This window comes from Marinagarivorans algicola (genome assembly GCF_001292705.1).
Taxonomy (GTDB): domain Bacteria; phylum Pseudomonadota; class Gammaproteobacteria; order Pseudomonadales; family Cellvibrionaceae; genus Marinagarivorans; species Marinagarivorans algicola.
Map to the genome: position 1 here is coordinate 1 of NZ_LGAK01000007.1, position 57,671 is coordinate 57,671.

The 57,671-nt window shown below is 45.7% G+C and carries 48 protein-coding genes and 1 tRNA gene (1 of these 49 running past the window's edge); 33 read left to right on the forward strand and 16 right to left on the reverse strand.

Going from position 1 to position 57,671, the window contains the following annotated elements; genetic code table 11:
• The 4 genes from AC438_RS02680 to AC438_RS02695 all read left to right on the forward strand — a co-directional run.
• On the forward strand, window positions 1-457 hold a 457-nt coding region (locus AC438_RS02680), incomplete at its 5' end, for a GNAT family N-acetyltransferase (RefSeq protein WP_238376301.1).
• 713 nt (window positions 458-1,170) lie between these two features.
• Window positions 1,171-2,004, forward strand: coding sequence for an alpha/beta hydrolase family protein (locus tag AC438_RS02685; RefSeq protein ID WP_053979741.1), 834 nt, complete (start codon window positions 1,171-1,173; stop codon window positions 2,002-2,004).
• 426 nt (window positions 2,005-2,430) lie between these two features.
• Window positions 2,431-3,777, forward strand: a complete 1,347-nt coding sequence (locus tag AC438_RS02690; protein WP_053979742.1) for a Fic family protein — start codon at window positions 2,431-2,433, stop codon at window positions 3,775-3,777.
• Between the two features lie 131 nt (window positions 3,778-3,908).
• Window positions 3,909-4,388 carry a hypothetical protein gene (locus AC438_RS02695; protein ID WP_053979743.1) on the forward strand — a complete coding sequence of 160 codons (480 nt, stop codon included), beginning with the start codon at window positions 3,909-3,911 and terminating at the stop codon, window positions 4,386-4,388.
• 89 nt (window positions 4,389-4,477) lie between these two features.
• On the opposite strand, the gene AC438_RS02700 is transcribed toward AC438_RS02695, so the two are convergent.
• The 3 genes from AC438_RS02700 to AC438_RS02705 form a co-directional block, all read right to left on the reverse strand.
• Window positions 4,478-4,819 carry a hypothetical protein gene (locus tag AC438_RS02700; RefSeq protein ID WP_053979744.1) on the reverse strand — a complete coding sequence of 114 codons (342 nt, stop codon included), beginning with the start codon at window positions 4,817-4,819 and terminating at the stop codon, window positions 4,478-4,480.
• A gap of 645 nt (window positions 4,820-5,464) precedes the next feature.
• Window positions 5,465-5,773 (reverse strand): hypothetical protein, encoded by a 309-nt coding sequence (locus tag AC438_RS16735; RefSeq protein WP_156316975.1) that lies wholly within the window; start codon window positions 5,771-5,773, stop codon window positions 5,465-5,467.
• Between the two features lie 489 nt (window positions 5,774-6,262).
• Window positions 6,263-6,349 (reverse strand) — tRNA-Leu (locus tag AC438_RS02705).
• Window positions 6,350-6,684: 335 nt separating this feature from the next.
• Between AC438_RS02705 and AC438_RS02710 the strand changes: the two genes are divergently transcribed.
• From AC438_RS02710 to fliJ, 9 genes are all read left to right on the forward strand, one after another.
• Window positions 6,685-8,538 carry a FimL-related protein gene (locus tag AC438_RS02710; RefSeq protein WP_238376302.1) on the forward strand — a complete coding sequence of 618 codons (1,854 nt, stop codon included), beginning with the start codon at window positions 6,685-6,687 and terminating at the stop codon, window positions 8,536-8,538.
• A gap of 162 nt (window positions 8,539-8,700) precedes the next feature.
• Window positions 8,701-9,483 (forward strand): NAD(+) diphosphatase, encoded by a 783-nt coding sequence (gene nudC / locus AC438_RS02715; protein ID WP_053979745.1) that lies wholly within the window; start codon window positions 8,701-8,703, stop codon window positions 9,481-9,483.
• Window positions 9,484-9,519: 36 nt separating this feature from the next.
• Entirely contained in the window at window positions 9,520-10,593 is a 1,074-nt protein-coding gene (gene sohB, locus AC438_RS02720; protein ID WP_053979746.1) for a protease SohB, read from the forward strand.
• A 471-nt stretch (window positions 10,594-11,064) separates the two neighbouring features.
• Window positions 11,065-11,427 carry a flagellar hook-basal body complex protein FliE gene (gene fliE / locus AC438_RS02725; RefSeq protein WP_053979825.1) on the forward strand — a complete coding sequence of 121 codons (363 nt, stop codon included), beginning with the start codon at window positions 11,065-11,067 and terminating at the stop codon, window positions 11,425-11,427.
• Between the two features lie 30 nt (window positions 11,428-11,457).
• Window positions 11,458-13,152, forward strand: coding sequence for a flagellar basal-body MS-ring/collar protein FliF (fliF, locus tag AC438_RS02730; RefSeq protein ID WP_053979826.1), 1,695 nt, complete (start codon window positions 11,458-11,460; stop codon window positions 13,150-13,152).
• 70 nt (window positions 13,153-13,222) lie between these two features.
• Window positions 13,223-14,260, forward strand: coding sequence for a flagellar motor switch protein FliG (gene fliG / locus AC438_RS02735; RefSeq protein WP_053979747.1), 1,038 nt, complete (start codon window positions 13,223-13,225; stop codon window positions 14,258-14,260).
• A gap of 33 nt (window positions 14,261-14,293) precedes the next feature.
• The gene (locus AC438_RS02740) at window positions 14,294-15,277 is read left to right on the forward strand and encodes a FliH/SctL family protein (protein WP_053979748.1); all 984 of its coding nucleotides are present in this window, start codon (window positions 14,294-14,296) and stop codon (window positions 15,275-15,277) included.
• Window positions 15,270-16,643 (forward strand): flagellar protein export ATPase FliI, encoded by a 1,374-nt coding sequence (gene fliI / locus AC438_RS02745; RefSeq protein ID WP_053979749.1) that lies wholly within the window; start codon window positions 15,270-15,272, stop codon window positions 16,641-16,643. The genes AC438_RS02740 and fliI overlap by 8 nt, the downstream gene beginning before the upstream one ends.
• A gap of 163 nt (window positions 16,644-16,806) precedes the next feature.
• The gene (fliJ, locus tag AC438_RS02750) at window positions 16,807-17,271 is read left to right on the forward strand and encodes a flagellar export protein FliJ (protein ID WP_053979750.1); all 465 of its coding nucleotides are present in this window, start codon (window positions 16,807-16,809) and stop codon (window positions 17,269-17,271) included.
• Between the two features lie 69 nt (window positions 17,272-17,340).
• Here the strand turns inward: fliJ and AC438_RS02755 are convergent, their stop codons facing one another.
• Window positions 17,341-17,787 carry a hypothetical protein gene (locus AC438_RS02755; RefSeq protein ID WP_162230682.1) on the reverse strand — a complete coding sequence of 149 codons (447 nt, stop codon included), beginning with the start codon at window positions 17,785-17,787 and terminating at the stop codon, window positions 17,341-17,343.
• A 226-nt stretch (window positions 17,788-18,013) separates the two neighbouring features.
• Between AC438_RS02755 and thrS the strand changes: the two genes are divergently transcribed.
• From thrS to AC438_RS02790, 7 genes are all read left to right on the forward strand, one after another.
• Window positions 18,014-19,951 (forward strand): threonine--tRNA ligase, encoded by a 1,938-nt coding sequence (thrS, locus tag AC438_RS02760; RefSeq protein WP_053979752.1) that lies wholly within the window; start codon window positions 18,014-18,016, stop codon window positions 19,949-19,951.
• A gap of 69 nt (window positions 19,952-20,020) precedes the next feature.
• Window positions 20,021-20,581: a translation initiation factor IF-3 gene (gene infC, locus AC438_RS02765; protein ID WP_425311640.1), complete on the forward strand. Its 561-nt coding sequence runs from the start codon at window positions 20,021-20,023 to the stop codon at window positions 20,579-20,581.
• A 75-nt stretch (window positions 20,582-20,656) separates the two neighbouring features.
• Window positions 20,657-20,851, forward strand: a complete 195-nt coding sequence (gene rpmI / locus AC438_RS02770) for a 50S ribosomal protein L35 (RefSeq protein WP_053979753.1) — start codon at window positions 20,657-20,659, stop codon at window positions 20,849-20,851.
• A 40-nt stretch (window positions 20,852-20,891) separates the two neighbouring features.
• Window positions 20,892-21,251 (forward strand): 50S ribosomal protein L20, encoded by a 360-nt coding sequence (rplT, locus tag AC438_RS02775; RefSeq protein WP_053979754.1) that lies wholly within the window; start codon window positions 20,892-20,894, stop codon window positions 21,249-21,251.
• A gap of 183 nt (window positions 21,252-21,434) precedes the next feature.
• Entirely contained in the window at window positions 21,435-22,448 is a 1,014-nt protein-coding gene (pheS, locus tag AC438_RS02780) for a phenylalanine--tRNA ligase subunit alpha (protein ID WP_053979755.1), read from the forward strand.
• Window positions 22,449-22,528: 80 nt separating this feature from the next.
• A complete protein-coding gene (pheT, locus tag AC438_RS02785) occupies window positions 22,529-24,925 on the forward strand; it encodes a phenylalanine--tRNA ligase subunit beta (protein ID WP_053979756.1) in 2,397 nt (798 codons plus the stop codon).
• A 136-nt stretch (window positions 24,926-25,061) separates the two neighbouring features.
• Window positions 25,062-25,358: an integration host factor subunit alpha gene (locus tag AC438_RS02790; RefSeq protein ID WP_053979757.1), complete on the forward strand. Its 297-nt coding sequence runs from the start codon at window positions 25,062-25,064 to the stop codon at window positions 25,356-25,358.
• 78 nt (window positions 25,359-25,436) lie between these two features.
• Here the strand turns inward: AC438_RS02790 and AC438_RS02795 are convergent, their stop codons facing one another.
• Window positions 25,437-27,320: a DUF885 domain-containing protein gene (locus AC438_RS02795; protein ID WP_053979828.1), complete on the reverse strand. Its 1,884-nt coding sequence runs from the start codon at window positions 27,318-27,320 to the stop codon at window positions 25,437-25,439.
• Window positions 27,321-27,784: 464 nt separating this feature from the next.
• On the opposite strand from AC438_RS02795, the gene AC438_RS02800 reads away from it, so the two are divergent.
• The 3 genes from AC438_RS02800 to AC438_RS02810 all read left to right on the forward strand — a co-directional run bounded on the left by AC438_RS02800 (window position 27,785) and on the right by AC438_RS02810 (window position 31,560).
• Window positions 27,785-28,270 carry an FKBP-type peptidyl-prolyl cis-trans isomerase gene (locus tag AC438_RS02800; protein WP_053979758.1) on the forward strand — a complete coding sequence of 162 codons (486 nt, stop codon included), beginning with the start codon at window positions 27,785-27,787 and terminating at the stop codon, window positions 28,268-28,270.
• A gap of 65 nt (window positions 28,271-28,335) precedes the next feature.
• Window positions 28,336-29,808, forward strand: a complete 1,473-nt coding sequence (locus AC438_RS02805) for a GGDEF domain-containing protein (protein ID WP_082353903.1) — start codon at window positions 28,336-28,338, stop codon at window positions 29,806-29,808.
• Between the two features lie 174 nt (window positions 29,809-29,982).
• Entirely contained in the window at window positions 29,983-31,560 is a 1,578-nt protein-coding gene (locus tag AC438_RS02810; RefSeq protein ID WP_053979829.1) for a protein adenylyltransferase SelO, read from the forward strand.
• A gap of 137 nt (window positions 31,561-31,697) precedes the next feature.
• Here AC438_RS02810 and AC438_RS02815 read toward each other — a convergent pair whose 3' ends face one another.
• Complete coding sequence (locus AC438_RS02815) at window positions 31,698-34,790, reverse strand: carbohydrate-binding protein (RefSeq protein WP_053979760.1); 3,093 nt, start codon at window positions 34,788-34,790, stop codon at window positions 31,698-31,700.
• Between the two features lie 1,356 nt (window positions 34,791-36,146).
• On the opposite strand from AC438_RS02815, the gene AC438_RS02820 reads away from it, so the two are divergent.
• Window positions 36,147-39,518: a malectin domain-containing carbohydrate-binding protein gene (locus AC438_RS02820; RefSeq protein ID WP_162230683.1), complete on the forward strand. Its 3,372-nt coding sequence runs from the start codon at window positions 36,147-36,149 to the stop codon at window positions 39,516-39,518.
• 434 nt (window positions 39,519-39,952) lie between these two features.
• Here AC438_RS02820 and phoR read toward each other — a convergent pair whose 3' ends face one another.
• From phoR to ubiA, 3 genes are all read right to left on the reverse strand, one after another.
• Window positions 39,953-41,266 carry a phosphate regulon sensor histidine kinase PhoR gene (gene phoR / locus AC438_RS02825; RefSeq protein ID WP_053979762.1) on the reverse strand — a complete coding sequence of 438 codons (1,314 nt, stop codon included), beginning with the start codon at window positions 41,264-41,266 and terminating at the stop codon, window positions 39,953-39,955.
• A 20-nt stretch (window positions 41,267-41,286) separates the two neighbouring features.
• Complete coding sequence (gene phoB, locus AC438_RS02830; RefSeq protein WP_053979763.1) at window positions 41,287-41,994, reverse strand: phosphate regulon transcriptional regulator PhoB; 708 nt, start codon at window positions 41,992-41,994, stop codon at window positions 41,287-41,289.
• A 163-nt stretch (window positions 41,995-42,157) separates the two neighbouring features.
• The gene (ubiA, locus tag AC438_RS02835) at window positions 42,158-43,075 is read right to left on the reverse strand and encodes a 4-hydroxybenzoate octaprenyltransferase (RefSeq protein ID WP_053979830.1); all 918 of its coding nucleotides are present in this window, start codon (window positions 43,073-43,075) and stop codon (window positions 42,158-42,160) included.
• A gap of 457 nt (window positions 43,076-43,532) precedes the next feature.
• Here ubiA and AC438_RS02840 point away from each other — a divergent pair, with 457 nt between their 5' ends.
• Window positions 43,533-43,823, forward strand: a complete 291-nt coding sequence (locus tag AC438_RS02840) for an HU family DNA-binding protein (protein ID WP_053979764.1) — start codon at window positions 43,533-43,535, stop codon at window positions 43,821-43,823.
• The gene (locus AC438_RS02845) at window positions 43,816-45,117 is read left to right on the forward strand and encodes a dicarboxylate/amino acid:cation symporter (RefSeq protein ID WP_053979765.1); all 1,302 of its coding nucleotides are present in this window, start codon (window positions 43,816-43,818) and stop codon (window positions 45,115-45,117) included. The genes AC438_RS02840 and AC438_RS02845 overlap by 8 nt, the downstream gene beginning before the upstream one ends.
• A 481-nt stretch (window positions 45,118-45,598) precedes the next feature.
• On the opposite strand, the gene AC438_RS02850 is transcribed toward AC438_RS02845, so the two are convergent.
• From AC438_RS02850 to AC438_RS02860, 3 genes are all read right to left on the reverse strand, one after another.
• Window positions 45,599-46,174: a YggT family protein gene (locus tag AC438_RS02850; protein WP_053979766.1), complete on the reverse strand. Its 576-nt coding sequence runs from the start codon at window positions 46,172-46,174 to the stop codon at window positions 45,599-45,601.
• Between the two features lie 72 nt (window positions 46,175-46,246).
• A complete protein-coding gene (gene proC, locus AC438_RS02855; protein ID WP_202904692.1) occupies window positions 46,247-47,053 on the reverse strand; it encodes a pyrroline-5-carboxylate reductase in 807 nt (268 codons plus the stop codon).
• Between the two features lie 77 nt (window positions 47,054-47,130).
• Window positions 47,131-47,823, reverse strand: coding sequence for a YggS family pyridoxal phosphate-dependent enzyme (locus tag AC438_RS02860; protein ID WP_053979768.1), 693 nt, complete (start codon window positions 47,821-47,823; stop codon window positions 47,131-47,133).
• Window positions 47,824-47,960: 137 nt separating this feature from the next.
• Between AC438_RS02860 and AC438_RS02865 the strand changes: the two genes are divergently transcribed.
• Both AC438_RS02865 and AC438_RS02870 read left to right on the forward strand, forming a co-directional pair.
• Complete coding sequence (locus tag AC438_RS02865; RefSeq protein ID WP_053979769.1) at window positions 47,961-48,995, forward strand: type IV pilus twitching motility protein PilT; 1,035 nt, start codon at window positions 47,961-47,963, stop codon at window positions 48,993-48,995.
• Window positions 48,996-49,082: 87 nt separating this feature from the next.
• On the forward strand, window positions 49,083-50,225 hold the full coding sequence (locus AC438_RS02870) for a PilT/PilU family type 4a pilus ATPase (protein WP_053979770.1): 1,143 nt from the start codon (window positions 49,083-49,085) through the stop codon (window positions 50,223-50,225).
• 103 nt (window positions 50,226-50,328) lie between these two features.
• On the opposite strand, the gene ruvX is transcribed toward AC438_RS02870, so the two are convergent.
• From ruvX to gshB, 4 genes are all read right to left on the reverse strand, one after another.
• Window positions 50,329-50,745 carry a Holliday junction resolvase RuvX gene (ruvX, locus tag AC438_RS02875; RefSeq protein WP_053979771.1) on the reverse strand — a complete coding sequence of 139 codons (417 nt, stop codon included), beginning with the start codon at window positions 50,743-50,745 and terminating at the stop codon, window positions 50,329-50,331.
• Window positions 50,746-50,806: 61 nt separating this feature from the next.
• Complete coding sequence (locus AC438_RS02880; RefSeq protein ID WP_053979772.1) at window positions 50,807-51,373, reverse strand: YqgE/AlgH family protein; 567 nt, start codon at window positions 51,371-51,373, stop codon at window positions 50,807-50,809.
• Between the two features lie 152 nt (window positions 51,374-51,525).
• Window positions 51,526-52,398 carry an energy transducer TonB gene (locus AC438_RS02885; RefSeq protein WP_053979773.1) on the reverse strand — a complete coding sequence of 291 codons (873 nt, stop codon included), beginning with the start codon at window positions 52,396-52,398 and terminating at the stop codon, window positions 51,526-51,528.
• Window positions 52,399-52,512: 114 nt separating this feature from the next.
• A complete protein-coding gene (gene gshB, locus AC438_RS02890; protein ID WP_053979774.1) occupies window positions 52,513-53,475 on the reverse strand; it encodes a glutathione synthase in 963 nt (320 codons plus the stop codon).
• Between the two features lie 394 nt (window positions 53,476-53,869).
• On the opposite strand from gshB, the gene pilG reads away from it, so the two are divergent.
• From pilG to AC438_RS02915, 5 genes are all read left to right on the forward strand, one after another.
• Complete coding sequence (gene pilG, locus AC438_RS02895) at window positions 53,870-54,265, forward strand: twitching motility response regulator PilG (RefSeq protein WP_053979775.1); 396 nt, start codon at window positions 53,870-53,872, stop codon at window positions 54,263-54,265.
• 97 nt (window positions 54,266-54,362) lie between these two features.
• The gene (pilH, locus tag AC438_RS02900; protein ID WP_053979776.1) at window positions 54,363-54,728 is read left to right on the forward strand and encodes a twitching motility response regulator PilH; all 366 of its coding nucleotides are present in this window, start codon (window positions 54,363-54,365) and stop codon (window positions 54,726-54,728) included.
• Complete coding sequence (locus AC438_RS02905) at window positions 54,725-55,267, forward strand: chemotaxis protein CheW (RefSeq protein WP_053979777.1); 543 nt, start codon at window positions 54,725-54,727, stop codon at window positions 55,265-55,267. The genes pilH and AC438_RS02905 overlap by 4 nt, the downstream gene beginning before the upstream one ends.
• Before the next feature lie 154 nt (window positions 55,268-55,421).
• On the forward strand, window positions 55,422-57,578 hold the full coding sequence (locus AC438_RS02910) for a methyl-accepting chemotaxis protein (protein WP_053979778.1): 2,157 nt from the start codon (window positions 55,422-55,424) through the stop codon (window positions 57,576-57,578).
• 11 nt (window positions 57,579-57,589) lie between these two features.
• Window positions 57,590-57,671 carry the 5' end (the start) of a CheR family methyltransferase gene (locus tag AC438_RS02915; RefSeq protein ID WP_053979779.1) on the forward strand. 767 nt of this gene lie beyond the right edge of the window, so the window shows 82 of its 849 coding nt (coding positions 1-82); it begins with the start codon at window positions 57,590-57,592; its stop codon lies off the right edge, out of view.

Below are 57,671 nucleotides of genomic sequence, written 5' to 3' on the forward strand. Positions count from 1 at the left end.
TATCACAAGGCATGGATCAATGGATCGGGATATAGTTGTCATGGAAAGTGAAGAGGATATTGCTCTTTGCTTTGATGTTTTTAAGGAGTTGAGGCCTCATCTCAATTTAAGTGATTTTATTAATCAGGTTTCTCGCCAAGCCGAATTTTCTTATAAAATTATCGGAATTAAAAAAGATGATGTGGTGGTTAGTGCTGCGGGCTTTAGAATTTCTGAATTTCTTGCGTGGGGCAAGGTGCTTTATCTTGATGACTTAACGACATTGCCAGCGCATAGAGGTAATGGGTACGCGGCAGGCCTTATGGATTGGCTTATTAATCATGCAAAAGAAATGGGGTGTGATGCTTTGCATTTAGATACAGGGCATCATCGGCACCAAGCGCATAAACTCTATCTTAAAAAAGGTCTTGCTATTACATCACATCACCTATCAATTGATGGGTTGCAAAATGCCTAACAAGGCCTTAAAGCCTCGCCTAATCTACTTAGACCAGTTTTACTGGGACAGGCGCTCGTTTTAAGTCATTTCTGGTTATTAGCCTGATATTTTTATAACGGAAGTGTTTTTGGTGTACCTGTCCTTGAGAGCACTAATTTTAACTGTGTAAGTATACAGTTTATGGGCGATTCGGAGCGTTTTGCTGGGACAGGCACTCGTTTTAAGTCATTCTGGTTATTAGCCTGATATTTTTATAACGGAAGTGTTTTTGATGTGCCTGTCCTTGAGAGCACTAATTTTAGCTGTGTAAGTATACAGTTTAGGGCGATTCGGTATTTTTCTTGAAATGGCATAGATTTTTTCCGCCTATCTATGCTCTAGATTGGAAAATGGCGCTTTCTTTACTGGGACAGGCACTCGTTTTAAGTCATTCTGGTTATTAGCCTGATATTTTTATAACGGAAGTGTTTTTGATGTGCCTGTCCTTGAGAGCACTAATTTTAACTGTGTAAATATACAGTTTAGGGCGATTCGGTATTTTTCTTGAAATGGCATAGATTTTTTCCGTCTATCTATGCTCTAGATTGGTGCGGCTCTGTATCAGGCTTGCCACGCGGGCTTGAGCCATGCTAGATTAGTGGAAAACTTAGATATACGGATTGAGGCCCAGAGATATATGGATTTTTTCCGTCTAATATAATGTTAGCTTTCACATCACAAAAGGAATCATCGTGAAATATGTTTATCTAGTACCGTTACTTTTGTCGCTTATTTATTCGGGAGACGCATTCGCTCAGCACCCTGGAAAGCCAGGAGAAAATGCCTCAGGCGGAGTTGAAGTTCATATACCTTCCGATGATATAACAATATACGGATTATTGTATCGAGCGAAGAAGGGTAGCGACAAGGCTCCGGGCGTTGTGATTGTTCATGGCTGGGCTCCTTACAATGTCAGCCCTATTGAAGAATATAGTTACGTCGCAAGAGAGTATGCTGAGGCTGGCTACAATGCTTTAGCGATTACTTTACGTGGTTGGAAACCTACAGGCGGTAATGATGATTGTGGTTTAAAACAACCCAAAGATGTAATCAGCGCTGCTAGATGGCTTGCTAAACAGCCAGGAGTTGACCCAGATAAAATAGCTCTAACGGGTCAATCACTTGGAGGTCAGGTGGTATTATCTGCAGCAGCCTTAGATAATATTATCAAAGCAACAGCTGCATATTTCCCGATTACTGAGTTTAGATTGTGGGGAGTAACGACAAGTCTTCCTCAAGCTGCTCTGGATGATTACATCTATGGTATGTGTGCGAAAAACGGAACTCCAGAAGATAGGTCTCCTTACTACTCCTCCAGACAGATTAAGGGGGCTGTGCTTCTGTTACATGGTGAATACGATACCAATGTTGTCTTAGCTCATAGTAAGTTAATGCACAAAAAAATGGTTGAAGATAAGCAAGATGTTACTCTATATGTCGCAAAGAAAGGTGGCCACGGTTCGGGTGGTGAAGGGTGGGAAAATCATAATCAAATAGTGTTCAAATTCTTTAATCATAAGCTATAAATAAAGCTAAAACCTACTTAGACAGGCATGCCAAAAAGAAAATGACACTAAGTTTTATCGACTATTGTATCGCCATGCCAAAACAATCGCTAATAGCCCATTAATTTAATAAAAGGCATAAAGAACCCAAGCTAATAACATGGGGTTATTGGGTTGGGCAGGAGTGATGGTGGGTAATGCGGAAAGGGGTTATTGCGGGTGGTTATTTAGGCAGCGCGCTTGGGCCTTTGCCTGTGTTTCGTTTTGCTGGGACAGGCACTCGTTTTAAGTCATTCTGGTTATTAGCCTGATATTTTTATAGCGGAAGTGTTTTTGGTGTACCTGTCCTTGAGAACATCTTATCTTGAAACGCAGATTTTAAAACTTGCGTTATGATTGGTTTGTGACATACTAAAAAACAAAACGCACATTATAGCAAGGTAAGTTATGGCTAAGGCTAGGGTAGAAAAAGCTCCGAAATTCACTATCCCTGAAGATTTTCAATCAATAATACCTTTCCTTGATAAGTATGATGCTACAGATGATGAAGGGAGATATCTACACTGGAGTCAATTGAAGTGGAGAGTCCCTAAAGCAGATGCTGAAAATATTTGGAAGACTGTGAAGTTCAAAAGAATATCACAGTACAAGAATCTTGATATTAAAGATGAAGCAGGCGACCCTTTTGTATACTGTATTCCTCACTCTATGGAAGCTTTATTATATCAACTAGTGAAAGTCGCAGGAGGTAATGTTGGAGCAGTATCTGATACTGCTGCTAGTGATAACTTACAAAGTAAATTTTTAGTTTCATCTTTAATGATGGAAGAGGCAATAACAAGTGCCCAACTTGAAGGGGCCTCAACTACCCGCGAAGTAGCCAAGAAAATGCTTGAAGATGAAAGGGAGCCCATAGATGAAGATGAGAGGATGATATTAAATAACTATCTTCTTTTGAGGTTTGCGGAACAAAATAAAAAAGAAAAATTAACTTTAGATCTTATTTTAGAATTTCATCGGATAGCAACAGCAGGGACTACTGAAAATAATGTGATTCCTGGGGCGTTTAGACAAGATGATGGTATATATATTGAAGATGGCGATGGGAATATTGCTCATCAACCCCCTCACTTTAATTTGATTGATGAAAGGCTTCAAAAGTTGTGTGATTTTGCTAATGAAGAGCATACTGGCTTGAATGGTTGTGATTTTGTCCATCCAATTATTAAAGCAATTATCCTCCACTTTATGATGGGCTATGAACACCCATTTAGGGATGGAAATGGCAGGACCGCAAGGGCATTATTTTATTGGTTTATGCTTAAAAGCGAATACACACTCTTCAAATTTGTGTCTATTAGTAAGTTGTTAAAAGAAAAGCCCAAAGAGTATGGGGTGTCTTATATGTATACAGAGAAAGACGCTAATGATTTAACTTATTTTATTTATTTTCAGTTAGATATTATTCTCCATGCTTTCGAAGAATTGAAAACATACTTAGGTAAGAAAACAAATGAATTTCAAAAGATTGCGGAGATATTAGAGAAAACCATATGGGGTAATACTCTAAACTTTGTTCAAAAAGATTTAATAAAGAAAGCTGTTAAGGAACCCGGCAGAATATTTAATGCTAAAGAGGTTTCCCATTCATATGCTGTTTCTTCAAACACAGCTAGAGCGTACTTAGCAAAGTTAGCTGAGCTAAAATTATTGCTAGCAACAAAAGATGGTAAAACCCTAATATATATAGCTCCGTCTGATTTACTTTCTAAACTAGATAGCGGAAGGGTATAGCAGTTGCCTAAGCAGTAAAAATCAAAGCTGGCCATCGCTTCGCGATTATAGCAAAATTTCACTTTCCTCTTAGCCGCGTTTTGCTGGGACAGGCACTCGTTTTAATATATCAACCGATTTAGGCACTAACAATGAGTTATCCAATAATGAAAAAAATCACAGAAGCAGATTGGGACAGGCTGATCCAGGAGGTGCGCTCTGATGATGTCTTATATGCAAAAAGGATATTTTGGAACAAATCAGATGAGGAAATAATGGATGCTTTTGAGTCAGGGTTCGCTTTTATTGAGCGCTGTGATGAACTGAGATTCATGCCTCCTGAGCTCTTTAATTATTATTATCATTACTTCCCAGAGTTTGTTGCAAGGGATAACTATGACTCATCAGATACCCCAGGCGTAGCAAGTTGTTTTATACAACTGCTTGAGGAAAAATTGGAAGATCACTCTTTTTATTATGAAGAGCTTTTAGTGTTGGCCAATAACACGCTTGATTTTATATTGGATAATATTGATAGATTCAACACGGACCCAGAGATATATGGTGATTTTTTGCCTAGAATTAAAGCACTTAAACACGGTATTCAGCATTATCCCATCACGCGCCATTAAGTCGTATGTCATTTTTTGGGCTTAGCCAAAGCGCTTTGCTGAGGCAGGCACTCGCTTTTAAGCGCATTAAATGACATTCTGTTATTAGCTTATTTCTGCACGACACCCGCATAAATCAACATTAATCGCCAGGCGGCATAGGGGATTGCCCTTGCGTGGGTATCGCCTTCTTTTGCTTTCCATCGGCGCACAGTGGCGCTGCCTTTTTTAGGGTTATAATTTACGCCGACCATTTTAGCGACATCATTTTGCGACCAGCCCATAAGCGCTATGAGTGCGCGTACCTCATCTTGCGTTGGCGGTTGGTAGTGTTCGTGAGTAAAGGCTAGGGCGCATGGCCGGCTAGCAAGAGCTTCCAGTGTTGTAAGCGCGGTGCCTTCAAGGATTTGAATGGCTTGGTTGATGATGTCTTGTTGAGTTGCCGTGATCATGGATCTCTCCCATTTATTGACTGGGCTTATGCCTTGTCTTCGAGGAAATCGCAACGCGCCAATGGCGCGGAATCAAGTTTTATCTTGTGTTTTGCAAAATAAATTACTTAAAAATTACTACTTTGTTTTATTTATCTGTTTAAGTTATTGATTTTAAATAACTTTATTTAACCCTGCTCCATTCCATCATTGGAGCGGTACAAAAGCGCCACGGGCTGTAATCCCCCGTGTTATGGGCGTTTTCGGTGTTTTCCATAGTTTTTTTGTAGTCCTGAAAATACTCTGTTTAACCCTGTTTTTAGCAATAATTGCTACAATGTAGCAATGGCGGTGATATGGGTTCTATTACAAAAAGAAAAAAGAGACGATAGTGTAAGTTATACGGCCCAAATTCGCATTAAAAAGGGTACTATCAAGCGTGCGTGCGTTTTGCTGGGGCAGGCACTCGTTTTAAGTCATTGTGGTTATTAGTCTGATATCTTTATAGCGCATATTAAAAACAACGAGGGCATCCTAGGCGCTAAATTTATCAAGACGCAAGCGGGTTGTGTTATGAGGGTATTAAGATCAGCTTTGTCAAAAGCGTGTAACAAGATAAGTGAGTGCGGCGCCCTTGTGCTCTAGTGTACCCAGTGGCAAAGGTATTTATCCATACTCGTGCTTTTGTGGTATCAGAAACACCTTCCCTCGGAATATTAACGGCCTTAAAAAGCGCTGCAGAATAAGGGTTCGCGGACGGCTGTGTGAGCCAGTAACGCCCCAGTCTTTCATTTTCGCCTGTATGGTTGAACGCTTCATCAGCGCGCTATTATCGGAATGTAAAATAATAGGTCCGTCGATACGGTCTTCATTGTAAATGTTGCGCTGTAAATGCTGCGGTGTAAAGTTCAGCGGCATCATCACCGCTTTCATCTTTAAAAACTTCAGCGCCAACGGTGTAACGACTAAAGACATTCATCATTCAACACAAATAATAAAATTACCTAACGACAGGGATTGATAAATCACTAATATCCCAACTCCATGCTTCATCAGGATTGCCGGAATATATGTATAGACGGCAGGGATATGCACTCGATTTAATAGCCTTTAGCGGTAAGCCGTTTTTCAGAGTGGCAGTCCTTGTGTTGTGCTCTTTGAGCTGCATTAATTTGTTTGTGGCTCTATGGTCCGAAATAGATGATTTACGTGCTTGTTTTTTTGGCTGGTCCGTCACGTGGGTGCGCGCTTGGAGTATTTAGCTCTATGCTTGTTCTTAGGGTCTTGTCAGGCGCTAGAGGGGTGGTGGTTTGGGTACTTTTGATTCGTTAACTAAATGTGCGAATTTTCTATGGGCAATTTTTGGTCGCTTGCGGGTTTATTGTCTTCAAATTAGTGAGTGAGCAATAAAAAACCCTTGTTTTATTTTGGCAAAAATGCCTTATAAAACAAGGGTTTAGTATTTGGTACCAGAGGCCGGACTCGAACCGGCACACTATCGCTAGCGGGGGATTTTGAATCCCCTGTGTCTACCAATTTCACCACTCTGGCTAAGTAGGCGCGCATTGTAGCAGCGATATATTACGCGTCAAGCCTATTTTTAATATTTATTTCTATTGTTTGTTTTGTAGGCAAAGGAGGGGAAGTGATGAGTGGTGCGCGGTTTAAATATCAAACAATTTTACAACTAATCGGCACTTTGTGTCCTATTTGGACTATGCCACTGTGCGGAACGGAATCCTTTTGATACACTCGCGTGCAGTATTTTTGCCTGTAGTAGCTTTAAAGGTACACATGAATAACTTGAGCTGTAGCAGCTGTAAAACTAAAGGGATTGCGCAGGCTGGGCCTTTGCGCTGACGAGGGGTGTCATTGGGCGTTAATGCGTGCCTTTAGGTGCCAATAAAGCCTTGGATCTTCGATTTTTGCAGTGTCGCTTTGACATTACTGAAGCGGACAACCATAAATATAAACGCTATATGCAGATAATCAGCAAACAGGAATACAGAGTGAATACGGCGGACTCAGTAAATGTACAGTCCTTGTCTATGGTGCGCGAAGAGCTGCTTGCTACAATCGAGCAAGCCGGCCGGGATCTCGAATCCTATGTGACCGACAAAGATGACCCCAAGCCCCTTGAGGCTTGCATTAAGGGTATTAAACAAATTCTAGGCATTTTTAGGCTGCTAGAGCTTAGAGGTGCAAGTTTAATGGCAGAAGAGCTTTACCTTACAACAGTCACTATTAAAGTGGGTGATGCCGCTTCTGCGCCGATGAAAAAACTTGAGCAAATTAGCGCAAGTTTTTTTGTTATGGCAGCCTATGTTGAATATGTGCAGCGTGCACAAAAGCGCTTGCCGGTCTTGCTTATTCCGCAAATTAATGAGTTGCGTAAGCTACGCAAAGAGGCTGTCCTGCCTGAAAGTCACTTTTTTCAAGTAACTTTTCGTAGCGCACCGGTGATTCCACCCGTTGAGCCCATTGTGGTGAGTGAAGCCGAATTTAAACCTTTGCTGACGCGCCTACGTCAAATGTACCAAATGGGGTTGATTGGGGTTCTTAAAAATGGTCAATCTGGACCCGCACTGGGTTTGATGCGTCGGGCATTGATTCGCTTGCAGCGTTTAGGCGGAAGTGATAAACCTTTAACGTTATTGTGGTGGCTAGGGAACTTGGCGATTGTAGCGGTGGTTAAGCAAAACATGGAGCTATTAGAGTCGCGCAAAATGCTCTTTAGTCGCTTGGATCGTGTTATTCGTCAGGTTCAACAAAGCGGCAGTATTGCTTATCAAGCCATGCCACCTAAAGGCCTGGTAAAAGAGCTTTTATACTTGTTAATGTTATCGGGCATTCAAAGTGATATTTTTAAAAAGCTGCGTGCTATTTACGCCATTCCAAACTTGGGCTATACCGATGAAGAGCTAGGTGAAGAGCGGCAAGCTTTGCAAGGCCCAAGCGCCAGTACGGTGTCATCATTAGTTAAAGTCTTGCGTGATGAAATCAACAATACTAAAAAAGTACTCGAAACAGCTTCACAAGGAGCGTACAAGGTTGATGATGTTGATGGCTTGGCTGAAACATTGACAAAAGTCGCTGAGATTTTAGCAATTGTGGGACTAAAAGGGCCTGCTGCAATATTAAAAGATGAAATTGCTCGTGTGCGCACCTGGGCTGATAACGATGGTGAGATGAAAGAAGGCGATTTGGATGAAGCCGCGAAAACTTTACTGTTTATTGAAAGTGCCACAATTAGTTTAGAGTTTGCTAAGTTGCCTGGTGACCGCCTCAATGAGGCTAGCGAAGTCGCGCAGCGTGAAATCGTTGCGATGAGTGAATTAGCACAGGCGACCCGACTTGTACTGAAAGAGTGTGAAGCGGGCCTTAGCTTAACGAAGCGGGCGTTGAATTCTTACTCTGACTCGGATTACGACTCTGGACACATTCGCAATATTGCAAAAATATTGGCGGGTGTACGCGGCGGTATGGTGATTTTAGCGTACGAGCGTGCGGCCGAAGCTTTGGTGTGTTGCGAGCAGTTTGTAGATAATGTTTTAATGCAGCCTGATTTGCCGGCCGCATTAAAGGAGCTACTCGAAACCTTTGCCGATGCCATTATTAGTATTGAGTATTTTATTGATACTGCCGCGCATAACGCAAAGCCCGACACCGCTATTTTAAAACTAGCCGAAGACAGTATGGCTGCGTTAGGTTTTGCAACCGAGTATAATTCTAAAAAATAAGCCACTATCACTATTGAGCAATGCAAAAATTGGGCGCTCATGCATTATTGATTGGGCAGCTCAAGCCATCCATCAGCACCTTATCAGGTGAGATTTATTCGTTTGCTCAATAGTGAAAAATCGTATCAATGCGTCTTTAAACGCTAAATGAGTTGACTCTACATGAGCACCCCTAAAGTATGGCTACACCTGTGCAATGGTCAAATAATCCTTGCCCAAAATGGTAGCTACTTGCACAGCCAACAGCCGCTCAATGCGGCTGTTTTTTTGCCTGTTGGCTTGGCTCGCGGTCAGGATTGGTGGCTGGCCATTGCAGCCGATACATCGAGCAACGAGCGCAATAACGAGTGTACTGGCACGGCAGCGACGGTCAGCTTACGGCAATTGCTAAGTGAAACTGATGAAGCGACTTTTGCTTTATTATCGCGCGCCAGTCAGCTTGCACATTGGTGGCAGCAGCATCAATTTTGTGGGCGCTGTGGCGCTAAACAGCAGCGCCACCATAAAGAGTTGGCCTTAGAGTGCATGCGTTGCCAGCATTTAGTGTATCCGCGAATATCACCTTGTATGATTGTGTTGGTGACGCGCGGGCGCCAAATATTGCTAGCCAAGCATGCTCGCAGTCGCTCTAACTGGTATAGCTGCTTAGCCGGTTTTGTTGAGGTCGGCGAAAGTGTTGAGCACACTGTGATGCGTGAAGTACAAGAGGAAGTGGGCTTGCAGGTGTCCCAATTGGAGTATCAAGCCAGTCAAAACTGGCCGTTTCCCTCACAGTTAATGTTGGGCTTTTGGGCTCAATATGCGGGCGGTGATATTTGCGTTGACGGTGTTGAGATAGAAGATGCCGCATGGTTTGATTGTGATGATCTACCGCAAATCCCGCCATCAGGGTCTATTGCCCATACGCTAATTACACAATATTGCGCAACACAAAAAAATGATTAACGATATCAATAACGATAAACACTTAGGAGTTAACACTTGGAATTTTTGTTTGAATACGGTTTATTTTTGGTAAAAACTATTACCTTGGTTGCAGCGGTAGGGGTTGTAGTTGCGCTGATCACATCACTGGGTATGAAAAATCAAGAAGGTAAAAAAGGCACTATCAGTGTGACGCGTCTGAATGAGCGCTTTGAGGCAATGCGTGGCGTATTGCGCGAAGCGGTGTTGAGCGAAGCGGATTTAAGTGCGTTAGAAAAAGAGCACAAAAAAGAAGCTAAGCAAAAGCAAAAAAACGAGAAGGCTGCCAGTAAAAAAGCGAAAAATAAAAATGATGCCACGGCTGTTGAGGAGCGTAAAAAACGCGTTTTTGTATTAGACTTTGATGGTGATATTAAAGCCTCTGCTGCTGAGGAGCTACGCGAAACAGTGACTGCGGTTCTCACTATTGCCGAGCCTAATGATGAGGTTGTGGTGAAATTAGAAAGTGGCGGAGGCATGGTGCATAGCTATGGGTTGGCGTCTAGCCAGCTTGCCCGCATAACCCAAAAAGAGATTCCGCTCACGGTATGTGTCGATAAAGTAGCAGCCAGTGGCGGTTATATGATGGCCTGTGTGGCCGATAAAATACTCGCTGCGCCATTTGCTATTTTAGGGTCGATTGGTGTGGTGGCGCAAATACCTAACTTTCATAAAGTGCTTAAAAAATATGATGTCGATTACGAGACGCTCACAGCGGGTAAGTACAAGCGCACTTTAACCATGTTAGGTGAAAACACTGAAGAGGGGCGTCAAAAGTTTATGGAAGACTTAGAAGATACCCATGTACTTTTTAAAGAGTTTGTGAGCGCGCATCGTGAGCAAGTGGATATAGATGCTGTTGCCACAGGTGAAATTTGGTTTGGTCGCCGTGCATTAGAGCAGCAATTAATTGACGAAATCAGCACATCGGATGAATACTTATATGCGTTAGCGCAAGAAGCTGATGTGTTTGAAGTCGATTTTGAACAAAAGAAAAGCCTGCCCGAAAAACTCGGCATGTCGGCTGCTGCGGCTGTCGAAGGTAGCCTAACGCGTGTATGGGGTAAATTGCAGCAGCGGTATTTTGGTTAATATGCGTTGACGTGCTCTGGATATTGAGAGCGGGCCTTGTCAGCCCTTAAAAGCACTTTTTCACCGGCATAGAAATATTGACATGCCGATTTGTTAAGGCTTTAAAGCCGCGGCGTCTCATTAGGCGCTGCGGCTTTTTGGTTTTGAGTACTCACTCATTGCCTTCTTGTTTATGCATCTGCGCTCGCTAGCGAAGCACTCGCGAGCTAGGCTTGCCGATGGTGCGACACTTTTTTTGTTGGCGAGTGTATGACGGACTTTTTCTGGCCTACTTTGTGCAAATTCCCCTATAGAGCGTAAACCGCCAAAGCATTGGCAGCGCAAAACGCGTATTTATTGTGCGGGTAGTCGTTGTTGCCAGCGCCGGATGCGCCGAGTTGCGGTGCCGCCCAGGCGCAGGTGCCTAGGCAATATTGGCGGTATTACTCATTATCTGTATTGGCTATTTTAAATAAATCTCAGGGTATCGGCATGACAGACCGCGTTGACATTAACCGTTTATTGACTGAAATGCGCTCGATCAAATCGCAAACGCAAGCTTTTAGCGGCGGCATTGAAGGCATAGAGTCGATACGCTCTGGTGGCGTGCAGCCGGTAGCTGACAAAAATCGCGTTGATTTTAGTGACGTGATGGGGCAGGCCATTAACAAAGTTAACGATGTGCAGCAGGCCTCCTCTAAAATGGCACAAGGCTATATTAAGGGCGACCCTGGGATTGATATTTCTCAGGTCATGGTGGCGTCGCAAAAATCGAGCGTCGCCTTTCAAGCTGCCACTCAAGTCCGCAATAAGTTAGTTGAAGCTTATAAAGACGTTATGAATATGCCAATTTAAGGTGGAGTGTAGTGTATGGCCGCCGCAGATATGCCTGTAGAGTCAAACCCTGATGCGATTAAAGTCAAATCGAATGGGGCCAAAAGCGATTTAATCGAGGGCTTTAATAACCTTAATCTTGTGCGCCAAGCCGGTTTGATGGTGGGTATTGCCGCGAGTGTGGCGATTGGTTTTGCCGTTGTTTTATGGACTCAAGGTGAAGAGTATAAGCCTTTGTATGGCAGTCTGGATCGTTTAGATAGTAGCGAAGTGGGAGAGGTTTTAGACTTCAATGATATTCCCTATAAAGTCGATCCTAAAACGGGTGCCTTATTAGTTGCCAGCGATAAAATACATCAAGCACGCCTTAAATTGGCCGAGCGAGGTATTCCGGGCAATCAGTCGGTTGGCTTTGAATTATTAGATCAAGAGCAGCCGCTAGGCACAAGCCAATTTATGGAAACGGCGCGCTACAAACGCAGTTTGGAAGGTGAGTTGTCGCGGACGATTACCAGTATTAATTCGGTGCGCGGCGCACGCGTACACTTGGCAATTCCTAAGGCCTCGGTATTTGTGCGCGACGGGCGAGAGCCCTCGGCCTCGGTATTTTTAGATTTGTTTCCTGGCCGCAATATTGAATCGCGCCAAGTGAAAGGTATCGCCAATCTCATTGCCTCGAGCATTCCAGAGTTAAAACTTGAAAATGTCACCATTATTGATCAAAAGGGTAATTTGTTATCGATCGGGGTAGAAGATGAAAAACTGGTCGCAGCGGCCCAGCATTTGGAATACACCAAAAAAGTTGAAAACGATATTATTTTACGAGTGCGGCGGTTATTAACGCCTATCATTGGTGAGGAGCGGTTTAAAACCGAAGTATCTGCGGATTTAGATTTCACAGAACTCGAGCAAGCCGAAGAGTCATTTAACCCAGACTTGCCAGCCATTCGCAGTGAGCAAACAGTTGAGGAGCTACGCAAGGGTAACGGTGGGGCTATTGGTATTCCTGGTGCCTTAACAAATCAGCCCCCCAACGGTGGCGACGCCCCCGAAGAGGCTAACCCCCAGGCCGGTGGTGGGGGCCAAGTCGAAGGTCCCTCTAACTCACGCAAGCAAGCCGTTCGCAACTACGAACTCGATCGTACGGTGAGTTATACCAAACACGAAAAGGGTCGTATGCGACGCTTATCGATAGCGGTGGTCATTGACGACAAAATGATTCCAAACCCCGAAACCGGTGAAGTGGTACGTACGCGCTGGACCGAACCTGAGCTTGAGCGCGTAGCTATTTTGGTTCGCGATGCAGTGGGTTTTTCGGCGGCACGCGGCGATAGCGTGAATATCTTAAATGAATCATTCATCAGCACGAGGGATACTTTGGATTACAGCATTCCTTGGTATCAAACAGCATGGTTTAAAGCGTTAGCGAAGCAGCTAGCAGGCGTTATTGTAATCGGTTTATTAATTGTTGGCTTATTGCGACCGGTCTTAAAAAGCTTAGCCACAGCGGGCCTTAAAGCCCGTGCCGACGATGAAGCTAAAGAACTCGCTGCTTTACAGGCTGCCGGTGTGGATTCGTTTGACTCGTTAAGTGATGAAACAGTCACTCTAACAGGGGGCGACGCGATGGCACTGCCTAGCCCAGAAGAAAGTTACGAGCAGCAATTAAACGCCGTCAAAGGTCTAGTGGCCGAAGATCCTGGGCGCGTTGCACAAGTGATAAAGCGCTGGATCAACGAAGAATAAGCACGCAGTAAATACTGTGTGCGTTAACCCTTAGTCGTCCCTTTTGGATGTACGAAATGAGGAACATAGCATGCCCCCCAACCCTCCCGCGCAAGGTGGTGATGAGCCCAAAAAAGTAGATTTACCTAGGCTCGATCAAGCGGCTATTTTGTTAATGTCTTTAGGTGAAGGCTCGGCAGCAGAAGTCTTAAAGCACATGGGCCCTAAAGAAGTGCAGCGCTTGGGTACTGCCATGAGCCAACTCAAAAATGTGCAACAGTATGAAGTGGAAGTGGTTATTGCTAATTTTATGGATGAGGTGCGCACCCAAACAGGCTTAGGCATGGGGGCCGATAATTATATTAAAAATATGCTAGTCACTGCCCTCGGGGCTGATAAAGCAAACGGTTTAATCGATCGCATTTTAATGGGCGGCAATACGACCGGCTTAGACACTCTCAAATGGATGGAGGCACGCTCTATTGCCGATATTATTCGCAATGAACACCCGCAAATTCAAGCCATTGTTTTGGCGTATTTAGATGCCGATCAATCGGCCGAAGTGCTCGCTTATTTTTCAGAAAAAGTGCGCTTAGATGTGATGCTGCGTGTGGCTTCGCTCGATACTGTGCAGCCAAGTGCCTTGCAAGAACTAAACGATATTCTTGAGAAGCAATTTTCAGGTAGCGCCGGCTCGCAAACTAAAGATATTGGCGGGTTTAAGACCGCCGCTGAAATTGTTAACAACCTCGATAGCACCATTGCCAACGAATTGCTCGACTCGATCAAAGAGGTGGACGAAGATTTGGGTACACAAATTTCTGATCTTATGTTTGTCTTTGATAATCTTAAAGAGGTGGATGATCGCGGTATACAAGCTATTTTACGGGAGGTCTCTTCTGAGTTGTTAATTACGGCACTCAAAGGCGCAGATGACGATTTACAAGAGAAAGTTTTTGGCAATATGTCTAAGCGTGCAGCTGAACTTATGCGCGATGACCTAGAGGCAAAAGGCCCTGTGAAAGTGAGCGAAGTGGAAACGGCACAAAAAGAAATTTTGGCGATTTGCCGTCGTATGGCTGACGCGGGCGATATTAATTTAGGTGGTGGTGGTGAGGCAATGCTGTAGTGAATAGGCGACATATTTGTGGGGTAGGTGGTCATGAGTACTAAAATGCCTGGGCGTATCCCGTTTGAACAAGTGGCTAGTGCTCAATCGTGGGCGCTCCCTCAGGTCAATGGTCGCGCTATTAATCAAGATGAGCAGCGCAAGCGCAAAACCTCAGAGAGTAAAAGGCGGCTAGAGCAAAGTCAACGCACCGAAAAAGCTAGCCCAGTTGTCAGTGAAGAAATAGCTACCCCTGTCGAGCCGTTAGCGGCCAGAATTACCGCAGCACAGTTGCAAGATATCACCCAAGCGGCTGAGCAAGATGGCTATGAAAAAGGCTACCAAGAAGGCCTAGCAGAGGGTAAAGCCGATGGTCGTAAAGCGGGCTTTAGCGAGGGTTTAAAAGCCGGCACCGAGCAAGCCCAAAGCGAGCACGGACAATGGCTAAAAGAGCAGGGTGAGCATCTAGGTGCTTTGTGCGAGGCACTGTTGAGCCCGTTAGAATATCAGCAGCAAGCCTTGGCGAATGCGACGCTCGACTTGGCGCTGGGGGTGGCAAAGCATATTTTAGATACCGAGTTGAGCTGTGATCCGACAAAAATCATTGCCGTGGTTGATGCCGCTTTAATAGCGCTACCGGCCGATGAAAAAACGATTCAATTAACCTTACACCCCGACGATGCCGATGCCTACGCCCAGTTTGGCCCGCCAGCGGCGGCGGGGCATACAATACTGACCGATGAATCCCTGAGCCGAGGGAGTTGTCAAGTGCACAGTGAGAACAGCTTTGTTGATTTCTCGGTTACTGCGCGTTTGGCGGAGTTTATGCAAGCGCTGCAAGAGCACCCCTTTGATGATGAAGCCGCTAGCGCCGAGGTAATCGAGCCAGCACGAGCAGTGTCGCCGTCAGCCAATGCCGCAGAAGCTGTAGAGCTTGAATCTGAATCTGAGTCTGAGTCTGAGTCTGAATCTGAGTCTGAATCTGAATCTGAATCTGAATCTGAGTCTGAGTCTGAATCAGAGCTTAAAAATGATTGATGCTGTGCGTTCGGCAACGCAACTAATCGCCGCTAGTCGGCAATATAAAACCCTACAGCAATTGCCGCTCGCCGCAGGGCGCTTAACGCGTATGGTGGGTTTAACGCTCGAAGCGGTGGGGCTCAATGTGCCGGTCGGCACTTACTGTCAAATTATTCGCCCTAAAGCTGATGTTATTGAGGCCGAAGTGGTGGGTTTTAGTGCGAGCACGACCTATTTAATGCCCATTCGCGCGGCTGAGGGCTTAAAGCCTGGCTTGCGTGTGGTGCCGGTGCATAGTGCAAATAAAGTACGTATTGGCAGTCAAAGTTTGGGCCGTGTAATGAATGGTTTAGGGCAGCCACTAGATGATAAAGGACCCTTACAGGGCGAAGACTTTTTAGATTTAACGCCGCAAGTGATCAACCCAATGAAGCGCGAACCCATTAAGCGGCCTTTAGATGTGGGAATTCGTGCTATTAATGCCTTACTGACCGTGGGTGAAGGTCAGCGGCTAGGTCTGTTTGCTGGGAGTGGTGTTGGTAAAAGCGTATTGCTTGGCATGATGACACGTTTTACCGAAGCCGAAATTGTGGTGGTAGGCTTAATTGGTGAGCGCGGGCGTGAAGTGAAAGAATTTATTGAGCATATTTTGGGAGAAGAGGGTTTAACACGTGCAGTCGTGGTCGCTGCGCCAGCCGATGAAGCACCGTTAATGCGCTTACGTGCGAGCTACTTGGCTACTCGTATTGCGGAGTATTATCGCGATAAAGGCAAAAAAGTCTTACTGCTGATGGACTCTTTAACACGCTTTGCTCAGGCGCAGCGCGAAATATCATTGGCCATTGGTGAACCACCTGCTACTAAGGGTTACCCACCCTCGGTGTTTGCACGCTTGCCTGAAATTGTAGAGCGGGCGGGCAATGGTGAAAAAGGTCAGGGTTCGGTAACCGCATTTTATACTGTGCTCACCGAAGGCGATGACTTACAAGACCCCATCGCCGACTCGGCACGGGCTATTTTAGATGGCCATATCGTATTGTCGCGCCAGCTGGCCGAAGAAGGGGTTTACCCGGCAATCAATATTGAGGCATCAATTAGTCGTGTAATGCCTAATATCGTGCCACCCGAGCAGCTCAAGCACATGCAACTGTTTAAACAGTTGCTTGCCACGTATCGTCATAACAAAGACTTAATTGCTGTTGGCGCTTATACCGCTGGTGCCGATACTACCATTGATCGCGCAATAGAGCGCTACCCGCATTTGCTACAGTTTATTGGTCAAGGGCTAACCAGTAAAGCCGCCTTTGCCGAAAGTACCGCGCACCTTGTGAGCGTGTTGACCAGCGCGGGGAGTCATCATAAACCGCCCACCAAGGGCGGTTAAGCAAAGCAAGAAAGCGCAGAGCGAAAGTACAGCAATCGCGGGAGTGCGCTAAAAGCACGATAAGTAGCACGATAGATTATGGGGGCATGCATATTCAGTCGCCGTCATGATCGTGTTGCGAGTATGCCTCTACTTAAATGTTTAGGGTTTTAAAGGAACGGTTATGTCCCACTCAGATAAAGCAAAGCGCATGAGTTTAATTTTAGAGCTCGCTGAAAAAGACGTTGATAAAGCAGCCGAAGATTTTAGTGTGGTTAAGGCACGCCTAGCGGCTGAGCGCAATAAGCTCAATGATATTTTAGAGTATCTCAATGCTTATGCTGCCGAGAACGAGCAGTTAGGTGCTAGGCTTGCGCCCGAGCAAATGATTCGCCAGCGCGCTTTTACCCAGCAATTATCAAAAGCACAAGGCCAGCAGCGCCAGCTTATTGCTACGGTAGAGCGCGAGGCAGAGCATAAAAAAGCCTTGTGGCAAAAAGCACATTTAAAGCAGCGCGCCATGCAAGATCTTGTTAAGCGTATGGCAGATGACGCCCAAGCGATGGAAGATAAACAAGAAGAAAAATTACTCGATGAATGGGCGCAGCAGCGCTTTGCACAAGCGAGTAGCCAAGCCAAGTTGCACTAGTAATCATTGCCTCGCTTCTATTAAGGTACTGCCGTAGCTCGTTGCCTACGGGCAAGCGTCAACGACGCACTAGCGGTTAAATTTAAGCCATAACTGATAAAACGCTTTTATGCATTGCGCGCGATCATCAACTTGGCCGTCACGGTTGCAGTCGGGCCCTTGAATCACCTTAATGACATCTGGCCCATGCGCGGCAATATCGGTCAGCTCGGGCGGTGCTACACGTGTCGCCTTTGGCGATTGTGCAATAAAATCATTGATATCGTTATAAGATAAAAATATCGCTCGAGTTATTTCTGGGTATTGCCTGTACTGGCTGGGTTCCGGTTCCGGTTCCGATTCGGGTTCGGGTTCGGGGGCAGATGTTTGTGCGGCGGCTGGTAGCGCACTGCTGCTGTGCCCGTATGCTTGAAAGGGTAAAATGCTAGTCGCTAGCCCAAAAAGCGCTAGGGTTACGGCAAAGCGGCGAGTATTGAGTAGGCCACGAGTGGACATTGAACGCTGAACATGAAGCATAAGCATAAGCATAAGATAGAGGTTGTGTGAGAGTTAAGTCATTGCGCTGTACTTTAACTCTGCTTTAACTCTGCGTATACTGCGCGCCTTTCATTTACTATGCCGACTGTGTTCAGTAGCAGCGTTGTGTGAATAGCCAAGGGCTATTTACCGCAAGCGACACAGTGATGGCGCGCACTTTCATGTGGCCTTTAGTAAGGGTCACCACTGACAACGAGGAAATTCTATGCCTATTATTACACTTCCCGACGGCTCGAAACGTGAGTTTGACAAGCCTGTTACTGTTTTAGATGTCGCTGCGGATATCGGCCCTGGTTTAGCGAAAGCCACTATTGCTGGCCGTGTGAATGGCGAGCGCGTTGATGCTTGTGAAGTGATTCGTGAAGACTCCGAGCTCACTTTATTTACTGCGCGTGACCCCGATGGCTTAGAAATTATCCGTCACTCTTGTGCGCATTTAATTGGTCATGCGGTGAAACAGTTGTGGCCTGATGCCAAAATGGCCATTGGTCCCACAATTGAAAATGGTTTTTACTACGATATCGACATGGAGCATATGCTGACTGATGACGATATTGAAAAGTTAGAAAAGCACATGTTAGCCCTAGCAAAGACCAATTATACCGTTGTTAAAAAGACGGTGAGCTGGCAAGAGGCGCGCGACACCTTTGAAGCGCGCAACGAGCCGTATAAACTAGAAATTATTGATCAAAATGTACCCAAAGATGCTACCCCAGGCTTATACCACCACGAAGAGTACGTGGATATGTGCCGCGGCCCGCACGTGCCGCATATGGGGTTTTGCCATCACTTTAAATTAACGCGCGTGTCGGGTGCTTATTGGCGCGGTGACTCTGACAATAAAATGTTGCAGCGTATTTACGGTACCGCCTTTGGCGACAAAAAAGGCCTTAAAGCGCATTTAAAACTTATAGAAGAAGCCGCTAAGCGCGATCATCGTAAAATCGGTAAAAAAATGGACTTGTTCCATTTGCAAGAAGAAGCCCCGGGTATGGTTTTTTGGCATCCACGTGGCTGGACTATTTACAGTGAACTTGAAAAGTACATGCGCGAAGTACAGCGCTTAAATGGCTATCAAGAAATCAAAACCCCGCAAATTGTTGATCGCTCTTTATGGGAGAAGTCGGGCCACTGGGATAAATTTCGCGATGGCATGTTTACGGTGGAGTCCGAGGGCCGCGACTTGGCTGTTAAGCCGATGAATTGCCCTTGTCATGTACAGGTATTTAACCAAGGCCTTAAGAGCTACCGCGATTTACCTTTGCGCTTGGCGGAATTTGGTTGCTGCCATCGCAACGAGGCTTCAGGCTCTTTGCAGGGTATTATGCGTGTTCGAGGTTTTGTGCAAGATGATGCACATATTTTTTGTGCTGAAGATGCCATTCAAGAAGAGGTCGCGACCTTCACTGACTTGCTGTATAAAGTCTATGCTGACTTTGGCTTTACCGATGTAATCATTCGCCTCTCAACTCGCCCAGAGCAGCGCGTAGGCAGTGATGAAGTCTGGGACAAAGCCGAAAAATCTTTAGCGGATGCCTTAGAAGCCAAGGGTTTAGCGTTTGAGTATTTACCCGGCGAAGGCGCTTTTTATGGTCCTAAAATTGAATTCTCACTAAAAGATTGCATTGGTCGTGTTTGGCAGTGTGGTACTATTCAGGTTGATTTCTCAATGCCTGGCCGTTTGAATGCGCAATATGTCGCTGAAGATGGTTCTCGTCAAGTGCCGGTGATGTTACACCGTGCTATTCTTGGTTCGTTCGAGCGCTTTATTGGAATTTTGATCGAAAACTATGAAGGGGCATTTCCAGCGTGGTTGGCACCTGAGCAAGCCGTCATCATGAATATTACGGACCGCCAAGCTGAATATGCGACAAAAATTGAAAAAACGTTGCAAAATAAAGGCTTTCGTGCGATTGCTGACTTGAGAAATGAGAAGATCGGCTTTAAAATCCGCGAGCACACAATTGCGCGTACCCCTTACCTTTTGGTTGTTGGTGATCAAGAGGTAACCAATGGCACTGTCGCGGTGCGCTCATGGCAAGGTGATGACCTTGGTACACTGACTTTAGAAGCATTTGAACAAACACTTGCCGAAGCTGTGGCCAAACGAGGCAGAGTAGAACAATCTGCCGCTAGCGAATGACAAGCACAAATAGATAATGCTTTTATCATTCGCTAGCCTAAAAAGGCACGCCTTACTTTTTTAATTAATTTGGAGATAATCACCATTAACAATCGCACAAGCAACGGAAAGGGCCGCAGTAAAAAAGCGGCTATCAATGATCAAATTGAAGCATCAGAAGTACGATTAGTAGGCGCAGACGGAGAGCAAGTCGGCGTTGTAACTTTAGAACAGGCACTTGAAGCTGCGCGTGCAGCAACCCTAGATCTGGTTGCCATTGCGCCTGATGCTGAGCCCGTTGTCTGTAAGATCATGGATTATGGTAAGCACCTTTTCGAAATTAAAAAGCAAAAAGCTGCCGCAAAGAAAAAACAAAAGCAGCAACAAGTTAAAGAGATGAAGTTCCGCCCAGGCACTGAAGATGGGGATTACCAAGTTAAATTGCGTAACCTTACTCGCTTTTTAGAGCAGGGGGATAAAGCTAAGGTATCTTTACGCTACCGCGGCCGAGAGCTCGCCCACCAAGAATTAGGTATGGAAATGATGCTTCGCATCGCTAAAGACTTGGAAGAAATTGGAACCGTAGAGCAGCACGCTAAAATGGAAGGGCGTCAGTTGATTATGGTTATTGCCCCCAAAAAAAATAAGTAACTAGGGCTTTTTAGCTGCCTTATTACTTGAAAAAAGACCGTAAAAAATGGCTTAAACGCCGACCGGAGATTTATTATGTCAAAAGCTAAAGTACATAGTGGTGCTGCAAAGCGCTTCAAAAAAACGGCTGCTGGTTACAAACACAAGCACGCTAACAAAAGCCATATCCTTACCAAAATGACGACTAAGCGTAAGCGTCAGTTGCGTGGTACAAGCGTACTCAATGCTTCTGATTCTCCATTAGTAGATCGTATGTTTAGGTCTTGCTAGATTTCACGCTTTTTTATCATCATTTTTAGAGGAATTTACTATGGCGCGTGTAAAACGTGGTGTACAGGCGAATCGTCGTCACAAGAAAGTATTAAAGTTAGCTAAAGGTTATTACGGTGCACGTTCACGTGTATTCCGCGTAGCAAAGCAAGCTGTTATTAAAGCTGGTCAATATGCATACCGCGACCGCCGTGTTAAAAAGCGCGTTTTCCGCGCACTTTGGATCACACGTATCAATGCGCAGTCTCGTGCTGAAGGCCTGAGCTATAGCCGCTTAATTGCGGGTTTGAAAAAAGCGTCTATCACATTAGATCGTCGCGTCTTAGCTGACCTTGCTGTTCATGATAAGCCAGCATTTGCTGTTATTGTGACTAAAGCAAAAGAAGCTTTAGCAGCTTAAATTGCAGTGGTTGTTGCGCTTTTAGCCTAGCAACTCTTGTAATAAGCTGTTTAAAAAGGGAAAAGACCTTGGTCTTTTCCCTTTTTTTATGCCTGAATTTATGTGCGGGTATCGCATGCAGGTGTTTTGCGGTTAAAATCCCGTCTTCATTTATTTACCTCCTAACGATCTATTGGAACCTCTATGGAAAACCTTGCTGAGCTCACGACACAAGCTCTAAAACTGGTTGCTGAGGCAAACGAGCTTGCCGAACTAGACCATATTCGAGTTGAATACTTGGGTAAAAAAGGGCAAATTACAGCCCAGTTAAAATCTTTAGGTAAGCTTTCTGCTGAAGAGCGGCCAGCCGCTGGTGCTAAAATTAACGACGCTAAAGTGCAAGTGCAAGATGCGATGAATGCGCGAAAAGCAGCCCTTGAAAACGCTGCCATTAACGCTCAGCTTGCGGCTGAGACTATTGATGTCACGCTGCCCGGCCGCGAAGCAGAGCGCGGTAGCTTGCACCCTGTCACGCACACGCTCAATCGTATCGAAGATATTTTTGTGCGTGCCGGTTACAGCGTAGAGCAAGGCCCTGAAGTTGAAGATGACTTCCATAATTTTGAAGCACTTAATATTCCCTCTCACCATCCTGCACGTGCGATGCACGATACTTTTTATGTTGATGAGCGCCATGTGTTACGTACTCATACCTCGCCTGTGCAAATACGCACAATGCTAAAGCGCAGTGGCCCACTGAAAGTGATTTGCCCAGGCCGCGTGTATCGTTGCGACTCTGATTTAACACATACGCCTATGTTCCATCAAGTAGAAGGCTTGGTGGTTGATAAAGACGTTAGTTTTGCAGATTTAAAAGGTGTGGTATCACAGTTCTTACGGACCTTTTTTGAAGCCGATGTACCGGTGCGTTTTCGCCCGTCGTACTTTCCTTTTACCGAGCCTTCGGCCGAAATGGATATTCAGTGTACACACTGTCAAGGTGAGGGCTGCCGTGTGTGTAAGCAAACCGGTTGGCTTGAGGTGGGTGGTTGCGGCATGGTGCACCCGAATGTCTTTAAAGCGTGTGATATCAACCCCGAGGAAGTCTCTGGTTTTGCCTTTGGTATGGGGGTCGAGCGCTTGGCTATGTTGCGCTATGGTATTAAAGATTTACGGATGTTCTTTGAAAATGATTTGGAATTTTTGCAGCAATTTTAACCCGCGCTTTAGCGTGTGTTTTCAGCAATAAAAATAAACCAATCCGTTAAATAAAAGAACATCGATGTGGAAGACATGATATGAAAATAAGTGAGTCTTGGTTGCGAGAGTGGGCCAACCCCAGTATTGGAACAAACGATTTGGTCGCGCAAGTGACTATGGCCGGCCTTGAGGTTGATGCGGTAGAGCCTGTGGCGGGTGAATTTAGTGGTGTTGTTGTGGGTAAAATTGTTGCTGTAACGCAGCACCCAGACGCCGACAAACTGCGTATTTGTCAAGTCGAAGGCCATGCCGAAGGCATGCAGCAGGTTGTGTGTGGTGCGCCTAATGCACGTGAAGGTTTGATTGCGCCTTTTGCCATCATTGGTGCAAAGTTGCCGGGTGACTTTAAAATCAAAAAAGCGAAATTGCGAGGCGTTGAATCATTTGGCATGCTGTGCGGCCAAACAGAATTAGCGTGTGGCGATGACGATAGCGGCTTGTGGGAGTTGCCAAGTGATGCGCCCGTGGGTGTTGATCTGCGTGAGTATCTTGATCTTAACGATAAAATACTCGAGCTTGATCTGACGCCTAATCGCAGTGATTGCTTGAGCGTTCGGGGTATTGCGCGTGAAGTGTCTGTGCTTAACCATTGTGCGTACAATCCTGTCGCTATTGAGGCGCTAGCCCCTGAGCACAATGAAGTGCGCCAAGTGAGTCTTAATGCTGGCGATGCTTGTCCGCGCTACGTTGGGCGTTTAATCAAAGGGATTAACAATAAAGCGCCTAGCCCAAGCTGGCTAGTTGAAAAACTGCGTCGTTCAGGTGTGGCTAGTCTGGGTGCAGTTGTCGATGTGACCAACTATGTATTGTTAGAGCTGGGTCAGCCGATGCATGCATTTGATGCTGCCAAAGTGCAGGGCAATATTACCGTACGTCTGGCTGAAGCTGGCGAGCAGCTTGAGCTACTCAATGACCAAACCGTTACGCTAAAACCCAATGTTTTGGTGATTGCCGACGAGCAAAAAGCCTTGGCCTTTGCCGGTGTTATGGGCGGTAAAGCCTCTGCTGTCAGTGACGATACAACCGATATTTTACTCGAGTCTGCGTTTTTTGCGCCGATTGCCATTGCTGGCCGGGCGCGTGATTTTGGTTTGCATACCGACTCATCGCACCGCTACGAGCGCGGCGTAGATTATCAATTGCAGCACCAAGCGCTAGAGCGCGCAACAGGCTTAATTAAAGATATCTGTGGCGGCCAAGTTGGTGAGGTGTTTAGCGCCGTGAACGAAGCAGACTTACCCAAGCCTGCTGTTATTACACTCAATAAAAACCGCTTAGCTAAAACGCTAGGCTTGCGCTTAGAAGATGCGCAAGTCGAACGCTTATTAACGGGCCTAGGTTTAGAGCTTGTTGAGCAAAACGATGATGCTTGGCAGTTTGTAGGTCCAAGCTATCGCTTTGATATTGCCATTGATGCTGATTTAGTCGAAGAACTTGCGCGTCTTTATGGTTACGATAAGCTGCCAACGCGCACGCCTGTATTTGCCAACGAGTTGCCTTCAACGCCTGAAAATGCAGTATCGCTAAGAGGCTTAAGCGCAGCATTGGTGGCCCGTGGTTATCGCGAAGCCATCACTTACAGCTTTGTTGACCCTAAGGTGCATGCGCATTTTTCGGAAGACAAAAAAGTGGTCACCCTTAAAAACCCCATCAGTGCTGATATGGCCGACATGCGCACCAGCTTGTTACCCGGCTTGGTGCAGGCACTTAAATATAACCTTAACCGTCAGCAAACACGTGCGAGCTTATTCGAAAGTGGTTTAGTGTTTGAAAGTGGCGAGCCTGATAGTGCCGACACTTACCCGCAAAGCCGCCGCATTGCAGGTTTACTGTATGGTAATCGCCAAGCGACAACATGGTGCCACGCAAAAGAAGCGATTGATTTTTTTGATGCCAAAGGTGATGTTGAAGCGTTGCTTGCCGTGACGCGCAATAGTGCGGCCTTTAGCTTTGTGCCTTGTGTGCAGCCTGCCAGCTATATGCATCCTGGGCAGTGCGCCGATGTGAGGCTCGATGGTCGGCGTGTTGGGTTTGTGGGTGCGTTGCATCCCTCAACAGCAAAAGCATTGGATTGCGGTAAAAACATTTTTGTGTTCGAGTTGGCGCTCGAGGCGCTGCTAGAAGGCGCCGTACCGGCGTTTAATCCTTTGTCACGCTTTCCTGAGGTGAGCCGTGATTTGGCCTTAGTCGTTGAGCAAAGCGTGAATGCTACAGTGCTTGAGGCGGCTATCGCTAAGGCGGCTGGTGAGCACTTAAAAGCGGTGTCTTTATTTGATGTGTATGTTGGGCAGGGTGTGCCCGATGGTCATAAAAGCTTGGCGTATAATCTGACTTTTCAGCATGCTGAGCGCACTTTAAAAGACGACGAAATTCAGCAAGCTATTGATAATGTTGTAAAAACCTTGGCCGAAGGTTATGGTGCTAACTTGCGTTAAAGGTTAGCCGTAGGTGTTGATAAGCCTAAGACTGTTAATGGGTTAACCTCTATGAGTTGTGCACTGAGATAACACATGTTGTTGGTAAGTAAAAAACACCTTTTAGCGGATTAACCTATTGGCAGAAGAGGGCAAAATGGGACACTCTTTGACTAAGCTTGAAATGGCTGAAAAACTTCAACAAGACTTGGGCTTTAGCCGTAAAGAGTCAAAAGACCTTGTTGATTGTTTTTTTGAAGAAATTATTGCAGCGCTAGAAAATGGCGAACCCGTAAAAATTTCGGGTTTTGGCAATTTTGAATTGCGTGATAAAAGCTCACGCCCAGGGCGCAACCCTAAAACGGGTGAAGAGTTTGATATTGAAGCGCGCCGTGTTGTCACGTTTAAAGCCGGGCGCAAACTGCGCGATAGAATAGATGCTTACCAGCGCTAGTTTTGCTGATTAAGCTTTAAGTAACGAAAAAGCCCTTACGTTAAACGTAAGGGCTTTTTTTTGGGCGTTATGCCAGTATTACTTTTGTGAAGCAATCCAAGTTTTGACTTTGCGTTCTAGCATACTCATCGGAAGTGCACCGCCGTCTAAGATAGTGTCGTGGAAAGCGCGAATATCAAACTTATCCCCTAACTCTTTCTCGGCTAATTGACGTAATTGCTGAATGCGTATCATGCCAATTTTATAGGTGGTTGCTTGACCTGGAATCACTAAATAACGGCGAATCTCGGCTTCAATGGCTGCAAGGGGTGCCGGTGAGTTAGATGAGAAATAATCAACGGCTTGTTGCTGGCTCCAACCTTTATGATGCATGCCCGTATCGACGACTAAGCGGATGGCGCGCCAAATTTCGCTGCCTAAACGGCCAAAATCTGAATAGACGTTTTCAAAGGTGCCGGGCATTTCGCGTGCAAGTGCCTCTGAATATAACGCCCAGCCTTCGGCATAGGCGGTAAAGCCTGCTTGTGTTCGGAAGGTGGGAATACCGGTGAGCTCTTGTGCAATTGAAATTTGCATGTGATGACCTGGTAAGCCTTCATGGTATGCAATTACTTCTAGCTCATTTTTTGGCATGGCTTTCATGTCAGATAAATGCGCATAATAAATGCCTGGGCGAGAGCCGTCGGGTGTGCCTGAGTAATAATGCTGTGGCGCACCATCTTGTTCACGGAATGACTCGACACGCCTAACTTCTAAATCGGCTTTGGGTAAAATACCAAAGTAGTTGGGTAGTTCTTTTTTGATGTTATCAATGGCGGCGGTTGCCTCGTCGATATAGCCTTGGCGGCCAGCGTCATCGTTGGTAAAGTAAAAGCGCTCATCATCGCGGCTGTCACGAATATAAGCAAAAAATTCTTGTAGCGTACCTTTAAAACCTGATTTGCTTTTCAGTTTTTCCATCTCACCACGCAGGCGCTTGACTTCGCTTAAGCCGAGTTCATGAATTTCATCGGCAGTCATATCGGTGGTGGTTTTTGATTTTAATAAATACGCATAATAAGCATCGCCATTAGGTAATGCTGAAACACCTACGGCTTGCACCGGTGTGTTTTTAATATCCGCTTCTAAGTGCGCAATTAAGCGCTGGTATGCAGGCTGGAAGTCTTTAGTTAAAGCCGCTTTTGCTGATGCGAGGTAGGCTTTTGCTTGCGTTTGGCTAATGGTTTTCGCCTCGACTAACGCAGCAACTTTTTCTTTGGCGTTAGCCCACAGTGATGAGTCTTTATCGCTGCTGTCAAAAGGCTGGCCTGAGATAATATCTTTGGCTTCTTTCGTTACAATCTCAAAAGCAAAGCGCGGGGGACGTACACCAGCTTGAGCATTGAGTTGAGCTTGCTCTATCAGTTGATCCATCGCGCGGCCAATTTGCGATAAACGCGATACGTAGGCATCCATATCACTAGCGCTTTCAACGTTATGAAAGCTCATCATTAAGGTGGGTAAAAAAGAGTGGACACCTTGCATTTGTTCAAAAATATAATGATTGCGGATGAATTTTTCACCTGCTGCATCATCTTCGTATTGTAGCGCCCATAAATCATACGATAATTTGCCGTCGCTGGTTAATTTTTCACGATCAAATTTACGGCGCATTTCTTCAACGGATTTACGCTTCCATTCAAGGCGTTGTTTATGACCGGCTTCGCTCATATCGTCGATTTCACCGTAGCGCTCTTTACGGCCTTGAAAAGTGAGGGCTATGGGGCTTTGCAATAGCTCGGTTTCGTATTGAGCTTCGAACCACGCATTCATTTTTTGTGTTTCAGTGTTCATAGCGGCAACAGCCGATGTGGCTGCGGGTTGAGCGGTTTCAGAGGCAAGCGCGTTAAGCTTGCTGGATTCTTGAGTACTGCATGCAGGCAATGCTAAAGCAATAAACAAGGAAAGAGGGAGGCGATGCATAATACTAACCTTATTACAAAGTAAGAGTGAATTTTGTCGTGGTTTATCAGTGGGCCATAGTATCTCTTTGCGTGACAGCATCGCAAGTTTTGTCACTATTGAACATGACTGGCGTATTGTTGCCTGTGGCTGTCTATTGCGTGCCTTTTTGCCCATCAGCCATTGCTCATCAGCCATATCGACCACGGGTAACAGCTCAACTTTGGTGAGCGGCCGAGCCATTGCGTTAATAGGATCAACAGCCTTCAATTATTGCCAGTGCTTGCGCGGGTTGTATCAATATTGATCATGATAGGTTGTCTTGCACCATGATGGGTCGTATCGAGATAGGTGGCTTAGGATGAGTATTATTGGAGCACGTTTTTTGCGTCATATCCTGACGCTTATGCAGTATTCCATTAGCCCCGCATTCAAACAATCGTTATACTCCGCACTTTTTTTACGGGGTTGCCCGAAGGTTTGTAATGAAAATTCAAAAAGATACAGTAGCAACAATAACCTACAAACTCAGTGAGGCGGGTGGCCCGCTTTTAGAAGCTAGTGATGATGCGATTCCTATGGCCTATCTTCACGGCCATAATAACATTATTGCCGGTTTAGAAGAGGCCTTAGAGGGTCTGGAAACTGGCCATGAAACGAGTGTGACATTGGCTCCTGAAAACGCTTACGGCCCTGTGCACGCCAATGCCGAGCAAAAAGTGCCGGTTAAGCACTTGGTGGGCAAGCATAAACGTTTACTGCCCGGTATGTTTGTTAAGGTCAATACCGATAATGGCACCCGTGATGCGCGCGTTGTTAAAGCGGGTAAGTTCATGGTAACACTCGACACCAATCATCCTTTTGCGGGTAAGACCTTGGTTTTTGATGTGGTTGTGCGAGATGTTCGCGAGGCAACCCCTGATGAAATTGCTCACGGGCATGCGCATGGTTTAGGTGGGCATAATCACTAAGGTTGTTATTGTATGCAAATTGCTGCTTTTTTTAGTGGGTGTGCTGTTCAGGTTTTATTCGGCTAATGCGAATACATCAAGCACTGAGTGACTATATTAAGCCGACTTTTCGGATGGTTGTACGAGTGTGTCATTGCATTATTGATGCGTGGCGTCATAGTGCTTCGCTCTTAAAAAGCAGCGCATGGAGATTAGCGCGCAAAATGATGTGTGGCGTGGCGGTGTTGCCGATGCCCTCATGGCTGGGGGTGCGGCTGCTGGCTGTTGTATTGAGTATTATTACTGTGTGTTGTATTCAGTACTTGCCTAATCAGACTCGCAAGCTGCACTTTAACTCAAATAATCAATATTTATTATTTGCCGACGGTCACCGCGATGGTACAAGTCAGGCTACGTGGCTGGATGATTATAGCTTTTCACGTTTCAAGTGTTCTCTCAGTAAAGCAGAGGATGCATGGTGTGGCTGGTCGGTATTATGGCCCAGTGAACCCGATGGCTTGCTCGATTTTTCGGCTTATCATAGCTTACGCGTTAGGCTTAAGTATGTGGGCGAGGCAAAAAGGCTGCGCATATACGCCCGTAATTATCATGAAGCCTATGGCGATTTGATTGCCAGCGATCCTAATAAATTTCAATCGGTTACTATTTATACGCACGAATTTAATGAGGTGGTTGATATTCCGCTGAGTGAATTTGTGGTGGCCGATTGGTGGGTGACTCGCTTTAATATTCCTAGGCAACATGTGGCCCCTGATTTTTCGGCGGTGCAAATGTTGGCCATTGATTTTCCGCAACCGGGGGTTGCGGGTGATCATGTCATGGAGGTGCTCAGCATTGAGTTAGTGGGGGAGTGGGTATCTAAAGAGAGCGCATATTTAGCGTTATTGGTCTTGTGGCTTTTGGTATTGGCTGCCGAAGGTGGCTATCGCTACTATTTAATGAATATTAAAGTAGAGCGTGCCAGAGCGCGAGCGCTCACGCTAGAAAGCTATGCTCGAGAGTTGAGAACACAAACCTCTATTTATAAAAAACTTTCAGGGGTTGACCCGTTAACAGGCGCTTATAATCGCGCGGGTGTTAAGCCTTTACTCAAAAAAAGCTTTGATAATAATCGTCGGACTGATCATGACCGAGGCGTTGTGATGGTGATTGATATTGATCATTTTAAGCGGGTGAACGATACCTATGGTCACAGTGTTGGTGACGCAGTCATTAAGCATGTGGCCTACGTTATTACCGATGCCATTCGTGCGAGTGACTTATTTGCGCGCTGGGGAGGGGAGGAGTTTTTGCTCATTTGCCCAGGCGTTAACCGAACTACGGCAGCGGTGATTGGTGAAAAACTACGCCAAGCGATCTGCGAGAAGCGCTATGATGCAAACGTACCTGCGGTCACGGTAAGTCTAGGCATTACACTGATTCGCCATGACGACACGTTTAATCAGGCGTTTGACCGCGCCGATCAAGCGTTGTATCAAGCTAAGCGATCCGGGCGCAATCGCGTGGTTTTTTTTGAATTTGATGAGACCGTGGCTTAGTGGGTTGCTTACTTGGTCGTTGTGAAAGCTGCGCAGCTGAGGGCGCAGAAAGCCAGTCTATTGGATAAAGTATTGCTGCCTCGCCCCTAAAGCGAGCGCTAGGCATTAAAGCCATTGCAGTTGGCCCTCACTCACGCCATTATGCGTAGGTTTATTGATTGGGTCGTGCTTGTTATGTCTTTGCCTCAAATTACATCTCCTTTTACGTTTCAAAATACCTATGCAGCCTTGGGTGAGTCGTTTGCTGTTCCGACGTTACCGACCCCGGTAGCAGCGCCTCACTGGCTGGCCTTTAATGCCCCCTTAAGTGCCGAGCTTGGCGTCAATATGACTGTCGCCGTACAAGAGGCACTACTGCCGGCTTTAGCGGGCAATGCGCTGCTTGCTGGTAGTACGCCGGTTGCGCAGGCTTATGCAGGGCATCAATTTGGTCATTTTAATCCACAGCTTGGCGATGGCCGCGCGATTTTGCTTGGTGAAATTATAACCCCACAGGGTTTGCGCAAAGACATTCAATTAAAAGGCGCTGGTATGACGCCTTTTTCTCGCAGTGGCGATGGCCGTGCGGCATTGGGGCCTGTCGTGCGCGAATACCTTTTAAGCGAAGCGATGCATGCGCTAGGCATTAAAACAACACGTGCATTAGCTGCGGTTGTTACCGGCCAACCAGTCTATCGCGAGACGCCTTTACCAGGTGCCATATTGACGCGTGTTGCATCAAGCCATATTCGCATAGGAACGTTTGAGTACTTTGCGCGTCGTGGTGAAATAACGCAGGTCAAGCGATTAAGTGATCACGTCATTGCGCGTCACTATCGTGAATGTGCCAAAGCACAGGCTCCTTACAAGGCACTGTTTGAGGCCGTAATGGCGGCGCAAATCGACTTGGTTGCCCGTTGGATGCAGGTGGGCTTTATTCATGGCGTGATGAATACCGATAACATGAGCATTGCTGGTGAAACTATTGATTACGGTCCCTGTGCCTTTATGGACAGCTACGATCCAGCGACTCAATACAGTGCCATTGATGTGCGTGGGCGCTACGCCTTTGGTCATCAAAAATCGATTTTACAATGGAATTTAGCGCGTTTTGCCGAGTGTTTATTGCGGCTAATCGACGAGGATGTTGATGTTTCTGTGGCTTATGCCGAACAAGCATTGGCTGGCTTTAGTGAGCAATTTGATGCGGTCTATTTTGGTTTGATGGCTAAAAAAATAGGCTTGCAGTCGCGTGCGGTGGCTGAGCCTATAGTGATCGCGTTGCTAGCCTTGTTAGAGACGTTACACATCGATTACACGTTAGCATTTCGCCAGCTAGGGCAAGTTTTGTTAATGGGGACTAATGAGCCATTTTTGCAATTACTTAATGACCACTCACAAACCGGGCAGCCCGAGCAACAACAAGAAGTGATCGCTTGGTTAGAGCGCTGGAAAAGTGCACTTGCTGAGCAAGGCGATAGCGTTGACGCGAGTGCTGATGGAAATACGGCTGCTAATGCGGCGCTCGTGCAGGGTATGCAGCAGGTGAACCCTGCGATTATTCCGCGCAATCATCAAGTTGAGGCTGTGATTACCGAAGCTGTGGCTGTACAGCAAAATATGACAGCCAGCACGCCAGCGTGCTACCCCAAATTTGAGGCATTGCGTCATGCATTGAAAACCCCTTATGATTCGGTTCATGAATCCAGTGATTTAGCGCAACCCCCAACACGCGCCGAGCAGCGCAGCTATAAAACATTTTGTGGTACGTAATGTGGCTGGGTATTAAGGAATAACGTCTAAGGGTGAAGAGGGGTGTCATCACACTTTGCTGTGGATCGATCGAGCATGGCTGGCATTGTTAGAAAGGCCCCAGACGAGGCCTTTCTAACAAGCTTGTTATTGAAACATTAATGGCCTATTTCCAGTATCCCCCAGACTTCTAAATTGTTGACTACAAACGTTGTATCGCCTGCGGCGTTTGTTGAAGTCATGACGTTAGTCTTGCTTCCGTCAGGTAAAAGAAATTTCACCGTTTTAACCGGGGTGGGGAAATACGTTTTAGGAATTGTTATTTCTAGACCATCTAAGGTTGGTGTAACACCGTCTTTAAAGGGCCTATTAACTAAATGAATAACATAAGGTGCTTTGGCATTGGTTTCGTGAATACGAGACACTGCAGAGACGACCTCATTAGCCAGTTGTCCATTATGCTTCACCGTTAAGTGGGTGTCTTGATAATTCCCACGCTGGCCTATGTGCACAACTTTGTCTTTATACTCATCGAGTACGGCTTTTTGTTTTTCTGTTAAGTATTGCAAGTCACCGTCATAAAATATGATATCAAATTGCCCAAAGTCTTCTTTACGAGGTACAACTGGGTAGCCTTTGTCACCAAAAACGAGTAGGTCAAAGTTAATATTATCCTCGGTGAGAAGTTTCACGCTTGACTGAAGCTGATTACCGCCATCGATAAAGCCAGCTTTCATAGATGAATACATAGCATGCACAAGACCCGCCTTTGAGTAAGACGTATAATCATCAAATAAACGTTCGTTGGCGCGAATAAATTGATAAATGTCACGATAGTTTTCAGCACCGGGTGACCAGACACCACTGCCGCCTATCCATACGTTAGCTGGGATAGAGAATATACCGCCATAAGCGTAAGCTTGCGCCACCCAGCCACGACCAAATCGAGGAGCATCTTTTTCTTTAAGCTCTGCAAACTCCCAAGGATAAGGGAAGTAGGCCAGTGTTTTGCCTACTGCCTGAGCCCCTTTTAAATGTACAAGAATATTCGTTGGTAATTGCGCAACAGATGTTCTAGCACCCAAGTTGAGCTCGTTCGCCAAAAAGGTAATATTTTTGTTAAATAAATATCCTCGCGATTCAAATAAATGCGTGCTGGCACCAATTTCGATATTAGGCTGTTTTTGGCGAATGTAATCTAATACTTCTCCAAATTTTTGATTCCATACATCACGATTGAAGTAAATAAAATCTTCTAATAACGGTATATCACCAGAGAGGGTATCGGCGGCATTACTAAACGATTTATGTGTTACACCAGCACTGAGTAAGTGTTGCTTATAATCGAAGGTATTAATATTGCTAATACCTAAATCAGCTAATTGCGCTGCATTGTATTTTTTCGCAAGCCATGCGCGGAAATTTTTGATAGCGTAGGGCGAAAAGTCGCCGCCAAACGTACGCATATCCGTTGTGCGTGTTGAGCTGGTTTGCGAATCAAACATTAATTTATCAGGATTTGCTTTTAAAATTTGATCAACCTGTGACTTCATAAACGGAATAAAGGCAGGGCTGTGATTACTGAGCCAGTTATTGTTGTACCCGTTATGGCTTAAGTAGCCCATGAATGTCATACGAACAGTACGATCATCGAGTGTCTGAACGTAGTGGGGTTGGGGGTTAGTGGTGTATTCGGTAAACCAGCCATAACCCCAGTCAAACTCGCCGCGGGCGGTATATTCGAATCCTTCTTTTTGAAAGTCATCAACGACCTTAACGGCCCAGTCCATGATGACAGTCTCATCATAAAACTCATGTTCGGGTGGGTGGCCCCAAAAGGCACCTGTTGCACCAAAATCGTCAAAGCCTTCTAAGTTGCGATTCTGTGGATAGGTATACCAAACATCTGATTTTAATACTTTTTTATTTTTAGGCGTATTCAGTGGTTTTTGTAAGTACATGACTGATGTATTTGGCCCTTGAATATCAGCCTCTACATACTCGCCTGGTTTGTAATGACGCTCAGGAACGCTAGTAATATCACCAACGCGAGTGATACGGACATTATCACCACTCCACTGCCAGTCAGAGCCGCCAATAGCTTCCACGCGCAGAGTGGCTGGGCCTGCACTATCAACAACAAAATAACCACCCTCGAGAGCTATTTCTTTGGACACTTCCCAGCTGCCGGTTTCTGAAAAATAGCCCCAAGCAACAGGCTCACCATTTAAATCAATACGTGCGCCATAGCTACCTTTACTCTCGGCAGCTATTGTAATGAAAGCTTTGTAAGTGCCAGGACTTTCAAAGGTCACCTTGTATTCACCCCAGTCCCCGTTAGTGACCCAGTTAACGGCTGTCGCTCCGGCATTAAAACCATCAAATTTATCACCACCCACGCGGCCAATGGTGCCTGTTTGTGTAAACTCTTCAAGCTCAATCAGCAAGTCACCTTCTTTGGGTGCATTTGGGTTGCCAACAGGCTCTTCTGAAGAGCTAAAGATGTTGTCTGCCAACTGGCTGGGATGTAAGAATTTTGTACCGCCATCGATATCGATACCAAAACCAATACCTTCAACAGGTCCGCTGCCGCCATCTTTGTTACCAATGCGCAATTCAAAGGTATGCGCGCCCGGGGTTAAGTTAAGGTCTGCAGTCGATGTGCTGTTTTCCCAGCTGTCATCGCTCATAACTAACTTGCCATCTATGTAAACACGGATACTATCATCCATATTTTCATAAAATGAAATATGTCCATCGGCGTCATAGATAATGCCGGTAAAAATCTTGGTCGTATTGCCTTTGATTTTATCTTCGGTTTGTTTGAGGTCAGTGGTGCGCTCCCAATTGGGGTTGGGGGTCGATTCGTTAATTTCACCGTCGACTTCACCGTATAATAGGCCTGGGTACTTACCTATACTGGGGGTGCTTGAACCTCCATTTTGCTCGCTCGAACAGCCCTTTATATCTACGGAGGTATTGGGTTTAGTATTGGGGCATTGATCAGTGGCATCACTGACCCCGTCATTATCACTGTCAGAATCGGGAGGTATTACTACCGCGCAGCCTTTTGCATCAACGGTTGTCCCTACCGGAGTCGCCGGGCATTGGTCGATGCTATCACTCACGCCGTCATTATCACTATCAATAACAGGAGTCGGGTCGGGGTCGGGGGTCGGATCTGGGCTGGCATTACAGCCAATCAGCAGTGAGCTACTGATCAGATAAGCGGGTAGTATAAATTTATTCATTAGACATTTCTCATTTTATCATTCGTTGAGGGGATGTGAGTGAGATTATTAATAAAATATCCTTTTAAGTTTTACATCGACTGCTGTGCTTTATCTTCAAAGCACCTGGAGACAGTGGTTGAATGTTTCACAAAAGTTAATCTCAATAAGCCGAAAACGACGGCTTCAGCCTTGAGTGTATTTCTATTTTAGAGGGGCTAAGGACGATAAAAGAACGCTTAGAGTGTGAAGCCTTAGACAATTTATTGAATGGCTCACTTATGCGTGAATATTCACAAAAGGTGGGTATCTAAAACGTCGTTAATACAAGGGTTTACTCTATTGTTCCCATATCTGTGCTGAGATCCCGATACAGGCGAAATAAATAAAGTTTCTTTACTTAGTCGCTTTTCTTACGGTATTGGTGTGCTTGAGGTCTGTTTTTTTGGTGTTATCGAGTAAAAAAATAAAGTTAAGACGTAGAGAAAATAGCGCTGAGAGGCTTATGCAGCATCGGTTTGGCGCTTATAAGCGCGCTCAAAGCTCGTTGATACTCAGAATCCCTACAGTATCAAGCGCCCTATCAGGCGAGGCTCATCAGTTGGGCTTAATAGTCACAGCGATTTTTATTGAGCCCTCAAAAACTAAAGCCTTCTATTTGTTGAGGGTCAGGGATGATTGTTGATACAAGCTGTCTGTTCAAAGTATTGAAATCATCGAGCACACGACGTTGGAGGGAGATGATTGTTTTACTTATCTACGTATATAAAGAACAAAGAGTACGTAATGTTTTTTCTGCGCGCCCCTCATGCTGTTCATTAGTGCTTAATCGGGTGGCTCTGTTGTTATTGAGTGGATGTTTGATGGTGCAAAAATAGGTTGTATTGTGTGAGCGTTAAGATCAAAGTGCTAAAACACCCTTTTGCAGCTTCAGCCTTGTTGATTATTTTTTGTTGTACTGAGTGACTCGTCTTGGGCTCACTGACGCCGTTAAAATATGGCTAGCCATCTTAATAAAGATAGTTTGTTTTATTGTGCCTGCGTGAGGCCGTATATTGGGACACCCCTCATAATCAGGGAGACCCTTGTCACATAAGGCTTTCGAGTACCCATGTTTTTGGCGCGTATAGTTGCAAGTGGGCTTTCATGCCAACTGGTAACTACGTCACATTTCTTTAGTACTTTTAGTCTGTTCAGATCGCTAGAGTATAAATCCCTTGAATTCAATAACTGGCAATTTATGTCGCTTAGTTACCTGATTTTATGGGTTATTTTGGGTGATCTTATGCGTTTAGGCGGGATCTAATAAAGTTCAAATGAGTGTTTAGAGTGAAAAGATAACTGAGAGTATTATCGCTCTATCAAAGGTGTATGTTTATGTGCGGTCCCATAAAAATAAAGCTATTTGAATGGCTTGTGTATCTCGGCGTAATGATCTTGCTGTCGGCTTGTATAGGTCAACCTAATGGCAATAGCTCCTTACCAGAGACTTCATCGAGTAATACAACTGCTAGCAGTGCAGATTCCAGCGATCAAAATATCAACTCTTCTCGTGAGTCCTCGAGCGCCTCTTCAGTTGTTCAGAGTTCTAGCATCGATCGAGTGAGCTCCAGCAGCGCACGATCAAGTCATCAGTCATCGATAGTCAGTTCATCTTCTCGCTCATCCTCGGTACCAGAGGTGATACATGCGATTAATGCAGGCGGTAAAGCTTTTGTGGCAGTCGATGGAACTGCGTTTAAAGCCGATCAATTTTATTTTGGCGGCACTGTCAGCACCACGCAAGATACGATTGCAAATACATTCGATGACATGCTGTTTCAAAGTGCCCGCTGGGGGAAGTACCGTTATGCATTACCTGTTGCTAAGGGTGTTTATAAGGTGGTCCTTTACCTTAATGAAGATTTTCACACTCAACCTGGCGCACGTATCATGTCTATTATGGCCGAAGGATTACCTGTTATTAGGCAAATGGATTTATATGCGGCGGCAGGGCATGATACGGCGTTGGTTGTTGAGCAAGACGGCGTTGGCGTAAACGATGGTTATTTAGATCTTACGCTAGATGCGAGCGTGAATAATGCGATCATTTCGGGTGTTGTTGTGATAGCGTCTAACGCTGAGGCTATTGAACCGCCTCAAAGCTCTTCTAGTGCTACTAACTCTTCTAGTGCTTCTACGTCATCAGTGTCGCCTGGTATGACGACCGCTCAAAAAAATGGGCTATGGAATACAGCATCTACTTGGAGCAATGGTCTACCCAATGCGACTAAACGAGCCATTATTCCGCAGAACCGCACAGTAACAATCCGGGGCGGCCATTTGAAAGCCAAAGGCGTTGTCGTCCAAGGGGTATTGGATGTGGATGAATCTGCAAAGACTAATACTTCATTGAGTACTGATTGGGTTCATGTTAATTCTAAGGGCACCTTTAAGATTGGCAGTCAGAGTAACCCTTACGATGAAAGTAAGTTTACGCTTACTTTAACAGGCTCTGATCCTTTGGCTAACTGGGAAATAGAGACGGCAAAGGGGTTTGCTCAAGTCAATGAAAACAATGGTTTTATTATGGCGGTAGGTGGTGGGAGTTTACAGTTCTTTGGGCAGAATAAACTGACTTATACACGCTTAGCGGCAACCGCCCCTGCTGGCATTAGTGATATTTATGTTCGAAATATAGTGGAGCGTAATTATGACGGGGAATATTCAGCGGCGTCAGATGGTTTATTAAACTGGGCCGTTGGCGATCAAATTGTGATTGCTAGCTCCTCAACAGACTACTCGCATGAAGAGGTGCGGACTATTGTCGCGGTGATGGATCTGGGAAATACCAATACTCAGCTAACACTCAATAAGCCTCTTGAGCACCGCCACTTTGGTGAGATAGAAACCTATGGAGAAGGTGAAAATACGCGGACCATTGATATGAGAGCAGAGGTGGCTATTTTGAATCGTAATGTGAAGATTCAAGGTTTGGCATCTCAGGATACCGATATTCACTTTGGTGACCGCGCCCGTTTTAATGCGGGTATGAGCCAGGGAGTAGGCGGCCACATAATGGTGATGGGCTCGGCGGGACCGATTACGCTTGATAGTGTGCAGCTACATAGAATGGGCCAATCCGGTCGTTTGGGTCGATACCCTATGCACTGGCATGTTGCGGGCAACCGCAAGGGAGATAAGCTGCGTGGAGTGTCGATTACTAACTCTAATAACCGTGGTGTGACAGTCCATGGAACACATAATTTACTGATTCAAGATGTTGTATTACATGACATTCACGGTCACGGTTTTTTTATGGAGGATGCTGTAGAAACAGGTAATACCTACTTGTCTAATATTGCTTTTGGTATTCATAAAGTGGGACGTAGCGAGGCGGTAGGTGATTCAGAACCCGATTTAGAGGATCCCTTTATTGTCGATACACATGATCATGTGGGTCAGAACCCAACACGCTTCTTGAGTTCGGCGGCGTATTGGATGACAAACCCGGATAACACATGGGTTGGCAATATCTCTGCAGGTTCTGAAGGGACTGGCTTTTGGTTCTTGTTTCCCAGATTCCCTATAGGGTTAGCTGCTGATAATCCACAATACACAAACATTAAGCCTGATAAAGTCGATCTAAAAGTCTTTAACTATAATTCGACGCATTCGTCGCCCATTGGTTTGAATGTTGATAGAGGGAGTGATATTGAGGGTGAGGTCGGGGCTGTGCTGCTACCTAATTTTAATGGTAATGAGTATAACCCTGAGGGTAAGGAGCCTCAATTCTCTAACTTTACAGGCTATAAGCATACCGTTGCTCTTTATCATCGTGGCAAAGTAGGTAATTTTTTTAATAGTCGTTTTGCCGATAATTTTAGTAGTACTTTTATTACTTTCACCCAGCGTATTACTAATGCCTTGTATGTAGGGCATAGTCGCGGTAATAGTGATCCAAATCAAATAGTGACAGGTCATACATTTTACGATGGTGCAAACACCTTAGAGGGTACGCATTTTGCCGGTTTCACTGCTGAGAATGCTCATATGTTTCGCACGGCAGCTATTGCAGGGCGCCATACGCACTTTGTTATGAGTCGATCCAGCTATGAAAATGATGGTTCGGCTGACAATATGAGCTTTATTAATGAGACTGGCGGGTCATTTTATGAGCCTCTGGGTAAGTCTGCGCCTTCTGTTATTTACGATAAAGATGGCTCTTTAACGCGTCACGTTGGTGGTAAAGCCGGCTCTACGGTGATTCCTAATCACCCGTATTATTATAATCGCCGAGATATTAAACCTGAAGGCTGGAATGCTCGTCTTTCGGATGACCGTTATGCGCTAATGCGTATGGCAAATGTGGGTGGATCTAAAACCACTTTCAGCGTTACAACACCCGATGGAGATGTTGCGAAGGATAATCCTGGCAGTGGAGAATTTGCTGGCAGTAACGCACTGGTCAAAATTAATGATGGGCAGTACACCGTTAAGTTTCCTGATGGTTTAGAGAGTATTTCGGGCGGGTTTGATATTCAGTTTTATATTCGCACCGGTCCTACCGGGGGCTCAACAATGGTTAAATTTGAAGGTATTGGTAATCAATTTAAAGTCAATAATCGCCCCAAGATTAAAACGCTCAATAATTTGCGTAATGCTACCCAAACATCTTTTGCCCAAGTGGGGAATGATCTTTACGTCAAATTCTTTTCATCAACGGGGAAGTATGGACAGTATGTGAAAACAGAGTTTAGAAAGAAATAGTGTAGCGCTATAGTCACTTCACTGTAGCGAGTCATTCTACTCTAGCAAATCATTCGTGTTAGGCGACTGGGTTAATGCGAATGATATTTGAGTGGCACAATCTTTGCGCTGTTAGTTGGGTCGCGCCATGTTCATTGTGCCGACTCTTCTGGCCAGCCATAAAAGTTGTGAATATGATCACGGAGCACCCAGCCGTTTGCTCGGTAGATAAGACGGTTTTGCCTGTCCTTGATGGCTATGCAAAACGTTTGGCTTTAGGCTTGATCGCCTAGAGGTATATTACTTGTAACAAATGTCTCAGTGGCCATATATGATACCCCTAGGTGTGCGTAAGCGCTGTACGATACTTCTTATACGATACTTGTGTGTGATATCTGTGATATCTGGCCTTGCTGTTTTTAGCTATCGTGATGTATGAATGGATACGTGTCACTTTAGGCACTGCGCTGAATAGGTATTACACTGCGTGCCGGTGGAAAGTAACATGTAAATTCGCTACCGCGACCAGGGGCGCTTTTAATGCGTAGTTCAGCGTTATGGCGCAGGAGTACATGTTTTACAATGGCTAAGCCTAGGCCTGTGCCACCTGAGGTGACCGCTCGTCCTGGGTCGACGCGATAAAAACGCTCAGTTAAACGAGGAATATGTTTTGGGTCTATTCCTTCGCCGTTATCACTCACGCTGATATGGGTGCCGTCTACGCCTTGGCTAACATGGATCAGAATAACGCCTTCTTTTGAGGTGTAATTGATGGCGTTAAAGACGAGGTTCGACACAGCGCTACGCAGTTCTTGCTCACGCCCATAAATGGTAATGTCGTGATCGCCGCTGACACTAATTAAATGCCGTTTATCACCACTAATATGACGTGCATCTTCAGCGATAATATTACTAAGGGCGAAGAGATTAACGGTCTCTTGGCTGTGCTCTTTTTCATCGGTCTCTAAGCGACTGAGGGTAATAAGATCATTGATCAATGAGGTCATACGAGTGGCTTGGCTTTGCATATGCCCAAGCGCTTTGTGCCATACCGGCGGTACATTATCGGCGTCTTCAAGGGTTTCTAGGTAGCCGCGTAATACTGTGAGAGGAGTGCGCAGTTCATGCGATACATTGGCAACAAAATCTTTACGCATGCGCTCAAGCTTACTCAGCCGTGAAATATCGCGTATAACAATAAGGCGCTCGTTCTGGCCAAAGGGGTGAACTAAAAATTCGACCTCTAACTGGTTTTTATGTGCCAGCGTATGATCCAGAGGCTCATTGAAGTCGCCTTTGTCGTAATAGCGAATAAATTTGGGAAAGCGAATGAGGTTGGTGACTTTTTGCCCGAGGTCGATATTTTGGAAGTTAAATAATTCGCCTGCTGCGCGATTCCACCATTCAATATTGCCGCGCGCATCAACCAACACTACGCCGTCACTGAGCGCGGTAGTCATTTCTTGCACGCGATACACAACGGCCTCTAAGCGTAGCTTCTCCTTTTCGTGACGGTTGAACATGAGTTGGACATCATCGGTAATATCTGCCCATACGCCGTGGAGCTCTTCTTCAGGTGGGTGCTTGCGGCGTGCTTGGTTGACCCAACCTTCTAGCTTATAAAGGCGCGTAAAAATCCAGCCAATATAGCCAAAACTAAAACACAGTAAAGCGGCCGTTAGGCCTCCAAGTAGTAATCCTGTGGTAGCAAATACAGCTAGCCAAATACAAAACCACCGAATCTCGGCTCTTAACCCACGACGTAACATAAATACCTATTTCTTTGTGATTACTCGGCTTGGGCGGTCACCTTAGGGGAAAAGCGGTAACCGGCGCCGCGCACAGTTTGAATAAAACGATCGTGACCTTCAAGTGTTAATGCTTTGCGAAGACGACGGATATGCACATCAACGGTGCGTTCTTCGACATACACATTACCGCCCCATACGTGATCGAGCAGCTGATTGCGAGTATAGACACGCTCTTGATGCGTTAAAAAAAACTCCAGTAGGCGATACTCTGTAGGCCCCATTTGTACAGGTTCTTGACTAATCGTGACGCGATGGCTTGAGGGATCAAGGCATAGGCCATCAACAATAATCGGGTCGCCAGTTGAAAGAGTATCTGTACGGCGTAGTACCGCTTTAAGGCGTGCAACGAGTTCGCGAGGCGAAAAAGGTTTGGTGATGTAATCATCGGCGCCGGCTTCAAGGCCTTGAATTTTGTTATCCTCTTCCCCTTTGGCGGTGAGCATAATAATGGGGATTTCGCTGGTGAGCTGATCACGCTTGAGTCTGCGCGCAAGTTCCATACCGCTAGTGCCGGGCATCATCCAATCTAAAATAATCAAATCGGGCTTTTGATCAATGATGATTGCATGGGCATTTTGAGCGTCTTCGGCTTCAAGGCAATTGTACTCTGCCATTTCGAGTGCTACGCGCAACATGTCGCGTATGGGGGCTTCGTCGTCCACGATTAATATTGTTTTGGTTACCATTTCAACTGCCTGTCAGTGCGTGAGTCATTACGTGAGGTTGAGCTTCTTGGGGCATGATTAAATAAACATTTTGTTGCTGTTTTATGACAGCGTTGCAAATGATGTCAGATTTATGACTTTCATGTGGCGCGTTATTGCGATTAAATCGTCATTTTTGGCGCCGTTATACGGTATTTGGCAGCATATAGCTGGTCGCAATGCCGACAAAAATCAGCATGCCAACCCAGTTGTTGTTTAAAAAAGCACTAAAGCATGCCGCCCGTTGGCGTGTGCGAATCAGGCATTGTTGATACACAAAAAGGAGTGCAACACCGGTTAAGCTGAGGTAATACGGCCACTGTAGCGCAAAACTATTACCCACCATGATTAAGACTAGCAATACAAAAACCTGTAGACAGCCCGTAATTATTCGGTCGTTGTCAGCAAATAAAATGGCCGTTGATTTAACGCCGATTTTCAAATCGTCTTCTCGGTCAACCATGGCATAAAAGGTATCGTAAACAATCGTCCAAATAACAACACCAATGTATAGCGTCCACATGGGTTTGGGGAGTGTTTGAGTTATGGCAGCAAAAGCCATAGGAACGGCCCAAGCGAAGGCCGCGCCTAAGACAACCTGTGGCAAGTAGGTGTGGCGCTTCATATATGGGTAAATAGCCGTTAGTGCAGCAGCTCCGGTAGCAGTGAGAATGGTCATAAGATTAGTGAGCGACACCAAGATTAATGCCACTATTAATAAACTCACAAATAACCCCAAGGCAAAGCGCGGGCTGAGCTCGCCATTGACGAGCGGACGATGCTTGGTGCGGCTAACATGACCGTCTATTTTACGGTCGGCGTAATCATTGATGACGCAGCCAGCCGAGCGCATCACAATTGCGCCCACGACAAATACAAACAGTTCAGGCCAAGGGGGAACACCCTCGGCAGCAATCCATAAAGCCCATAATGCCGGCCATAACACCAAAAAAATACCAATGGGTTTATCCAAGCGCATAAGGCGCATACATGCGCTGAGCATTGAGGGCTTTAAGCGGGGCGTTAATTTGGATGACGGTGAGGTTTTGCGGGTGTGGGTCATGAGGGTATCATTTTTATCGGTTGGCTTCTCGCGCTGGCGCACAAGGGTAAGTGCATAATTGTTGGTGCATAATTATAGCCTGCAAAAGCCTATAAGTGCGAAAGGTGTTGGTGCTATCACGGGAACATCACGACAATGAAAACGCTGATAACTTGATATAGCGCGTCGGTGCGTTTAGCCTGTTGCTCTTTTTGGGTGTCTTAAGCCATTGATCAAGGCGGGATAGATTGTTCGATAGGTATAAAAATTTCGATCAAAAGCGTTTGTTTTGTGAGCAAAACTGACGTCTTGTAGACTAACTGAGTGTGTTTTTTGATGTTATTCAGTGATTGTGTTTATGATGCTAAGTGTGTTTTCGGTCGGAGCTGAGGCTTAGGTTACGCTCTTAACGCATGGCCAAGCTTCAAAATCAATTAAGTTTTAAAAATAATAATGAGTGTCAGCCATAGAGGTCGTTATGTTAAAAACAGAGTTAGTGGCTAAGGTGGCGCAGTGTGCGGATCTGACGATACGCCAAGCCGATGAATGCGTTGCCAGTTTTATTGAGCAAATTACCAATGCGCTAGCGCGAGGCGAAAAAGTCAGTTTGATCGGTTTTGGAGTATTTAGCCTTAAATATACAGCCAAGCGACAAGGGCGTAACCCTCAAACGGGAGCTGCCATCACAATAGCCGCGCACAATAAAGCCAGCTTTAAAGCCGGTGAGAAATTTAAAAATGCGGTTAAACAAGGGGTTAACAATGGGTAATTATTCACCACTAAAGTGGGCATTACACTGGCAAATTCTAGCGGCAATAGCGTTAGCGTTATTGATCGGTTTACCATTAGAAGACGATGTCAGTATTGTGGGTATTTCGCTATATAGCGTATTTGATTTTGTAGGGTCGCTTTTTTTACGTGGCCTTAAAATGGTAGTTGTACCGCTGGTATTAGCGTCAATTATTTGCGGGGTTTATGGGCTAGGCAGTGGTGAGCATGTGGGCCGCTTGGGCAGCCGGACTCTTGGGTTTTATTTGTTGTCGAGTTTTTTAGCCATTTGCATTGGCTTGGCAGCGGTGAATATAACACAGCCGGGTATTATTGATGGTGAGCCGGCTCGTGAGCAATTAAATCTCAGTTCGCCGAGTGAGCTTGATGGCGCACTAGAAAAAGTCAACGGTAAAAGTACCGATGACATAGCCGGTGTGTTTTTACGGATGTTACCGACTAACGTAGTCGACGCTGCCGGTGATAGCAATCAGTTGCTGGCTGTGATTGTTTTTGGGGTGTTGTTCGGTTTGTTTATGAGTAAGGCTGCGCCTGCTGGGCGCGATACGTTGGCCAATTTTTGGCAAGGCGTGTTTGATACCATGATGCATATCACCTTGTTTATTATGAAATTTGCGCCTATTGGTGTTTTTGGTTTGGTCGCTAAAACGGCCATGGTGACAGGCTTGCAAAGTTTTGTGCCTTTGGCTGTTTTCTTTTTGACGGTTGTTTTTGCCTTAGGTTTTCATGTGTTTGTGACGATGGCCATTTTACTGAAAACGTTGGGCGGGGTGAATCCCTTACTGCACTACCGCGCCATGTTCCCTGCAATGCTAACGGCTTTTTCGACGGCGAGCTCGTCGGCTACCTTGCCTGTCACGTTAGAGTGCTTGCGTAAAAATGTAGGCGTATCGAATAAGACATCTTCGTTTGTGATTCCGCTGGGGGCAACGGTGAATATGGACGGTACAGCGCTGTATGAGTGCGTGGCGGCCATGTTTATTGCTCAGGCTTACGGTTTGGAGCTGGGTATTGCACAGCAATTATTAATTGTGATGGTAGCACTGCTGACATCGGTGGGCGTGGCAGGTATTCCTTCTGCGAGTTTGGTGGCTATTGCTATTATTTTAGGCTCCATTGGGCTGCCTTTAGAGGGAATTGGGTTGCTGTTAGTGACCGACCGCGTTCTTGATATGTTGCGCACCGCGGTGAATGTCTTTAGTGATAGCTGTTGTGCAGTCATTATGGCCAATTACGAAAATGAGAAAAATCTGTATACCTCTGAGCATGAATAGCAGAGCTTTAATGCTCCGCTAATTTAAAACCATATTTGACATACTCTAAAGCCCATCAATATGCGTGATGCTATATTGATGGGCTTTTTGTTTTTAATGGCTTTTAGCCGCAATGTTACCTTTAATTGTTAGTGCTGGCGATTTTTGGCAAAGGCTTTATCAATAAGCATTAAGCCTAAGCTGGCAGCGGCTAATACCACTAAAAACCCAATCACTGTGACGACTCCAATTGTTGCCTGCATCATAATCAATACCTCTGCTGGTGATGTTAAGTACACGAAACGTTTAAAGTGAAAGCAGTAAGATGAGCTGCGAGAAGCACCTAGCGGTCTTGTGTACGGTTATTCATAGCATGACAGCGAGTGAAATAGGCTTTTTGATGTATAACAATTTTAGCGATACCATTTTTTGTTATACATCAAAATGTGCTAAAGATCTGGCTTACAAGGGTATTAACCGAAGGCGTTATTGGCAGGCGACGTTACAATGGGATACCTAAACTATGGCCTACGCCGGTGATAAAAATACGCAAAATATAAATAATCATCGCAACAGCCATAAACGAAAAATCGAAGCCGCCCATGGGCGGAATCAGTTTTTGCATTGGGCGACATACTGGGTCAATCAGTTGGCGCATGAGGGCTAGGGCATAATTATGACTCTGAGGGGCGATAAAGCTTGCGATAGCGACAATAAACATACTGATCATGTATACACCCAGTAGCATCATAATAATAGCCAGAAATGCCCACACAAATAGTAATCCACCATACAGACCCACGGCATTGCCTTGAATAAGCTGTAGCAGCCCAATTAAAACAATCTGTAGTACAAGGGCTAAGATGACAGCAGCTAAATCAAACCCACCAAAACCAGGAATTGCTTTGCGAAATGGTTTAAGCAGTGGGTTGGTGATTTTGACAATCATTTGCGACAGCGGATTGTAGAAGTCAGCGCGAACGACTTGTAATAAAAAGCGCACTACTACCGCGCCAATGAGTAGTGTGCCTAAGGTATTGACAATAAAAAGAGCAATTTGAACCAGTGTGCCTTGCATGGCGTGTCCTCGTGATGATGTGGTTAAAGGGGTTGTGAAAGCGCAACCTGTCATGGAGCGTTTAACAGGGCTTTAGTTGAGCTCTTTTTCCATTGTTTTGGAACGCTCGGCACAAGCATTCATGGCCGTTGCGACATGTGCGCGTAGCCCTGTTGCTTCAAAACTCAGGATGGCTTGCTCGGTAGTGCCACCTGCTGAGGTGACTTTTTGACGTAGTGTTTTGACATCGTCATCACTATGCTCGGCCAGTAAAGCGGCACCTTTAGCTGTTTGTATGGCCAAATCGCGCGCTACTGAAGGATCCATGCCTTGTGCAATGGCTGCATCAATCATCGACTCTAAAAATAAAAAGAAATAAGCCGGGCCACTACCCGATACAGCAATAACGGTATGCATTAACGCCTCATCTTCTATCCAGTGTGCTCGACCGGCAGCTTGCGCAATAGTGTGAGCGGCTTGCTTTTGTGTCGGGCTAACATGAGTGTTGGCAAAAAGACCTGACACGCCCTCGCCAATTAATGATGGTGTATTGGGCATGCTACGAACGATGGCAACGTGCTTGCCGAGCCAGCGCGCTAAAGCATCGCAAGTAATGCCTGCAGCAACAGAAATCACGAGCTTGTCGCCAATAGACGGTGCAATATGCTCGCACAGCGATGAAAATATAGCGGGTTTAACGGCAAGTATGACAATATCGCAAGCTGCTATAGCGGCTAAGTTATCGCTGGTGACATTGATTTCCAGCGCCCGTAAAGTGCTGAGTGTGGCCTCGCTGCGAGCGGTGGCCCAAATTTGGGCTTTAGGGGTGCCAGCGTTAATGAGCCCGCCAATAATACTCTGCGCCATATTTCCTGCGCCGATAAAACAAATATTACTCATGATTGCCTCAATGTGTAGGTTGTAGGTATGGATATTGTGAATGTAAGGTGGTGACCCAGAGTCGGGGGTTAGCTACTTTATTGCTCGCCATGGTTTGCACCTGTGTGGTGTTGAGGGGCTCTAGGGCCAAAGATGGCAGTGCCCACTCGCACAATCGTGCTGCCTGCGGCAATAGCCTCTTCGATATCACCGCTCATGCCCATTGATAATGTGTGTAAATGATGCTGCTGAGCTAGCGCTTGTAATGCGTCAAAGGCTTTGGCGGGATTGCTTTTGCTCGGTATGGCCATTAAGCCTCGCAAATTAAGATTCGGCAATGCGCGAATACATGCGATGAGTGCATCAAGCTCGGTAGGGGTAATACCGGATTTGCTGCTTTCATCATCAATATTAACTTGAATGCACACTTGTAGCGGCGGTAGGTGGCTGGGGCGCTGCTTATTTAGGCGCTCGGCAATTTTGCAGCGGTCTATACTGTGTACCCAGTGGCTGTACTCGGCAATAACGCGGGTTTTGTTTGATTGAATCGGGCCAATAAAGTGCCAGATAATATCGAGGTGAGCCAGTGCCCGAGCTTTTTGTTCGAGCTCTTGCGCGTAGTTTTCACCAAAATCACGTTGTTGCGCATTGTAGGCTTCTATGAGTGCGCTGGCGGGTTGTGTTTTAGAGACAGCGAGTAATCGTGTGTTATAAGGGTTTATGTTATGTTTTTTCGCAATACCATGAATGCGTGCGCGTATTTGCGCTAGGTTGTGTGAAATGTTCGGCATATACTGGCTGTTTAGCAATTTAGGGGAGGGTGGAGTTAGCTTTTGCAGTTTAACAACCTTTGCTTTAAAGCGCTTACCTCTTATGCGTTATATCTGCCATACGCTTAAATACAATAAAAGAAAACAAGGTCTTAACTATGGATATTACTGAGCTACTGGCGTTTTCGGCCAAGCAAGGCGCCTCTGATTTGCATTTGTCGGCAGGTTTGCCGCCAATGATCCGTGTTGATGGCGATGTCCGCCGGATTAACTTACCCCCGATGGACCATAAGTCTGTGCATGCGCTAATTTATGAAATTATGAACGATAAACAGCGCAAAGACTTTGAAGAGTTCTTGGAGACCGATTTTTCGTTTGAAGTACCGGGTGTTGCCCGTTTTCGTGTCAATGCTTTTAACCATAACCGCGGTGCTGGTGCTGTATTTCGTACGATCCCCTCTAAGGTGTTGAGCATGGAGGAGTTGGGTATGGGACAGGTGTTTCGCGATATTTGCTCGGTACCTCGTGGTTTGGTTTTAGTGACAGGACCGACAGGTTCAGGTAAATCAACAACGCTAGCGGCGATGATTGATTTTATTAATGATAGTAAATACGAGCATATCTTAACCATTGAGGATCCTATCGAATTTGTACATGAGTCTAAGAAGTGTCTGGTTAATCAGCGAGAAGTGCATCGCGATACTCATGGCTTCTCTGAAGCACTGCGCTCGGCTTTGCGCGAAGACCCCGATATCATCTTAGTGGGTGAGATGCGAGATCTAGAGACCATTCGTCTAGCGTTAACTGCAGCCGAAACGGGCCATTTGGTTTTTGGTACGCTGCATACAACCTCTGCGCCGAAAACGATTGACCGGGTGGTCGATGTATTTCCTGCTAACGAAAAGTCAATGGTGCGCTCGATGCTGTCTGAATCATTGCAGGCCGTTATTTCTCAAACGCTGCTTAAGCGTACCGGTGGTGGGCGGGTGGCAGCTCATGAAATCATGCGCGGTACGCCCGCTATTCGTAACTTGATTCGCGAAGATAAAATTGCGCAAATGTATTCATCGATTCAGACGGGTTCTGCTTTGGGTATGCAGACGATGGATCAGTGTCTGGCTGATTTGGTCTCGCGTCGTATTATTAATCGTGATGTGGCCCGCGAAAAAGCAAAAATGCCAGAGAATTTCTAAACTATAAAGTGATGTGTTTGGCGTGCCGATATGATGATGAGCGCGCCAAGCAATGTATTAATAAGCCTTTAAATCAAGAGAGTGACCATGGAAATCGAACGCCTTCTTCAGGTGATGTCGGAAAAGCAAGCTTCCGATTTATTTATTACTGCCGGAGTACCACCTTCTATTAAGGTGCACGGTAAAATAGTTCCTGTGACGACTACGCCGCTCTCACCCGAAAAATCTCGGGAAACGGTTTTAAGCACTATGAATGAAAAGCAGCGTCAGGAGTTTGTCGCAAAAAAAGAGCTTAATTTTGCCATTAGTGCACGCGGTGTTGGCCGCTTTCGTGTGAGTGCATTTTATCAGCGTAATCTTGTGGGTATGGTATTGCGGCGCATCGAAACGAAGATTCCGACAGTGGATGACTTGGGACTGCCTGAAGTCCTTAAAGATTTAGCGATGACCAAACGTGGCTTAGTGATGTTTGTAGGAGCGACAGGTACCGGTAAGTCGACCTCTTTGGCCTCGATGATTGGGCATCGCAATCGCAATTCTAAAGGGCATATTATTTCGATTGAAGACCCAATTGAATTTGTGCATCAGCATCAAGGGTGCGTGATTACCCAGCGTGAAGTCGGCATTGATACCGAGTCGTTTGAGGTCGCGCTCAAAAATACATTGCGCCAAGCGCCTGATGTTATTTTGATTGGTGAGGTCCGTACACGCGAAACCATGGATAATGCAATTGCTTTTGCCGAAACTGGTCATTTGTGCCTATGTACGTTGCATGCCAATAATGCAAACCAAGCGTTAGATCGTATTATTCACTTTTTTCCAGCGGATCGGCATAACCAGTTATGGATGGATTTATCACTTAACCTTAAGGCCATTATTGCACAGCAATTGATTCCTACTCCTGACGGTAACGGTCGCCGCGCTTGTCTTGAAATTTTAATTAATACACCTTTGGCGCAAGATATTATTCGTAAGGGCGAGGTGCATGAGTTAAAAGAACTCATGAAAAAATCAACGGAATTGGGCATGCAAACCTTTGATCAAGCGCTGTATGATTTGTATGATGCAGGTGAAATCACGTATGAAGATGCCTTGTCGCATGCAGATTCGGCAAATGACTTGCGTTTATTGATCAAGTTAGGTTCTGAGTCTGATGCGGAGTATTTATCGAATGCTGCCGATGAACTGTCAATACAAGAAGATGAAAGCAACCGGATGCGTCGTTTTTAATTGTGTAAGGCGGTTAGCATCTGACAGACCTGCCAGATGCTTTTTGTGATTTTTTGTTTTGGCTGATTGAAAAATGAGTACACTGAATAACGGTGTGCGAAGACTACTTTGTGTGTTGATTGAGCCAGCTCTCTAAAATGAGGCGTGCTGCAATGGCATCAATAGGATTTTGACCGTAGTCGCCTTTATGGCCTCGCTCGGCAGCTTCTTGCTTTGCCTCCTGGGTACTGAGGCGTTCATCCATGAGTTGTGTTGTGATCCCGAAGCGTCCATGTAGGCGGTTGGCAAATTTGCGTGCGCGTACACACAGCTCACTTTCTGTGCCGTCCATGTTCAATGGTAAGCCAACCACGGCGCAGTCGGGTTGCCATTGCTTGATGAGATTTTCGAGCACTTGCCAGTCGGGGATGCCGTCGCGCGCCTTTAATGAGGGGTGTTCTGAGGCAGTGCTTGTAATGGTTTGGCCAATCGAAACCCCAATATTTTTGAGGCCGTAGTCAAAGCCGATAATATAACCCATAAAAGTCTCCTATTTGTTATCAAATACTGCGCTATCCAATAGCGGGCAGTACGACATAAATTTATGCATTACCGCCGGATGTGATGAAGCTTGGATTGAGCCCCATTTTGGCATAAAGCGATAACCATCTTTCTTCGATAGAGCAATGAAATAAGGTGTCTAGGTCAGCATGAATGGTCAGCCAGCAGTTTTCTTTGAGTTCGGCCTCTAGCTGGCCTGGGCTCCAGCCGGCAAAACCCAAAGCAAAAAGATAATGCTCAGGCCCCTGCCCATAGGCAATGGACTCCAGTGCATCTTTAGAGGCCGTGAGCATGAGTTCATCGGTTAAACGCATCGATGTATTCCATGTTTGTTCAGCCGGAGTATGCAATAAAAAACCACGCTGAGGCTTGACCGGCCCGCCTTTTAATACTGCCGGCGCATGGGGTAGCTCAATAGCATTGGGCAGTTGTAGTTGCTTAAAAACATCGGGTAGTGACAAGCCAAGCGGCTGATTAATGATAATCCCCATGGCGCCCTCATCGTTGTGGTCACAAATATAGGTGACGCTTTGACTAAAGCCGCTTCCTGTCATCGAGGGGAGGGCAACAAGAAAGTGGTTGCGTAGTGCTAGGGTCTGCGAGCTCATAGGGCCTCATTGTCTGGTGGGCGTTTGGCAGCATGTTATGCCGCTCGAGTTGCGCATGCGTTAAACCTATACTCTAAAAGGCTTTGCGTATACAAATCAACCGCTAAATGATTGGTGACCACTTATCTGCGGTCACGTTAGTCGCTGAGAGGCTATTTCACTGATAAGCCTGTAATTTCAAAGGTCCAAATGCGTACAATTTCGAGCTTGTCGTGACCGTCGAGCACCTCGGGTGGGATTTTATCGAATGGCGCTGCGGAATACACCATTTGTAAGGCTGACTGGTTGAGTAGTGCATGCTCAGAGGGCATATCCATCTCAACATCATTAATGGTGCCGTCTGGGTTAATGATCACAATCATTTTGAGTGTGCCAAAAAGCTTTTTATTGAGGACTTCTTGTGGGAAGTTGCGATTGGCATACGCTTGTACTTGTGTATTGTAAGCATGTAAATATTGCGCATCAATACTCGCTCTGGTGGCCTCTGCTTGAATGCGTCTAATTTTAGGGCGTAAGGCTTCTGATTGGCGCTTTTTGTCGTATTGCGCCATTAACGCGGCGGCTTCAGGGTTGGATCTTAGGATATCCTCATTTTGTGCTTTAAGGGTTTTTTCCTCTGGATTTTGCTCGGTTTCTAAATCATCTTTAAACGTAAGCCGACTCACTGATTGGGTGCGCAGGGTTTCTGTTTTTTGCTGAGCGGCTTGTGTTGTTTTTTGTTGCGGGGTTGGTGTGATTTCGCGAATAACCGTATCGTTATAATCGGCGTGCTCATCGGTGAGTAACTCGAGCGCTTTGTCACCAGAGCCACTGGCCGCTTGATTGCTTTGAGCCAAAAAATCAGCCTTTTCAGGCGCCTCTTGGGTGGCGTTGGTGGCTAATGTAATGTTCAGTGTGGGAGCCATTTTGCCAGCATCGGGCATTTTGGTACTCAACTGTAGCAATACAAATACGTGCACAGCCAAGGCTGCGAAAAAAGTGAAGCTTAACCTGTCGCCGGTAGAAATGGAGGAGCTGATGGCCATGATAGTATCTTTTTATAATGTTGTTGTGTTGAAGCGCGGTGTCGTTGTTCGCTGTGTCGCCATTATTGTAGTGGCCATAGAGATAACAGCCACTATCAGAAGGTTTATTGTCTATTATGATTTACTTGCCAGTTGCCGCCTGCGCTCTATGGCATGAATAAGCTTACTGCCAATTTGAGTATTATAAGCTTTATCAATCTCTTTGATACAGGTAGGGCTGGTGACGTTAATTTCAGTGAGGTAATCCCCAATAACATCGAGGCCGACAAAAAGTAAGCCTTTCTCTTTCAGGGTGGGTCCCACGCGTTCAGCAATTTCTCGATCTCGCTGGCTTAACGGCTGCGCAACGCCGGTCCCGCCTGCCGCGAGGTTGCCGCGCAGTTCTCCTTTAGCGGGGATTCTTGCGAGAGCGTAATCAATAGCCACGCCATCCACCATTAATATACGTTTATCGCCAGCATCAATAGCAGGAATAAATTTTTGTGCCATGATGTAATCTTGACTATTATTAGTCAGTATTTCGATAATAGAGGCGAAGTTACTGTCCTCTGGCTTGCAGCGAAAAATACCGCTTCCACCCATACCATCGAGTGGCTTAAAGATGACGTCTTTATGCTGGCTGTAAAAATCGCGCAGTAAAATAGGGTTATTTGAGACCATTAATGGTGGGCAGCAATCGGGGAATTCGGTAGCAAAAAGTTTTTCGTTGCAATCACGCAGGCTTTGCGGATTGTTGACGACTAAGCTGCCGGCATTTGCTGCGCGCTGTAATATATGTGTTGCATACAAAAATGGGCTGTCGAAGGGTGGATCTTTACGCATCATTATGGTTAAGGAATCATCAAGTTTCAGGCTGTAGGCTTCGCCAAGCTTAAACCAATGGTGGTCATCTTGCTGAACTGTAAGAGGTGTAATGAGCGCCCAAGCCTCGCCATTTTGCAAATAGAGGTCGCTCAGCTCGGCATAGCTTAACTGCCATCCGGCATCTTGTGCGGCCAGAGCGATGGCTAGAGAGGAGTCTTTTTTAGGATTGATGTTGGCGATTGGATCCATCACAAAAAGCATGTGCTTTTGCATATGTACGTTACCTAGTAAGTGGATATATTTAAAGCGATGGCACTCTTTCAGTGTTATGCCAAAATAAACGTGCTGAAGGTTGGCGCTTTTCGTTCTATTGGGCGATTATAAAGGGTGCCGGATAAAAGCTTTGCTATTGTGCGGTTGAACTTGTGAAAAAGTCAAAATATGCTGGCAGTATTTGTTTGACGCTGGCGATATATTTGTCTTTAGTACATTACTTTGGTGTCGTTAATTTGTGTTGCTGTTGTGCGCTAGCAGCGGTTTGGCGGGTGTAATTGTTGGCTTAGTATTGTTTTCTGTGTTAAAACGTATGCCCGCTGGATGCGACCAAGCAAGGATAGCCTTGCGACGACTATTTTCAATAACTTATTAACTATTTTAGGGTCTGTCTATGGATGTTAACCTTGAGCATCTAAAAGTGATGGTCATTGACGACAGTAAAACCATCCGCCGTACAGCTGAAACTTTATTAAATAAAGTCGGCTGTGAGGTCATCACCGCAACCGACGGTTTTGACGCTTTGGCAAAAATTGCTGATTCCCGGCCCGATATCATTTTTGTTGACATAATGATGCCGCGTCTTGATGGGTATCAAACATGTGCTTTGATTAAAAATAATAGCGAGTTTCGCTCTACGCCAGTTATTATGCTCTCTAGTAAAGACGGTCTTTTTGATAAAGCGAAGGGGCGTATTGTAGGTTCTGATCAATATTTGACCAAGCCTTTTAGTAAAGGTGAGCTTTTAGGGGCAATCGAAGCCCATGTGAAAGTGGCGCAAGCAAGTTAATTTAAAGTTTTAAGGCAGCACCCTTAGGAGGGAAGTCAATAATTTGCATCGCCTACAGATGCAAAATGGCGCTAGCCTAAGTAGATTTGGGGGATACATGGCTAAAGTATTAATCGTTGACGACTCGCCAACCGAGACGTACAAACTGACAAGCATTTTAGAAAAGCACGGCTACATCGTCAGCTCTGCCTCATCGGGCGCTGGTGGTGTTGCCAAGGCGAAGGCTGAAAAGCCTGATTTGGTTCTTATGGATGTTGTGATGCCTGGTTTGAATGGTTTTCAAGCGACGCGACAACTCAGTAAAGCACCTGAAACATCACACATACCTATTGTCATTGTGACAACTAAGGATCAGGAAACTGATCGTGTATGGGGTATGAGGCAAGGGGCGAAAGCCTATTTAACCAAGCCGGTTGACGAGGCGCAGTTAATGAAAATTATTGCACAACTGGAGAGCGCATGAGTTCAGGTGCCGGTTTTCAGGCGCTTGTTGACTTAGCGGCTAAAACAGCTTCGAATGCTTTGCCCATGCCCACCGAAGGTGATGAGTCCGCTCGCCAGAGTGGGCTTGGGTTTTCTTTGTTGGGGCGTCGCTTTGTCGTGCCAATGGGGCAAATTGTAGAAATGTTAGAATTGCCACCTGCCACAAGACTTCCCGGGGTACAGCCTTGGGTGATGGGGTTGGCAAATGTACGCGGAAGACTATTGCCTTTGTTTGATATGGCTATGTTTTTTGGTGGCTCATCACTAGGGCAGCGTAAGCAACAAAGAGCGTTAGTGGTTGATACTGATCAGTTTTATAGTGGATTAGTTGTTGATCAAGCTTATGGTATGCAGCATTTTACGAGTGATTCATACCAAGAGCAGGTCGAGGATGTTCCTGACGCAATAGTACCTTTTGTGAAAGGAGGCTATACGGATGCTGCGGGTGTATCTTGGGCATTGTTTGATATGCAGGCAATTTCCAGCTTTCCTAGATTTCTAAGTGCAGCAGTGACGTAAATCGATAGGTCGCAATACTGGGAATTAGGGTATGTGTTTATCAAGGTCGTAGCGTTGTCAACATAAGATATTTTGAATAATAGCTTTGCAACAATAATAAAGACTTTTTGCTATTACAAAACAGCAAAAATTTTGATCCATTAGGGAGCATCCTATGAAAACTGATTCGGACGGCCTTTGGTCACGAATTAAATCCAATCGATTTATGGCTATTTTGGTCTTAATGCTGTTGGGTTTTGGTATTTTAACGGTCGTTATCGATTACCGACTACGACAAGATTCATCGCAGGACCAAGTTTATAAGCAGATGGTTGCCGATTTACGTGCGGCATCTTACCAGCTAACAGCATTATCACGTGATGCGACGGCCGGTGATAAGCAATCGTTTGCAAAGTTAGAAAGTGTTGTTGCTGGCATGGATGAAACGTGGGGGCAAATTCAATCCACCGATGGTCAAACTCGAGCTGTGCTTGCCGAGCAAATTGGCGCCTATGACTCTGCGTGGCAAAAAATTAAAGATAACGCGCGAGTTATTACAGATAACCAAGATTCTATTATCTTAATGCACGATGTTGCAACAACACTGAATGAGGCACTCCCAGAGCTTCAGCAAGAGCATGACACCATTGTTGAAATCTTGTTGGAAAACGGTGCCCCAGCCGAACAAATTTCAGTCGCACAGCGTCAAAGTTGGTTTGCCGAGCGTATTGGTCGTAACGTGGATAAAATGTTGCGTGGTGGCATAGATGCAACGCGAGCAGCGGATGAATTTAACCGTGATGCGAGTCGTTTTGGTAACGTATTAGAGGCTATGAAAAATGGTGATGTTGCCATGGGTATGGCAAAGGTGACCGATGCTGATGCCGTCGAGAGTTTAGACCAGATCACACGCCTTTTTGCTTTTGTAAGTGGTTCTGTAAGTGATATTTATGAGAAATCTCCCGACTTATTTAGTGCGCGTCAAGCGGCTAACGCCATTATTGATGGCAGTCCATTCTTACTTAAGCGTTTAGGTGATTTATCTGATGGCGTGAACAACTTGCCTGCCGAGCGTAAAGTCAACAGTAACTTCTTAATAGCAGCGATCGCCTGTGCAGTCTTTTGCTCGATTGCTATTGTATGGATGTTAAACATAGCCACTAAGCGCCGTTTAACAGAGCAAGCGGAAACGAACGAACGAAACCAAACAGCGATTTTACGCTTGCTGGATGAGCTAGCCGATTTGGCTGATGGTGATTTAACCACAACGGCAACGGTGACAGAAGACTTTACCGGTGCAATTGCCGACTCGATTAACTATACCATTGACCAATTGCGTGTTCTCGTTTCGCGCATTAACGATACTTCTGCCAATGTATCAGCGGTTTCGGAAGAAACCAAGCAAACAGCCTTGCATCTTGCACGAGCTTCTGAGCATCAGGCTCAAGAAATTGCAGGCGCATCGGCAGCTGTTAACGAAATGGCCGTGACAATTGATCAGGTATCGGCTAACGCCGCCGAATCTGCACGAGTTGCTGAGCGAGCGGTATCTATCGCCTTTAATGGTGCTAAAGTGGTACAAAATACCATTAACGGTATGGATACTATTCGTGAACAGATTCAAGATACAGCAAAGCGAATTAAGCGCCTTGGTGAATCATCACAAGAAATTGGTGATATTGTAAGCTTGATTAATGATATTGCGGATCAGACAAATATCTTGGCACTTAATGCGGCGATTCAGGCTTCGATGGCGGGTGATGCAGGTCGAGGTTTTGCGGTTGTTGCGGACGAGGTTCAACGTCTAGCTGAGCGCTCTGCAACAGCAACGAAGCAAATTGAAGCACTCGTTAAAACCATTCAAAGTGATACAACCGCTGCCGTAAATTCGATGGAGCAAACAACCAGTGAGGTTGTGCGTGGTGCGCGCTTGGCGCAAGATGCGGGTGTTGCACTAGAGGAAATTGAGTCGGTATCGGCCAGTCTGGCTGAGTTGATTCAAAATATTTCGAATGCGGCACGTCAACAATCAACATCGGCGGGCCATATCTCGAATACGATGAACGTGATTCAGGAATTTACCTCGCAAACATCTGCGGGTACTTCGGCTACGGCAGAGGCGATTGGCCGCTTGGCGCAAATGGCCATTGAATTACATGAATCTGTGGCAGGCTTTAAGCTACCGGAAGAAATGATTAATGAAATGCAATCATTGGCGATGGCTGCTCAAGTAGAAGAGACTCACGATCTTAATGATCTTGATGAGGGCACGGATGACTCCGACTTCCTAGAGGAAGACGGTAAAACGGAAGAGCCTGAAATTCGCGTTTAACGAGAAATATCATGGTCTGGTCATTACAGTCTCTCTCTGAGTTGAGCGATACCGAATTCGAGCGTTGGGGTAAGCTGCTTGAAGAGCGTGCAG

Bases quoted from the DNA above. Each gene is read 5' to 3' on its own strand.
- AC438_RS02860 (WP_053979768.1), bottom strand. From the start codon at position 47,823: ATGCCGAACATTTCACACAACCTAGCGCAAATACGCGCACGCATTCAT.
- pheT (WP_053979756.1), top strand. From the start codon at position 22,529: ATGAAAATAAGTGAGTCTTGGTTGCGAGAGTGGGCCAACCCCAGTATT.
- AC438_RS16735 (WP_156316975.1), bottom strand. From the start codon at position 5,773: ATGTCTTTAGTCGTTACACCGTTGGCGCTGAAGTTTTTAAAGATGAAA.
- phoR (WP_053979762.1), bottom strand. From the start codon at position 41,266: ATGTTACGTCGTGGGTTAAGAGCCGAGATTCGGTGGTTTTGTATTTGG.
- AC438_RS02810 (WP_053979829.1), top strand. From the start codon at position 29,983: ATGTCTTTGCCTCAAATTACATCTCCTTTTACGTTTCAAAATACCTAT.
- AC438_RS02865 (WP_053979769.1), top strand. From the start codon at position 47,961: ATGGATATTACTGAGCTACTGGCGTTTTCGGCCAAGCAAGGCGCCTCT.
- AC438_RS02695 (WP_053979743.1), top strand. From the start codon at position 3,909: ATGAGTTATCCAATAATGAAAAAAATCACAGAAGCAGATTGGGACAGG.
- pheS (WP_053979755.1), top strand. From the start codon at position 21,435: ATGGAAAACCTTGCTGAGCTCACGACACAAGCTCTAAAACTGGTTGCT.
- ubiA (WP_053979830.1), bottom strand. From the start codon at position 43,075: ATGACCCACACCCGCAAAACCTCACCGTCATCCAAATTAACGCCCCGC.
- AC438_RS02850 (WP_053979766.1), bottom strand. From the start codon at position 46,174: ATGCAAGGCACACTGGTTCAAATTGCTCTTTTTATTGTCAATACCTTA.
- AC438_RS02740 (WP_053979748.1), top strand. From the start codon at position 14,294: ATGAGTACTAAAATGCCTGGGCGTATCCCGTTTGAACAAGTGGCTAGT.
- AC438_RS02795 (WP_053979828.1), bottom strand. From the start codon at position 27,320: ATGCATCGCCTCCCTCTTTCCTTGTTTATTGCTTTAGCATTGCCTGCA.
- AC438_RS02870 (WP_053979770.1), top strand. From the start codon at position 49,083: ATGGAAATCGAACGCCTTCTTCAGGTGATGTCGGAAAAGCAAGCTTCC.
- ruvX (WP_053979771.1), bottom strand. From the start codon at position 50,745: ATGGGTTATATTATCGGCTTTGACTACGGCCTCAAAAATATTGGGGTT.
- thrS (WP_053979752.1), top strand. From the start codon at position 18,014: ATGCCTATTATTACACTTCCCGACGGCTCGAAACGTGAGTTTGACAAG.
- AC438_RS02880 (WP_053979772.1), bottom strand. From the start codon at position 51,373: ATGAGCTCGCAGACCCTAGCACTACGCAACCACTTTCTTGTTGCCCTC.
- rplT (WP_053979754.1), top strand. From the start codon at position 20,892: ATGGCGCGTGTAAAACGTGGTGTACAGGCGAATCGTCGTCACAAGAAA.
- AC438_RS02805 (WP_082353903.1), top strand. From the start codon at position 28,336: ATGCGAATACATCAAGCACTGAGTGACTATATTAAGCCGACTTTTCGG.
- AC438_RS02845 (WP_053979765.1), top strand. From the start codon at position 43,816: ATGGGTAATTATTCACCACTAAAGTGGGCATTACACTGGCAAATTCTA.
- AC438_RS02910 (WP_053979778.1), top strand. From the start codon at position 55,422: ATGAAAACTGATTCGGACGGCCTTTGGTCACGAATTAAATCCAATCGA.
- proC (WP_202904692.1), bottom strand. From the start codon at position 47,053: ATGAGTAATATTTGTTTTATCGGCGCAGGAAATATGGCGCAGAGTATT.
- pilG (WP_053979775.1), top strand. From the start codon at position 53,870: ATGGATGTTAACCTTGAGCATCTAAAAGTGATGGTCATTGACGACAGT.
- nudC (WP_053979745.1), top strand. From the start codon at position 8,701: ATGAGCACCCCTAAAGTATGGCTACACCTGTGCAATGGTCAAATAATC.
- fliI (WP_053979749.1), top strand. From the start codon at position 15,270: ATGATTGATGCTGTGCGTTCGGCAACGCAACTAATCGCCGCTAGTCGG.
- AC438_RS02690 (WP_053979742.1), top strand. From the start codon at position 2,431: ATGGCTAAGGCTAGGGTAGAAAAAGCTCCGAAATTCACTATCCCTGAA.
- pilH (WP_053979776.1), top strand. From the start codon at position 54,363: ATGGCTAAAGTATTAATCGTTGACGACTCGCCAACCGAGACGTACAAA.
- AC438_RS02840 (WP_053979764.1), top strand. From the start codon at position 43,533: ATGTTAAAAACAGAGTTAGTGGCTAAGGTGGCGCAGTGTGCGGATCTG.
- AC438_RS02820 (WP_162230683.1), top strand. From the start codon at position 36,147: ATGTGCGGTCCCATAAAAATAAAGCTATTTGAATGGCTTGTGTATCTC.
- AC438_RS02885 (WP_053979773.1), bottom strand. From the start codon at position 52,398: ATGGCCATCAGCTCCTCCATTTCTACCGGCGACAGGTTAAGCTTCACT.
- fliE (WP_053979825.1), top strand. From the start codon at position 11,065: ATGACAGACCGCGTTGACATTAACCGTTTATTGACTGAAATGCGCTCG.
- AC438_RS02700 (WP_053979744.1), bottom strand. From the start codon at position 4,819: ATGATCACGGCAACTCAACAAGACATCATCAACCAAGCCATTCAAATC.
- AC438_RS02790 (WP_053979757.1), top strand. From the start codon at position 25,062: ATGGGACACTCTTTGACTAAGCTTGAAATGGCTGAAAAACTTCAACAA.
- phoB (WP_053979763.1), bottom strand. From the start codon at position 41,994: ATGGTAACCAAAACAATATTAATCGTGGACGACGAAGCCCCCATACGC.
- AC438_RS02755 (WP_162230682.1), bottom strand. From the start codon at position 17,787: ATGCTTCATGTTCAGCGTTCAATGTCCACTCGTGGCCTACTCAATACT.
- fliG (WP_053979747.1), top strand. From the start codon at position 13,223: ATGCCCCCCAACCCTCCCGCGCAAGGTGGTGATGAGCCCAAAAAAGTA.
- gshB (WP_053979774.1), bottom strand. From the start codon at position 53,475: ATGCAAAAGCACATGCTTTTTGTGATGGATCCAATCGCCAACATCAAT.
- AC438_RS02815 (WP_053979760.1), bottom strand. From the start codon at position 34,790: ATGAATAAATTTATACTACCCGCTTATCTGATCAGTAGCTCACTGCTG.
- rpmI (WP_053979753.1), top strand. From the start codon at position 20,657: ATGTCAAAAGCTAAAGTACATAGTGGTGCTGCAAAGCGCTTCAAAAAA.
- AC438_RS02800 (WP_053979758.1), top strand. From the start codon at position 27,785: ATGAAAATTCAAAAAGATACAGTAGCAACAATAACCTACAAACTCAGT.
- fliF (WP_053979826.1), top strand. From the start codon at position 11,458: ATGCCTGTAGAGTCAAACCCTGATGCGATTAAAGTCAAATCGAATGGG.
- fliJ (WP_053979750.1), top strand. From the start codon at position 16,807: ATGTCCCACTCAGATAAAGCAAAGCGCATGAGTTTAATTTTAGAGCTC.
- AC438_RS02905 (WP_053979777.1), top strand. From the start codon at position 54,725: ATGAGTTCAGGTGCCGGTTTTCAGGCGCTTGTTGACTTAGCGGCTAAA.